Here is a 57671-nt window from a genome sequence, read left to right on the forward strand (position 1 = left end):
TGGATATAAAACACCTGCAGAGGTCTTCGCTGCAACATAAACATAAAATGTTGCACTTATATTGACAATCTATCATAAGAAATTATACTTATAAAAATAATAAATAATGCTTATAAAAAACTGTTAGAAATTTTAATCATCTCGATTTTCTTTACCATTAAAATTTATATAAATTTATGTGCTACAATAGTTTATAAACTTCAACGAAAGGGTGTATAAGATGGCTTTAGAACCAGATATAGAAAAATTAGCAGAGGAAATAAAAAGTTGTAAAAACATATTAACTGCACTTGGAGATGAGTCTAGACAACATCTTATTATAGCAATGATGCAGGCGTGTAATTGTAATGGGTTGAGAGTTGGGGAAATAACTGAAAGAACAAACCTTAAAAATAGCAAATATGATTGCTACCTCAACAAACGCAGATACTTTCAAGTTAGAGCCAAAAGATGTATATACTGATGAAAATCTCGATTGGTCAAATAGTGATAGTCGTGTAAATAAAGAGCATGATGATGAAAGTCAAAGAAATATAGAACTTGTTTCGACAACAGTGAAAGACTGGGATTCTTATGACACAGTATTTATAGGATATCCAATTTGGTGGGGGATTGCTGCATGGCCAGTAAATGGATTTGTAGAGAAGAATGATTTTTCTGGTAAGAAAGTCATTCCGTTTTGTACTTCATCTTCATCAGGCATAGGTGATAGTGGAAACTTATTATCAAAAATGGCTGGTACAGGTGACTGGAAAGAAGATCAACGATTTAGTTCTAGTGATACTAAATCAAATGTAGAAAGTTGGCTAAAAGAATTGGGATTTAATTAAGTCTACGTTTCATGGATTGTGTAACAACAATTATATGAAAAATATAAACATAACTAAGTTTTATTTCTATAGAAAATTTAGAAATATTATTTCAAATACAACAATAAGTTAAAAATAAAGACTTGTGTAAATTAGCACAAGTCTTTATTTTGTATGAAACGCATAATTTATAATACATTATGACATAAAAATAACTACATAATTAGTCAATATTTTAATAAATATTTTACTCAATATAGAAATCAATCTATTAATAAATATATTGATTTCTATAATCCAAAGGTGTAATCTTATTAAATTTTTTAAATAAACTACTATAATAATTATGGTTGTTATACCCAACCTCCATAGCCACATCTAAGATAGAGTATTCCTTATTTTTTAAAAGCTCCTTACTTCTTTCAATTCTATATGCATTTAAAAATTGTGAAAAAGTTAATCCCATCTCACTCTTAAATAGCCTACAAAAATAGCTTTTATTAATATTTAAATGAGAGCATATATCGTCAATTTTAATATCATTGCTGTAATGTTTACGAATATAAGAAACAGATTCATAAATATATTTACTAAAATTACGAGTATGGTGATCAATTTCTTTTATTATGTACTTTAGTATATTTTCTAAGTGATTAATGCAATGTATCGGCTTAAACGGAATATGGTCATGTTCTAAAGTGGATAGAGTTTTAAAAGGACCCACAACAAAAAATCCATTATCGCCTCTATATTGGAAAGGTTTAATTATAAAATGTATATTATCATAATTTAAAATTTGATTTGTACATATTTCATTTTTATTAATATCCTTGTAAATTTCCAATTCATCGATAAACACATCAATAGAAGAAGAGCTTATATTATGTTTCACATTGAAGTTACTATCAATATACCTTATAGGAATATTGACACAATCATAAAAATCTTTTGATATTTTTTCTAAATTATTCATAATCCCCTACCTGTATAAATTTAATATATAATCCGATACAATTTCCTAAAAAAGGAAAAACATAATCAATATTATAACATAAAATTCTTTGTAAATGATAATGAATATCAATAAAATTGCAAAAAAAGTAAATATATTTAAAGCATTTGAAATTAAAATAATATAGAATTAATAACAGAGAATGATAATTATTATCATAAAAATAAAATGAAAGGTAGAATAAATGAAAAAAATAGCTATATATGGAAAAGGTGGAATAGGAAAATCTACAACTACATCAAATTTGTCAGCAGCATTATCCCATTTAGGATATAAAGTCATGCAAATAGGTTGTGATCCAAAAGCAGACTCAACAAAAAATCTTATGAAAGGTGAATTCATAGATACAGTTCTTGATGTCATGAATGAAAAAGGTGACAATTTAGAGCTTTCAGATATAGTATTTGAAGGATATAACGGGGTACTTTGTGTAGAAGCTGGAGGACCTACACCAGGAGTAGGATGTGCCGGTAGAGGAATAATAGCCGCTTTTGAAAAACTAGAAGAGTTAGAGGCATTTGAAGTTTATAAGCCAGACATTGTAATATACGACGTTCTAGGTGATGTTGTATGTGGTGGATTTTCTATGCCAATTAGAAATGGTTATGCAGAAGAAGTATACATAGTTACATCTGGAGAAATGATGTCAATGTATGCTGCTAGCAATATATCTACAGCAGTAAATCAATTTAAAAAGAGAGGGTATGCGTCATTAAAAGGTCTTATCTTAAATGCTAAAAATGTTGAAAATGAAGAAGATTTAGTAAATAACTTAGCACAAGAAATAAATTCACATGTTTTTCATAATGTCCCTAGAAATGGAATAGTACAGGTGGCAGAAAATGAAGGGAAAACAGTAATAGAAAAAGACAGTAATAGTGAAATGGCACAAATATATTTAAATTTAGCTAAAAAAATCATAGCTTAAAAATGGAGGAGAAAAAATCATGAAATTAAAAAAAGTATTATCAGTATTAATGGTTTCAGCAATGTTTTTAACGGGATGCACAAGCGGTAACTCGGGCAAACAAGAAGAGAAAAAAGCAGAAGAGGAAAAAAGCGTAAAAGTAGTTGCTTGTTCAGTAGCAGCAACTAATGTTTTACATGAATTAGGAGCTGATATAATCGGAATCCCAACAACTCAATTAGATATACCAGAAGATCTAAAAGATTTACCACAAGTAGGACAAGCAATGGCACCAGATTTGGAAAAAGTTGCCTCACTTGAACCAGATGTATTTGTAATGGATAAATCATTTAAAGAGTCAGTAGAAGAAAGTATGAAAGAATATGATATAAATACATTTTATATAGACACAACTACTTATACAAATTTCTTAACTAGTATAGAAGAATTAGGAAAAGAAATAAATAAACAAGAAGAAGCAGAAAAATTAATAAGTTCTTTAAAAGAAAGTGAAAAAGAAGTTGCTAAAATAAAAGGCGATACAGATGCAACAGTTGCTATATTATTTGGTAGTGGAGAAAACTTCATGTTAGCTACAGAAACTTCTTACTTAGGAGATTTACTTAAAACTGTAGGTGGAACAAATATAGCTACAGAATTAGATGGTTCAGCAAAATCACCATATCTTCAATTTAGTTTAGAGCAAATAGTACAAACAAATCCTGACTATATATTAAGATTTGCTCATGGTAACTTAGAAGAAACTAAAAAAGCTTTTGATGATGCATTCGATAAAAATCCAGCATATGCAGAATTAGATGCAGTAAAAAATAATAAAGTAATAGACCTTGATTCAAACGTATTCAACGTATCAGCAAATTTAAATGTAAGTGAAGCTATAAAAACTTTAGGTGGAATATTATACGGTGAATAATATGAAACTTAATAAAAAAATAATAACATTAACTATGGGCGGTATCGCCCTAGTTTTACTTTTAGTAATACTATCAACAATTGGAAGTGTTAATTTAAGTTTAGGGGAAATATTTAGCGCACTTATCAATAATGATAATAAAATGGTAACGACTATAGTTTATAAAATGAGGTTACCGAGGAATATACTTGCAGCATTAGTTGGAGCTAATTTAGCAGTTTCAGGTCTTTTACTACAGTCGGTTATGAAAAACTCACTGGCAGACCCAGGAATAACAGGTGTTTCAACAGGGGCAAGTGTTATGGCGGTAATAATACTTTTATTATCACCAGCTTACACTAGTATGCTACCTTTTTTTGCATTTATAGGGGGAGCATTAGCGTGTACTCTTGTCTATATCATGGCATGGAAAAACGGACTTCATCCAGGAAGAATAGTCTTATCTGGTGTGGCAATAAACACAATATTAGGTGGAGTAATAAGTTACTTATCAACAATGCACAGTGACAAAATACAAAGTGCAATGCTTTGGCTAAATGGAAGTTTAGCAACTAAAACTTGGGCAGATGTTAATATGCTTATTACATATTCAATAGTAGGCCTAATAATAGCATTATTCTTAATAAGAAGTGCAAATGTACTTCAACTTGGAGATGATGCAGCTAGAAACTTAGGATTTAATGTTAATTTAACTAGATTGGCTATATCAGCCGTTGCAGTATTTTTGGCAGCAACAGCGACAGCAGTAGTAGGTATTATAAGTTTTGTTGGACTTATAGTTCCTCATATAGCTAGGATGCTTATGGGAAGTGATCATAAATATACAATACCATTTAGTATTATATTTGGTGCTATTGTCCTTTTAGTAGCAGATACTTTAGCAAGAACTATTGGAGGGCCTATAGAAATACCAGTTGGTGTAATTATGTCTATAATAGGAGGACCATTTTTCTTATACTTATTAAGACGTAAAGGGAGCTATTAGATATGATAAAAGCAAAAAATTTAAAAGTTGGATACGAACAAAAAATTATAATTGAAGATTTGAGTATAGATATAGAAAAAGGACAAGTAGTTTCTATATTAGGACCAAATGGAAGTGGAAAAAGTACACTTTTAAAGGCTTTATCAAGAATGATAAAACCTAAAAGTGGTGAAATATATATAGAAAATCAAAAATTAACAGATATAAAAAATAAAAAAATCTCACAAAAGTTATGCTTATTATCACAACATAATACTGTACCAGGTGATATAAGTGTGGAAGATTTAGTTTATTTCGGAAGAATGCCTCATAAAAAATGGTATGAAACAAAATTGAAAGAAGATGAAGAAATAGTAAATTGGGCAATAGAAAATGTAGGGCTTACTAAATATAAAAATACACCAGTAAGTACACTATCTGGAGGAGAAAGACAAAGAGCTCACCTAGCTCAAGCATTATGTCAAAAACCAGAGATACTATTACTAGATGAACCAACTACTTATTTAGATATATCTCATCAATTAGAGTTAATGGAATTAGTCAGAGAAATAAATAAAAATTTAAATATAACAATAATAATGGTACTTCATGATTTAAACCAAGCAAGCAAATATAGTGATAGACTTGTAATCATGAAAAATGGGAATATAGTTGCAGATGGACATCCAAATGAAACTATAAGTCACGATATTATAAGGGATGTATATGGGGTTAAATGTGATATTGACCACGACCCAATAAGTAAAAAGCCTAGAATTCATCCGATAGAAACTATAAAGGCAATTGTATAATATAGAAAGGGAAAATAATGTATACTTTAGATATTTTAAATAGACTTAATGATATTAATGCAGATAAAGATATAAAATCATTATCTCATGCAGTTTTTCCAGGGACTCACTGTCCCTTATTTGGAGTAATTCTTACAGCATCATATATAAAAAATATGGCATTGGTAGTTGTAGGAACAAGCGAATGTACATACTATGCTAAAAACTTTGCTTACCATAGACAAGAAGGTTTAGATAGCGTGTATTCTGTGGCAATAAAAGAAAGTGATGTTGTTTTTTCAGCTGAAAAGAAAGTTAAACAAGCAATAAAACAAATAATAGAATTTGAAAATCCAGATGCAATCATGGTAGTTTCAACATGTGTTCCAGAAGTTATAGGGGAGGATTACTCATCACTTTCATATTCTTTAGAAGATGAAGTAGATATACCTGTATTTGTTGTAAATACAGATCACTTTACATGTAACGCACATATACCAGGGATGAGTCGTTCTTTAGCAGTTCTTAGTACAGCTATGAAAAAATTTAAAGACAAAAAAGGTATAAATATACTTGGACATAGACAAAAAAATGTGGAAGAGACAGAACTTATTAAGTTAATGAAAAAACACAATATAACTATAAATGCTGTAATTCCTTCAAAATGTAGCATAGAAGATATACAAAATGCGTCTAAAGCACAATTAAATATAGTAACGGATATGATAGCATTGGATTTAGCAAAATCTATGAAGAAAAAGTTTGATATAGATTATATTTACTTTGATAAGCATATGGATAAAGAAACTATAACTAAAAACTATGCAAAATTAAGTGAAATTTTAGAAGTAGACTTCTTAAGTGACTTAGAAGACGAAATAAAAAGATATGAAGAATTATATAATACTAGCTGTGAAATTTTAAATGGCAAAAAATTAGTTTACGGAAATACTCCTATGATGGCATTTGAAACAGTAGACTTCTTAAGTGACTTAGGATTAGAACCAGTATTTGTTCAAGTTAGAGAATTATATGAACAAGATGTAAAACATAAAGAAAATATATCTAAAAAAGGATTTAATCCATATATAAGTAGGATTGCAAATATTGCCCCTCTTAGAAAATTATATGGTTCAATGGATGGCGATATATACATAGGACATGAAAATCCAATGATATTAAAACAACATGGACTTACACAAATAACACTTGATGACCATGCACAAAAAATAGGTTATGAACTTCCAATTGGTATTATGGAAACCTTAATAAAAATATTATCATTAGAAAAAAATACTAAGAGGGAGGTAATGATGAATGCAAGTATGTAAGTATTTTCCGGTAGCAAGTGACAGAATGGGTATGATTTGGACTATTTCATCTATAGAAGGAGCCTGTATTATAGAATTTGGACCAGCAGGGACTACTCACTTTGCTATAGAAGGAATTGGTTCTTTAAATGGAGAAGAAAAATCAAAAATATATTCAACACATATGGATCAAGGTGATGTTACTTTTGGTAAATATGATAGATTAGAAAATTCTATATTAGAAATAGATGAAAATATAAATCCTAAATATATATTTGTAATGGCATCTTCAGTATCTTCAGTAATAGGAGCTGATGTTGAGAGTGTCTGTTCTACAATGCAAGACAAAGTAAAAGCGAAGTTAATACCTATAACTACAGCAGGTCTTAAATATGATTATACTGTAGGAGTAGAAAACACACTATTACTTCTTATAAATAATGTTGTTAAAAGTAGAGAAGAATTAGGAATCGAAAATGGTCAACAAACTTACAACATAATAGGTTCAAATATAGATAGATATAATTTCTTATCAGATACTAATGAATTAGAAAGAATAATGGATGTTATATTTGATAAAAAGGTAAATACAACTTTCACAGCCTATACAAATATTGATGAAATAGAAAGAGCATCTATGGCATCATTAAATATAGTTACAAGAAAAGAAGGTTTAAAAGCAGCTATGATTATGGATGAAAGATACGGAATTCCATACATATATGCTAATTTATACGGTTTAAAAAATACTATCAAATTTATAGAACAAGTAAAAAATATAACATCATGGGAAGTTAATGAAGAAAATTTAGAAAAAGAAATAGAAAGTGTAAAGAATCATCTATTCTCAGTAAAGAGAAGATTCTATTTCTATGAAAAAAATAAGGATGCCGCTGTATTTGGTGATTATGATACTGTAATAGGTATGAGCGATTTACTAAATGAGTTGGGAATAAATATTGATAGAAAGCAAATCATATACAAAACAGATTGTGAAGATGAAACAATAATAGCAAGTGATGATGAGTTAGAGAGAATGAAATATCTAAGAGATACAGAACTACTAATGTTATTAGGTGATGGTGTTACTTTAGATATGAAACATAACTCAAAATTTGATTTACAAATAAGTAATCCGAATTTACATAGAGTAAATATATATCCATCAACTCCTTACATAGGATTTAAAGGATGCTTACTTATGATAGAAAAAATACTTAATATAAAATTATAAAATAAAATTTGATTTTAATAAAAATAGGAGGGATAACCTCCTATTTTTTTATTTCTTATAGATAAATATAGGGTCTATAGGCCATGAAGCTGCAGATACTGATCCAGCTATAATTTCTGCACAAAAATGCATGGTTGCAGAGTATTACATATTATCAACAGGAAGATTTCAAATTGAATTGTTGAGAAATCTTGACCAATGTCCAGCAACAGGAGCTGTTATATTCTGTACTTTTCCAAAGGTAAAAGATGCAACAGGTTTTACAGCTAGATGTTTTGCTATTTGCCCAAGATAATATTAAAATAGATTTAGAAAATAAATATTTTTATATAAATTAAAAGAGGCTGACGTACTAACAAATAGTGCGAAAGCCTCTTTTAATTTATACTAATATTATTTAATAAAATTCATAAAAATTATGATGCTTTAGATTCTGTTTTTTCAACTGTTGGTGGGAACATTTTGAAGAATATAGCCCTTATTAATGGAGAAACTATTAATAAGTTTAGTGGCATTGCAACTATAACATTTCTCACAATACCTAATCCATAAGCTGCAAAGAAGTGTGGTCCAAATCCAAGGTTTGTAACAACTCCGAATGCAGACATCCAAAGAACCATTCCACAACATGTGAAGAATGACATAACTATTCCTACTTTAGCCATACTGTCGCCTTCTTTTATAAATTTAGGGGCGATACGTCCAACTATTTTACCAACTACGAAGATATCTCCTATTAATGCGAATACGAATGCAGCAGGGAATCCTAATATAGCATGTAAAAATATATTTGCTGAAAATCCTTCTATAAGTGCTACGTTATAACAACTCATGATATAAACCATAGTTGTACATATCATTAAAATAAATATAAAATGTTCTTTTTTATTTTTAAACATAAAACTACCTCACTTTAATTATAATTAATTGTCAACTAAGTTGACATAAAATATAATAACAGTTAAAAAACAAATTGTCAACCAAGTTGACAAAAATGCTTTAAAAATAAAAAAAAATCGTTATAATAATAAATAATGAGATAAATAATCAACGTATAAAAGGAGTAATATTATGCAGACTTATTTAAATGAGAATAATTTAGTTGATTTAATAAGTGATAAACATGCTAAATTAAGAAAAAAAGTAATAGAGGCATGGGTACAAAATGGAGAAGAAAAAATAACAGATACAGAATCGTATATGATTGCTATTATTCATAAAGAAAGTACAACAGTTGCCCAAATAGCTAAGAAGATAGGAATGTCACGCCAAGGTGCTCATAAATGTGCCAAGGTTTTAATGGAGAGAGGTTATATTAAAATAGAAAATCATCAGGATAATTCAAGAGATAAATTACTTTGTCTTACGGATAAAGGTAGATATTTTATGGATGAAACTTTACATATAAAAAGAAATATAGAAGAAGAAATAATCAAATCTATAGGTAGAGAAAAATTTGATATGATGAAAGAAATTTTTAGCTCTTCTTGGTTTAAATAAGTTTAATAAAACTTATGTGGACATGCTACTTTAGCTTGTGCATATGTAGTAATGAATAAAATTGAACCAAATTTAAAAACAGTTACATTCAGCACAATGAGTGGCGATTTAATTGTAAACAGAAAAGATGATTTATATGAAATGGATTTTCCAGCTTACGATTTAAAACCTGTTGAAATAACTGATGCAATGGTTGATGCTATCGGAGCAAAACCAGTAGAGGCTTATATGGGAAGGGATTTACTTTGTGTATTTGATGATGAAAAAACAGTTAGAGAATTAAAACCTAATCTAGATAAATTAAATAAAAATTCAATCGTGGCATATCAAGCATCACCAAGAGGCGGAACACTTTACTGTACAAAATATGGAGATAGAGTTAGATTAAGCGGAAAAGCGGCCCTATATTCAGAAGCTGATATTAATATAGGGTAATACACTTGAAAAGATATTATAGACTTATAATAAATTAAAAAGGGATGTATGTGGATAAATAAAAATTTACTCTACAGCATCCTTTTTATAGTGTTTAAATTTTTGAACTTTATAAATGCATATATAAAAATATGTAATATTTTACAAATGAACAATTTTATTACATGAAATATATATTTTGTAATGAAATTATGTATAATAAATGAGGAAAAAATATATGGGAGGTTTATTATGAAAAAATTATTAAGAAAAATTTCTATGATTAGTTGTAGTCTTATATTATCTATAACAATGGTTGCAACAACATCATCTGCATCTTTTGCAATTCCAAGTAGTGCAGCATGGAGTCCATGGGTTGTAAAATCTAAAGCTGCTGCTGGAACATCTTATGGAGACTGGAAAACAGGTGTAAGCGGAAGAGGAGGAAAAGGAGTTACACTATCATTATCACAAGCGCGTAGTGTAAGTAATACTTTAACAGGAACTATAAAAGCAAATAAGTCAAACGTTGATGCATCACTAGGGTATACAACATCAAAATCTTTTACAAGGACTGCTTCATACTCAATAAGTGCACCAAATAAGAAAAAAACATACACTATAAAGTATAGAAATGTTTATAAAAGAACTAAGTTAAATCAAGAAAGATGTTTTATGATTAATGGAAAGATTGTAGACACTGAAAAGGTTGTAGGATATGGTAATAAATTTAGCCACTTTGATTATACATGGACTGCAAAATAATTTAGGATTTATATATGAAAAAGAGCTATAAAGTATTGTTAATAATAATTTCAGTTTTATTATTATTCGGATTAGTAACTGGATATAAATATTTATATTATAATACAGATACGAACAATAATAATGTTTATATTTATGGAGATTGGGATAATGATATTTCTATTTTAAAAAATGAAGATATTATTATTCAAGTTCCTATATATGATTTTAATCAAGAAATTGATGATAACACATCTATAAGTATACAGAATTTTGATGATGGAGAAATATATAATATAGAGTTAAATAACAAACAAGAATTTGATGAATTTACAAGTTATACATTGCAATTTAATATGTTATTTAATCGTACGGGATACTTTGAATTAGATAATATAGAGGCAGTTATAAATACTTCATCTAATACTTATTCCACTAATTTAGGGAATTACTCTGTGATGGTATATGATGAAAATTCAATAAGTAATGATATAGAAATTGTAGGTGGAAGTGCTTTAGTCGAAACTATAAGTGATGAAAATACTTATTTACTAAGCTATACATTAAAAAATAACTCTAATAATAATATATTGATAGAAAAAATTAATTTAAATTCTTCGGATAAACTGTCTATAGATTTTGATAGTGTAAATTTATGCCCAAATGAGGAAAGAGATATAGATTTTACTTTGACACTTGATAAGTCAGTATCAAATTCAATAATAAAACCATCAATAATAGGAAAATCTAATGGCAAAACAATAGAGACTTTAGGAACTAGTATTCTTGTAGTAGATCCCGTTTCAATAGAGAAATTATATGAATTAATAAATACTAATTAATTATAAAAAATAATCGATTATATAACTTAAAAAAGAAATGTCATATTTAATGGCATTTCTTTTTTTATGCAGATTTAAGGTTTTTTATATTAATAGATATCAAAAATAATAACTAATCATTATTTTTAATAAATACCTCATCATTTTTACAAGTTCTAATAAACATCCACAAACAAACAAGTGCAGCTGCAATTTCAGATACAGGGAAGGTAATCCAAATTCCAGTAAGCTCAATTGCTTTATAAAAGAACATAGAAACTGGGATAATTATTATACATTGTCTTACAAGAGAAATTGCCAAGCTGTAAGTTCCTTTTCCGATTGATTCATACATCGCAGAAAATAAGAAACCAAGGCTCATTATACGAAGTGTTACAACTCCAAGACTCATCATATTTTCTGATGCACTAAACATTGAAAGTAATTGTCTTGGTATAAACATAAACAATAATAAACCAATTAACATAAGCACAACAGAAACAATAAGACTTATCTTCAATGTTTCAATAATTCTACCCCTATCTTTGGCTCCATAATTAAATCCAATAATAGGTCTAATACCTTGAACTAACCCATTTACAGGCATGGTGATAAATGTTTGAAGTCTGTAATAAATACCGTAAATCGAAACGGCAGTATTCGAGAATTTTACTAAAACAGAATTAAGTGCAATTGTAAGAATAGAAGAAATTGAAATCATAAGCGCCGATGGAATTCCAACTGCATATATCTGCTTGATAATGTTCCAATCGAATTTAAATAGTTTTAAATCGATTTTTAATACGCTATCGTTTCTGATGAAAAATATAAGTAGTATAAGGAATGATACTATTTGACCAATTACAGTGGCTATTGCGGCTCCAGTAACACCAAGTTTCGGCATTCCAAACCAGCCAAATATAAATATTGGATCTAGAATTATATTTAAGATAGCCCCAATTATTTGTGAAATAGTTGGTAGCAACATTTTTCCTGTTGCTTGAAAAACTTTTTCAAAAGTAAGTTGAAAAAATAAAGAGAATGAAAGCAACACTACTATATAAGTGTAACTACATCCATCGGAAAAAATTGCATCATTGTTAGCATAAATTCTGAAAAATGGCTTGATAAATAATAGCCCCAAGATGATAAATAAAACAGAATGTGCAAGAGCTAAAATCATAGAGTGGGTAACAGTATTATTTGCCTCATCAATATTATCAGCCCCTAAATTTCTAGAGATATAAGAATTAATCCCAACACCTACACCGACAGAAACAGCTAATAATATATATTGGATTGGAGTGGCAAGCGATACTGCAGTTAGTGCATTTTCACCGAGTTTTGCGACAAAAATGCTATCGACTATGTTATACATAGATTGCACAAACATAGAGACTATAGGTGGACATCCCATAGTAAAAATTAAAGAAGCAATCGGTTTAGTCCCCATTTGGTTTTGATTTGTTTTTTCCATTTAACGACCCCCTTATTAAATAAATATTTCTTTGAAACATATAAAAGAAATCATAATCAAAAATGAGTATAATTTTATATATGTTATAAAAAAAAGGCTATATATCAGCTCATTTTTGTTCAGAAACGAGAAAATATATAGCCTTTTAGTATTTCTACTAGTTAGCAATTAAATTATATCATATAATATAAGTAGTAATCAATCAAACTAAAATAAAAAGAAATAACTACGTTAAAGTTATTTATAGTTTGTTAAATAGGTATTATTAAAAAGGTACGAAATAATAAAATTTTATATCAACTTTTGGAAATAATGACTTATTTAATTGATAATTTATGGCAATCTATTGACATAAAAATGTAAAAATGATAACCTACTAACAGAATACAAATAACTTTTAATTTTAGTCCGGTGAGGCTAAAAAAGGAGGATAAAAATGTTAAAATCAAGAAATTTGGTCCAACCAGAAGACTTTTCAATTAAAGAAATAGATGAAATTTTAGATTTGGCTCAACAAATCATGGCTAATCCTGACAAATATTCTGAAGTTTGTAAGGGAAAATTATTAGCTACATTATTTTACGAACCATCAACTAGAACTAGACTTAGTTTTGAATCAGCGATGAAGAGATTAGGTGGAAATGTTGTAGGATTTTCAGAACCTGGCTCATCATCAGTATCTAAAGGAGAATCACTAGCTGATACAATAAGAACAGTATCTGGATATGTTGATATAATCGCGATGAGACATCCAATCGCAGGCTCAGCATCAGAAGCAATAAAATATGCTGAAGTACCTTTTATCAACGCAGGAGATGGTGGAAATCAACATCCAACTCAAACACTAACAGATTTACTAACAATAAAAACATTAACAGGAAGATTAGATAACCACGTAATAGGACTATGTGGGGATTTAAAATACGGAAGAACAGTACATTCACTTGTAAGAGCAATGAATAGATACAACGACAGCAAATTTGTATTTATAGCTCCAGAACAATTAAGAATGCCTGGATATGTAAAACAACATTTAAAAAATCATGTTTATTATGAAACTGCAAGCTTAGATGATGCAATACCAAGCTTAGATCTTTTATATATGACAAGAATTCAAAAAGAAAGATTTGCAGATTTAGAAGAATATGAATTATTAAAAGACTGTTATAGATTAGATGCAGAAAAAATGAACAAAGCATCAGAAAATATGTTAGTAATGCATCCATTACCAAGAGTAAACGAAATCGCAACAGAAGTAGACGACGACAAAAGAGCAGTATATTTCCAACAAGCTAAGTTTGGAATGTATGTAAGAATGGCTTTAATAATGAAACTTTTAGGGGTAGATGTAGAGGAGTAAAATAATGTACAAAATAATAGAGAACGCATACGTAGGAGAAGATATGTACCAAATGAAGGTACAAGGAGAATTCAAAGGAGAAATGGGTCAGTTTTATATGCTTAGAGCATGGGATATGTATCCAACCCTATCAAGACCCATCAGTATTCACGATATAGACGAAAACAGTATAACTTTTTTATATAAAGTAGTTGGCGAAGGGACAAAAATATTTAGCAGATTGACACCTGGAGACAGCATAAAATTAGAAGGACCTTATGGTAGTGGGTACCAAAAGGTAGAAGGTAAAGTTGCATTAGTAGGAGGCGGAATCGGAGTAGCACCTCTATACTTAGTAGCAAAAAATATACCAAATAGTGACGCATATTTAGGTTTTAGAAATGAACCTATATTAATAGATAAATACGAAGAAGTTTGTGATAATGTCAAAACTGCAATAGGAAGCACTTTTGTTACAGACATAATAAACACAGAAGAATACGACTATATATTAACTTGTGGTCCAACACCAATGATGAAGGTATTAATGGACAAAGTTGAAAAAACAAATGCCGAAAAGGGAACAAACACAAGAGTAATGGTATCTCTTGAAAATAGAATGGCATGTGGTATGGGGGCATGTCTTGTATGTACTTGTAAAACTCAAGGTGGAAACAAAAAGACTTGTAAAGATGGTCCAGTATTCTGGGGAGAGGATGTGATTTTTTAATGGCTGATTTAAGTGTAAAATTTAAAGATTTAACTTTTAAAAATCCAATAATAATGGCATCTGGTACTTTTGGATTTGGAAAAGAGTATAACGAGGTTTACGACATATCACAATTAGGTGGAGTAAGTGGTAAGGGGCTTACATTAAATGCAAAACCAGGAAACAACGGAATAAGAGTTTGGGAAACGCCATCAGGAATGATAAACAGTGTAGGACTTGAAAATCCAGGGGTAGAAGGATTTATAGAAAAAGAACTTCCTTTCTTTGAAAAATTAGACCTAATAAGAATTGCAAACGTAGGGGGAGGATGTTTAGAGGACTACATAAAAGGTGTTGAACTTTTAAACGATAAAGACATAGACATAATCGAATTAAATATTTCTTGCCCAAATGTTAAAGCAGGTGGGATGGCATTCGGAATAAAAAGCGAAGTTGCGAGAGAAGTTGTAAGAGAAGTTAGAGCAGTTTGCAAAAAGCCTCTAGTGATTAAACTTTCACCAAATGCAGAAGACATAGTAGAAATGGCAAAAGTTTGTGAAGAAGAAGGGGCAGACGGTGTATCTTTAGTAAATACATTTAAAGCTCTTGCAATAGATATAAAAAATAGAAAACCTGTATTTGAAAATGTATATGCAGGATTATCAGGTCCAGCTATAAAACCAATAGCACTTAGAATGGTGCATGAAGTTTGTAAAAATGTAAGCATACCAGTATTCGGTATGGGAGGAATAACGACTGCTGAAGATGCTATAGAATTTATAATGGCAGGGGCAACTTGTGTTCAAGTTGGAACAGCGAACTTTATGAATCCAAAAGTAGGACTTGAAATAATAGAGGGAATAAATAATTTCATGGAAAAAGAGGGGATAAAATCTCTAGATGAAATAAGGGGAATAATATAGTTATCGGTTGATACAAAGCGGAATTTAATTAACCTAGAAAATTAGAAATATAAAATTTTAAAAATAATAAATTAAAAAATAAACCTTAAAACCTTAAAATAAATTAAAAATATAAATTAAAAAATAACTTAAAACAAAGAGTAAACTAAAATTATCGGAGGAATATAAAAATGAGTAAAGTAGATGTAGTAGAAATATTAAAGAAAAGTGATGCATTATTAGAAGGACATTTCTTATTATCTTCAGGAAAACACAGTAACAGATATGTGCAATGTGCAAAAGTTTTAAGATACCCAGAATATGCAGCAGAAGTACTAAGCACAGTAGTTGATCAAATAAAAGATTTAGATATAGATTTAGTAGTTGGGCCAGCTATGGGTGGAGTAATAGTTTCTTATGAATTAGGAAGACAATTAAACAAAGAAGCAGTATTCACTGAAAGAAAAGACGGAGTAATGCAATTAAGAAGAGGATTTGAAGTTAAACCAGGGGCTAAAATAATAATATCAGAAGATGTTGTAACTACTGGAAAATCAACTTTAGAAACTAAAAAAGCACTAGAAGAATTAGGCGGAGAAGTTATCGGTGTTGCTTGTATAGCAGATAGAACAAGTGCTCCAATAGGAATGCCAATATACAGTGCTATAAAATTAGACATACAAGTTCATGAAGCTGATGATTGCCCTTTATGCAAAGAAGGAAAAATAGAATTAGTTAAACCAGGAAGTAGAGAATTCAAAGAAATAGGAATGTAATCACAGTTAATTTAAGTCATAAGTATATAAAAGAGGTTGCCAAATTAGGCAGCCTCTTTTAATTCTAAGGAAAATTTTATTTATAATAGAAAAAGAGGCTTATAGCCTCATAATAAACCACACATTTTACACGTGGTTATAATTAAAATTTAATTGTCACATTTAATAAATTATTTGCATCGCCAGCTGTTTTTATAGCAGTTTCGATTTCATCTAAAGGAAACTCATGGGTAATTATTTTTTCTATATCCCATTTTCCACTTTTCATAATATCTATAACATCTTGTACATCTTCGGGTATATATCCACCAGAGCCTATAATACTTTTTTGTGAATAAATTAAATGTAAAAGATTAAGGTTACGGATAGATTTATTAACAGCTACACATACAAAGCGACTTTCTATTTTGCCTTGCTCCATAAATATATCCAAGATTTCATCAGCTCCACTAGCATCAATAAAACCATCTATATTGGCAACTTCTCCATTTAATGAAGATGCACTTGCAAGCCCAATTGTACCACAACCAAACACAACAAAATTTTCACCTTGTTTTGGTTGTGCACGTCTTGCAGCTCTGCACCCAACTGTAAATGCTTCAATAAGACAAGCGACTTTATCAGAGATAGAATCATCAATATTATATAAAGAATAATTTTTCTTTGCATTTGGAATCTTTATATATTCAGAAAATCCACCAATTGTTCCTGCTCGTTTTGTATCTCCAGTTGCAAAACGAGGGTATGGATAAACACGTTCACTGACTTTAAATTCTGTGACTTTATCTCCATAATTAATATTATGGTTGTATATAATAATTGAATCAATCATCAATACTGCGATTTGTGTTGGAATAATAAAAAGGGGTGCTTTATGAATAAGAAAAATAATCATAGATTTCGTGAAACAGAAATTCGTATGCAAACATCAATGCTAGAAATTATGAAAAACACAGAATTAAAAAAAATAGCAGTAAAGAAAATATGTGAAAAAGCAGGGGTAAATCGCTCTACATTCTATGCACATTTTATTGATATTTACGATATGCTCGATAAAATGCAAATAGAATTGAGGAAGGAACTATTAGAGAGTTATAAGGATGCAGGAAAATATACTATATTTTCACAAGAATCGTTTATATTCTTTCTAAAACATATAAAAAAACATAAATACTTTTATAAAATCAATTTAAGTACAAGAAATACTTTTCCGATTTAAGACGGATATGAAGAGGTATTAAATATAATAAAACCTAGATGCGAAAAACATGGTATTAATGATGAAGAAGAGATACTATATTATTTTATATATTTTCAAGCTGGATTTACTATGATTTTAAAGCATTGGGTAGATACTGATTGTATAGCTAGTGAAGAAGAAATCGCAGCTATAATAAAAAAATGTATACCAAATATATTTACTGAAATATAACGAAAAAACAATAAAAACATACAATACTTTATTTGAATTTATCAATATTTTTACGGAAACTACAATAATTGACATTAAAAGAGTGTGATGTTAGAATCTTAAATGCAACCTAGTGTAAAAATTTAAACTATATTTTAATTTAAAATATAGAAATTCATAAATTTACGAATTTCTATTTACATATAATACGGATAAATGCTTAATATATGTAAAAACTAATTATTGTTAAATAAATATAAAGAAGTAAACTTAAGAAAGGTAAAGGCCAAATGAAAATATTAATAAATTTATTAGGTATTGCAGTAGTTATGGGCATTATGTATTTGTTATCATCTAGCAAAAAGGATATACCATACAAAACAGTAATAAAAGCCTTTTTAATTCAAGTTCTAATAGCTTTCATATTAGTAAAATTCTCTTTAGGAAGACTTGTAATTGAAAAAGTATCTGCTGTAGTAACACAAGTATTAAGTTATGGTGCTGAAGGTATTACATTCGTATTTGGAAGTCTTGCTGATGCATCATCGCCAACCGGATCTATTTTCGGTATACAAACATTAGGAAATATAATCTTTATTTCAGCATTAGTAGGTGGTTTATATTACCTAGGAATATTAGGATTTATAGTTAAAATAATAGGAACAATCGTTGGGAAACTATTAGGAACAAGTAAAGTTGAAAGTTTCGTAGCAGTTGCCAATATGTTCTTAGGACAAACAGAAAGTCCAATATTAGTAAGTAAATATCTAGGATCTATGACAGAAAGTGAAATAATGGTTGTTTTAATATCTGGAATGGGTAGTATGTCTGCTACAATAATAGGTGGATATGTTGCATTAGGAATACCTATGGAATATATCTTAATAGCAAGTGCATTAGTTCCATTTGGAAGTATAGCGATATCAAAAATGTTATTACCAGAATTAGAAGAAGCACAAAATATTGAAGATGTAAGCATAGATAATAAAGGTGATAATGAAAATCTTATAGGAGCTATAGCAGAAGGTGCAATGAATGGTCTTCAAAGTGCTTTAGCAATAGGAGCATCTTTAATAGCTATAATCGGTTTAGTAGCATTAGTAAATGGTATCCTAGGTGTATTTGGTATAACTCTACAACAAATATTCTCATATATATTCTCACCAATAGGATTCTTAATGGGACTTGATGGAGGAGAGATACTTAGAGCAGGACAATTATTAGGTGAAAAATTAGTATTAAATGAATTTGTTGCATTCCAATCATTAGGAGAAGTAATAAAATCATTAGACTATAGAACTGGTTTAGTTATGGCTATTTCACTTTGTGGTTTTGCAAATATATCAAGTATGGGAATTTGTATATCAGGTATATCTGCATTATGTCCAGATAAAAGAAAAGTTCTATCAAAATTAGCATTTAAAGCTATGATAGGTGGATTTGCAGTAAGTGTGTTAAGTTCAATGGTAGTTGGATTAATAACACTATTCTAAAATTAATTTATTTAGGAAGTGATAGATATGAAAAAATACAATAGAGTCTTTGTCTTAGTAATTGATTCATTAGGAATAGGACAAGATGATACTTCTAAAAACTATGGAGATATAAATGTAGATACATTACTACATATATCAGAATCAGTAGATTCATTCAAAATACCGAATCTACAAAAACTTGGATTAGCAAACCTACATCCAATAAAACATGTTGATAAAATAGAACATCCACTAGGTTATCAAATGAAACTTAAAGAAGCTAGTATAGGGAAAGATACAATGACTGGTCACTGGGAGATGATGGGACTTCATATAACAAAACCATTTAAGACTTTCACAGATACAGGATTCCCACAAGAATTACTAGATGAATTAACAGAAAAAACAGGTCACAAAATAGTAGGAAACAAAAGTGCAAGTGGAACAGAGATACTAGACGAACTTGGTGAACACCAAATGAAAACTGGTGATATGATAGTTTACACTTCAGCAGATTCTGTTTTACAAATATGTGGGCATGAAGAAACTTTTGGTCTAGATGAACTTTACAGATGTTGTGAAATAGCTAGAGAATTAACTCTTAGAGATGAATACAAAGTAGGTAGAGTAATCGCAAGACCATACGTTGGAACAGGAAAAGGACACTTCACTCGTACAAGCAACAGACATGACTATGCATTAAAACCATATGGAAGAACTGTTTTAAACGAGCTAAAAGACAACGGATATGACGTTATATCTGTAGGAAAAATAAGCGATATATACGATGGTGAAGGAATAACTGAATCTAACAAATCTAAATCTTCTGTTCATGGAATGGAACAAACATTAGAAATAATGGATAAAGATTTTAAAGGATTATGTTTTGTAAACTTAGTTGATTTCGATGCTTTATGGGGACACAGAAGAAATCCTGTTGGATATGCTCAAGAACTTGAAAAATTCGACGTTAACTTAGGAAAAGTTATAGATAAATTAGGGGAAGATGATTTATTAATAATAACTGCAGACCATGGTAATGATCCAACATATGAAGGAACTGACCACACTCGTGAATACGTTCCATTCTTAGCTTATTCACCAGCTATGAAAAAAGGTGGAATATTAGAAGAAAAAGATACTTTTGCAACGATAGGTGCAACAATAGCTGACAACTTCAATATAAATATGCCAGAAAACACAATAGGGACATCAGTATTAGAAGAACTTGTATAATAAGTAATTTCAATACTAAAATTAAGAAAAAACTAATCAATATAGTTAGTTTATAAATAAATTAAAATATAGGTAAAAGGCAATATAAGCTAAAGAAAGTAGGTAGTATAATGAATACAGCAGAAATATTAAAACACGTGGATCATACATTATTAAAGCCAGTAGCAACATGGGAAGATATACAAAAAATATGTGATGAATCAATAGAATACAACACAGCATCAATATGTATACCAGCTTGTTACATATCTCGTATAAATGAAAAATACGGAGATAAAGTTAACATATGTACAGTAGTAGGGTTCCCTGTTGGATACTCAACAACAGAAGCAAAAGTTTTAGAGGCTAAACAAGCTATAGAAAACGGAGCAAACGAAGTAGATATGGTAATAAACATATCAGATGTTAAAAATGGAGATTATGACAAAGTTACAGCTGAGATTAAAGCAATAAAAGAAGCTGTAGGAGATAAAATATTAAAAGTTATAATCGAAACTTGTTTCTTAACAGAAGAAGAAAAAATAGCTATGTGTAAATGTGTTACAGATGCAAAAGCAGACTACATAAAAACATCAACTGGATTTGGAACTGCTGGTGCAACTATAGAAGATATAAAATTATTCAAACAACACATAGGAGAAAATGTAAAAATAAAAGCTGCAGGTGGAGTTAAAACTGTAGAAGACCTTGAAATGTTTATAAATGAAGGTTGTGAAAGAATAGGAACAAGTTCTGCAATAAACTTAATAAAAGGTAAAGAAGCACAAGGATACTAAAATAAAGAGGAAATAGATATGCGTTTTGTAGATGTTATAAATAAAAAAAGATATAACGAAGAATTAACAGACCAAGAAATTCAATTTTTTGTAGATGGTGTAACAGATGGATCTATACCTGATTATCAAATAAGTTCATTACTTATGGCTATAGTTTTAAATGGAATGAACGAAAGAGAAACTTCATACTTAGCTAAAGCTATGATGAACAGTGGTGATGTAATAGACTTATCTTCAATAGAAGGTATAAAAGCTGACAAACACTCAACTGGTGGAGTTGGCGATAAAACATCAATGGCATTAGGTCCACTAGTTGCAGCTTGTGGATTAAAAGTAGCAAAAATGTCTGGTCGTGGACTTGGACATACAGGTGGAACACTTGACAAATTAGAATCTATAGAAGGATTCAATTGTTTCTTAACAGAAGAACAATTCAAAAAACAAGTTTCAGAAGTTGGAATAGCTATAATAGGTCAAACTGGAGATTTAGTACCAGCTGACAAAAAATTATATGCTTTAAGAGACGTTACTGGAACTGTTGAATCTATTCCGCTAATTGCATCATCAATAATGTCTAAAAAATTAGCATCTGGTTCAGATACTATATTATTAGACGTTAAATATGGTGAAGGTGCATTTATGCATACTATAGAAGATGCAACAAAATTAGCAGAAGCTATGATATCTATAGGAAATAGCTTAGGTAGAAATACAATGGCTATGATAACAGATATGAACCAACCTTTAGGAAACACTATAGGTAATGCAATTGAAATAAGAGAAGCAATAGAGACATTAAAAGGTCATGGACCAGCAGATTTCACAGAACTTTGTATGCAAGCTGCTGAAATAATGCTAATTCAAGGAAAAGTTGCGAAAGATAAAGACGAAGCTAGGGTGATGTTAGATGAAGCAGTATCTTCAGGAAGAGCATTCGAAGTATTTAAAGAAATGGTTAAAGCTCAAGGTGGTAACGTAGATATGATAGAAAATCCAGCGTTATTACCACAATCTAAGTTTAAAACAGAGATAAAAAGCAAAGAATCAGGAAATGTTAAATTACTTCACTCAGAAAAACTTGGTATACTAGCTATGCAACTTGGTGCAGGTAGAGCAACTAAAGAAGAAGATGTAAATCATGCTGTTGGAATCGAGCTTGCTTGCAAACGTGGAGATAAAGTTAATGAAGGTGAAACAATATGCGTTGTTTATCACGATGAAGAACTAAAACCACAATGGATTGATGAACTTTATCATGCATTTGAATTAACTGATGAGGAAGTTGCACCTCAACCAATAATAGAAAAAGTATTATCATAATTTAAATATAAAAATTATACAAATTTATGATTATATTTTAGATATAAATAGGATATTAGAATAGATTATCTATTTTAATATCCTATTTTTTTTAATTCTAAGGAAAATCTACATTATCTGGTTTGTGGATAATGTAGATTTTCCAACTTATTACCTGAAGCAACGGACGAAGTCGTTGGCGCCATGAGCGAAGCGAATTTTGATAAAAATCTTATAATTTATCTTAAAAATTTAATATAAAGGTAATTTTTTCATAATAGAATTATATATAAATTAATTGATAGTACATATACAATAAATTTTATATGTAAAAATAAATAAATGTAAATCGATAAGTGTAAAATAGAAAGCAAATGTTTGCAAAAATGATAAAAATTGGTTAATATATATAAGGCAGAAAAAATTACAAAGGGAGATTTTTATGGGGAATAAAATGAAAAAGAGTAAGCTGCTAAAATTTATAGGGATGATTTTAGTTTTAGCGGTAGTAGTTTTTTCGAGTATTATGGCATATAAAGAGGTTATAATACCTAAAAAATACAATAAATATATAGAATTAGGGAATGAACATATAGCTGAAGAACATTATAGACAAGCAATATATGATTTTGAGAGTGCACTTAGGATAGATAAAAATAGTATAGAAGCACTCTTGGGACTCTCCAAAAGTTATGTAGGGATAAGTGATGATGAAAAAGTTAAAGAATGTGTTATGAAAGCACAATCTTTAGATTTAAAGGATGAAAACTTAGTTTTAGAAATTTTAGACATAGTGAGTAAAAATGACAGAGAAACGATAAGAACAGTTGTTGAAAATTATATAGAAGAAGTCGGATATGATAATGTATCAGAAAGATTTCAATTAACTGTATTTCAAATGACAAATAAGAATGAATTAAGTGAATGTATTGATAGAGCTGAAACCATCTACAAAAAATTAGATAGAGGCAAGGTTAATAATGAGTTATTAGACTATAAAGTAACATTAGATGCGTATATAAAAACAGGAAAAGAAGTTAATGATGGGTATTTTTATACACAAGATGAAGTTAATCAAATGACAGAAGCATTGAAAAAACTGATATCTAGATTTAGTGAGGTTTAGCAGGGATTAACTGCTTTGATCTAATATATATAACGAGGGAGAAATTTATGAACAACAATCAATCAAAAAACGCAACCCATTAATTATTGTGGTAGCAATTGTAGCTTTAATGGCAGTAGCATTTTCAGGAATTACTGTCTATGCTAAGGTTATACAACCTAAAAAATACGGGGAATATATTGAGCAAGGGAATCAATATTTCTTCTTATTTCCCAGATAAGGCACAAGAAATAAGAAATTATAGAAATGCTTTTGAACAAGAAAAATATAATAGAGAACAAAGTGCAATTGAAGATGCTAAATTAGCTGGTGGCGGAAATGGATGGGTCTTAGATGTAATAAGTCAGAATAGAGATAGTGCCAGAGAGAAATGCTATGAAGTAATAAATAAATATATGTAAAAACAAAAACTTCAGCCAAAACAGGCTGAAGTTTTTTTATTTAATATTATAATTAAGTTATTTATAAGCTAATATTGATATAAATAATATATAAGTTGATAAATTTAGGGGTGAATAATATGAAAATAAAAATTTTTAAAGATTTTATTGGAGACGGATTTGAAACTACAGAGATAGAAAATACGGTAAATAATTTTATAAAAGACAAGCAAGTTATTGATATAAAGCCAACTATGATTTATGATCATGAAATTGGAGAAGGATTTATAACTATAACTATATTGTATGATGATATTAAAAATAAAAATAACGATTATAAGTTATTGTAATTAATCTACCTAACCAGGGTATAATTAAAATAATAGTAAAAAATAGATAAAGTAAGAGGAGAAATCATAATGAAAGTAACACAACAAGGTAACACTGTAATATTAGAAGACGTAAAAAATTTTAACCCTAAACATATATTTGAATGTGGACAATGTTTCAGATGGATAAAACAAGAAGATGACTCATACACAGGTGTGGCAATGGGCAAAGTGATAAACGTTAAACAAGAAGGAAACAAAATATATTTAGATAATACAACAAAAGAAGATTTTGATAACATATGGTATGACTACTTCGACTTAGGAAGAGATTATGAATCAATGGTAAATACATTAAAAGTAATGGATGAGCATTTAGAAAAGGCTACAGAATTTGGCGAAGGAATAAGAATATTAAAACAAGATGGATGGGAAATGCTTATTTCTTTCATAATATCTGCAAATAATAGAATTCCAATGATACAAAGAGCTATAAATAACTTATCAAAAAACTTTGGAACATATATAGGAGAGTATAAAAATCAAGAATATTATGCATTCCCGACACCACAACAATTAAACAAAGCAACTATAGAAGAAATTAGAGCATGTTCAACAGGATTTAGAGATAAATATATAAAATCAACTGCTCAAATAGTAAATGATGAAAATATAGATGTACTAGAATATAGAAAATTACCAACGGCTGAATGTTTAAAAGAATTACTTAAATTTAATGGAGTTGGTCCAAAAGTAGCTGATTGTATAGCTTTATTTGGTATGCAAAAATACGATACATTCCCTGTTGATGTTTGGGTAAAGAGAGTAATGCAAGAATTCTACGTTGAAGAGGATTTAAGTTTAACTAAAATTAGAAAATTTGGTATAGAGAAATTCGGAGATTTAGCAGGATTTGCACAACAATATTTATTCTATTATGCAAGAGAATTTGGTATAGGAAGATAATTTTTATAAAAGTAATAGAGGATATATTAAAACAAAAAAGAATATATAAAAGCATGCGAAATTTTATTTGAAAAAATTTACTGTAAACTCATAATAATTTGAAAAAAAATCCAATTATAGGTTGAAAAAATGAGTAAAATAGTATAATATAATAATTGTTAGCACTCTTGGTTAAAGAGTGATAAAATTGGAAAATAATAAATAAATTCTATACAAAAAGAATTTTTAAGATGTACTTAACACAAAGATTTTTATATAAATAGGAGGAATGGGACATGAAAATAAGACCATTAGCAGACAGAGTTGTCATTAAAAAATTTGAAGCTGAAGAAAAAACTGCAAGCGGTATAGTATTACCAACAGCAGCTAAAGAACAACCACAAATGGCTGAAGTTATAGAAGTAGGACCAGGTGGTATAGTAGATGGAAACGAAGTAAAAATGGAAGTTAAAGTAGGAGATAAAGTTATCTTCTCTAAATACGCTGGAAACGAAATAAAAGCAGATGGGGAAAATTACATAATATTAAGACAAAGCGATATATTAGCTATAGTAGAATTATAATATTATAAGTAGGAGGATGAATTAACATGCCAAAAGAAATTAAATTTGCAGAAGATACTAGAAGAGCTCTTGAAAGAGGGGTAAATAAATTAGCAGATACAGTTAAAGTTACATTAGGACCAAAAGGTAGAAATGTTATACTTGATAAAATGTATGGTGTTCCACTAATAACAAATGATGGTGTAACAATAGCTAAAGAAATAGAATTAGAAGACAGATTTGAAAATATGGGTGCTCAACTTGTTAAACAAGTTGCAACTAAAACTAATGATGTAGCTGGTGATGGGACTACTACAGCAACAGTTTTAGCTCAAGCAATCATAAGAGAAGGTCTTAAAAACGTAACAGCTGGAGCAAACCCAATCTTAATAAGAAAAGGTATAGCTAAAGCTGTAGAAGTAGCAGTTGAAGAATTAAAAAATCAATCAAGAATAGTTGAAACTGACGAAGCAATAGCTCAAGTTGGTGCTGTATCTTCAGGTGATGATGAAATAGGTCAATTAATAGCTGAAGCAATGAAAGTTGTTGGTAGAGATGGTGTTATAACTGTTGAAGAATCAAAAACTATGAAAACTGAATTAGACACTGTTGAAGGTATGCAATTTGACAGAGGATTTGTTTCTGCATACATGGTAACAGATGTTGATAAAATGGAAGCTGTTTTAAACGATCCTTTCATATTAATAACTGACAAGAAAATATCTAATATTCAAGAAATATTACCATTACTTGAACAATTAGTTAAAACAGGTAAAAAATTATTAATAATAGCTGAAGACGTTGAAGGTGAAGCATTATCTACATTAGTAGTTAATAAATTAAGAGGAACATTTGATGTTGTTGCTGTTAAAGCTCCTGGATTCGGTGACAGAAGAAAACAAATGTTAGAAGATATAGCAATACTTACTGGAGGTACAGTAATATCTTCAGAAGTTGGTTACGAATTAAAAGAAGCTGACTTAAGCATGTTAGGTAGAGCATCTTCAATAAAAGTAACAAAAGATAGCACTACAATAGTTGATGGAGCTGGAGAAAAAGCTAACATAGAAAACAGAATAAACCAAATAAAACATTTAGCTGAAGAAACTACTTCTGATTTTGATAGAGAAAAATTAATGGAAAGACTAGCTAAATTATCTGGTGGAGTTGCAGTAGTTAAAGTTGGTGCAGCTACAGAAGTTGAAATGAAAGAAAAGAAATTAAGAATAGAAGATGCTTTAAATGCAACTAAAGCTGCTGTTGAAGAAGGTATAGTTGCTGGTGGTGGTACTGCACTTGTAAGTGTTATACCAGCAGTAGAAAAATTAATATCTGAATTAGATGGCGAAGAAGCTATAGGTGCTAAAATAATAAGAAAAGCATTAGAAGAACCATTAAGACAAATAGCAATAAATGCAGGTCTTGAAGGTGCTGTAATAGTACAAAATGTAATAAATGCAGATCCAGAAGTAGGATTTGATGCATATAAAGAAGAATATGTAAACATGATAGAAGCTGGTATAGTTGACCCAACTAAAGTTACTAGAAGTGCTTTACAAAATTCTTCATCAATAGCAAGTGTATTCTTAACTACTGAAGCAGCAGTTGCAGAAATTCCTCAAAAAGAAGATCCAGCGGCAGCAGTTGGTGGCGGAATGCCAGGAATGATGTAATCTAACTCATTATATTAAAATTTAAAATATCGACTCGAAATTAATGCGCTATATCATAATAGTTTTGTGATATGGTGCTTTTTTTATTTTAGAAAATCTATTGAGATTAAATGGAGATTAGGTATTTAAAATTTATATAACGTATAGGAAATTATACTTATAAATTGTATAAACTAGGTAAAAGGATATTTCTAAATAAAGATGTAAGTGTTACAATATATGTAAATTATAAGGGAAATATATGGTGATATTATCATAGAGAAAGGGGCACAAAGTTAATATGGATGTAAAAAAATTATTAGAAGCAGTTAAAAATGATGAAATAGATATAGATACAGCGATAACTAAATTAAAAGATTTACCTTATGAAGATTTAGGTTATGCAAATATAGACCATCACAGAGAGATTAGAAATGGGTTCCCAGAAGTCATTTACTGTGAAGGAAAAACAGATGAACATATAATAGGGATAGTAGATGTTTTACTTAAAAAACAAAGCAATGTACTTGGAACAAGATGCAGAAAAGAGACTGCTGAAAAATTAAAACAGATATACGACAATGTGGAATATGATGAATTATCGAGAGTATTAATGATAAAAAATCATGAGATTGAAGTGGTAGGAAAGGGTACTATAGCAATACTTGCAGCAGGTACATCAGATATAGCAGTGGCGGATGAGGCTTATTATACTGCTAAATTTTTAGGAAATAAAGTAGAGCGAATATATGATGTAGGTGTAGCTGGGATACATAGATTATTAAATAAAAGATACCTTATTGAACAAGCAAGGGTAATAGTTGCTGTGGCAGGGATGGAAGGCGCATTACCAAGTGTTGTTGGAGGAATGGTAGATGTACCAGTAATCGCTGTTCCAACATCAGTTGGATATGGTACAAGTTTTAATGGACTTACTGCGCTTTTAGCAATGTTAAACAGTTGTGCATCTGGAATATCTGTAGTCAATATAGATAATGGATTTGGAGCAGGATATTTAGCTGCTACTATAAATAAATTAAAATAATTATAAATATTGTGGGAATTGAGAAAATTGAATTGATATTATAAATTAAAAACAAATTAAAGTAATTTGTGAAAATATAAAAAATATTATTCGAGTAAAATAATATAGAAATAATCGATATAAATAAATAATTTATTAAATATATAAAAATACATAATAAAACAATACGGGGAGAAAATACATGCAAGAAGAAAAGATTTTATATTTTGATATTATAAGTGGAATATCAGGGGATATGACTTTAGCAACATTACTAAATCTAGGAGTTCCAAAGGAAATATTTTTAAAAGAGTTGGACAAATTAAACCTAAACAAAGAATACAAAATAGAAATAAATGATAAATTTGAAAATGGAATAAGAGGAACAAACGTAAATGTTATAGTAAATGAAGGTCATGTACATAGAAACTTGATAGATATATATGACATAATCGACAATAGTACATTAAACGACAAAATAAAACAAAATGCGAAAGATATCTTTATGGAAGTTGCAAAAGCAGAAGCAAAGGTACATGGGACATCTATCGACAAAATACATTTCCATGAAGTTGGAGCAATGGATTCAATAATCGATATAGTAGGTTCATGTATACTAATAGATTTACTATGCATAGACAAAATATATGCGACAAAAGTACCATTAGGATCAGGTTTTGTTAAGTGTGCACATGGAATAATTCCAGTACCAGCACCAGCAGTCGTAGAAATATTAAAAGACGTACCAGTTAAATTTAACAATGTATCAGGTGAATGTACAACTCCAACAGGAGCAGCAATTATAAAAACTATGTGTGATAAATTTATAGACGAAATTGAATTTGAAACTAAACAAATAGGATATGGAATCGGACATAAAAAATTTGAAGTTCCAAACATGCTAAGAACATTTATAGGTGTAAAAAAAAAAAGAATATAGTCTGGGAGATTAATGTAAATATAGACGACATGTCTTCAGAAATATATTCTCACATATACGAACAAATTTTAAAGCAAGGTGCATTAGATATATATACAGAAAGTATTTTTATGAAGAAAAATAGACCTGCATATAAGATTTGTATACTGTGCAAAGAAGAAGATTTACAAAAACTTATAAACCTCTTAATCCTTGAAACATCAACGTTTGGAGTGAGATATCATAAGCTAGAAAGAACGGTTATAGATAGAAAATTTGAAAGAATAAATACAAAATACGGTGACATACAAATAAAGTTAGGTTACTTAAATAATAAACTAATTAAAGCGACACCAGAGTATGAAGATTGTAAAATAATGGCTAAAAGGGAAAACATACCTCTAGTTAAAGTTTTTCAAGAAATAAATTATTTAATAGCCGAAAAATTTTTTTAAAATTGTTGACAACGTTCATTAATTTTGATAAATTAATATTCAATTAATTGAACAAATTAATTTAAATGAAAAAATAAAGCTAATTAATAAATCACTCGTATATGCTCAGTAATATGGTCTGAGAGTTTCTACCTAGATGCCGTAAATATCTAGACTATGAGTGGAATTATTATATCTGCGACATCTTTAAGTAAATCCGCCGGCCGATATTTATCCCAGCGGATTGGCTATATCAGTGATGTTAAAAGCCTTTATAGTAATTTCACTTTTGTTAAAATTGATGGAAGTTACTATAGAGGCTTTTTTGATATAATTTTTTAAATTTTATAAGATAAATGAATATATATTATTTTAAATAATAATTAAAATTACAATATTTAAAATATTTTAAAATTAACATAATCAATTAACTATGAAAGGGGTAATGTAAAATGGCAACTATCGTAAAAGAAGGTTTAACTTTCGATGACGTATTATTAATTCCACAGAAATCAGAAATAATACCATCACAAATCGATATTAAGACTAAATTAACAAAAGATATTGAACTAAATATTCCGTTAATGAGTGCTAGTATGGATACAGTTACAGAATCTAAAATGGCTATCTCTATGGCAAGACAAGGCGGTATCGGTATAATTCATAAAAACATGTCAATAGAAGAACAAGCTTCAGAAGTAGATAGAGTAAAAAGAAGTGAAAGTGGAGTAATAGTAGACCCATTCTCTTTATCTAAAGGTCACACAATTCAAGATGCAGATAACATAATGGCAAGATATAAAATATCAGGCGTTCCAATAGTAGATGAAAACAACATATTAATCGGTATAATTACGAATAGAGATATCAAATTCGAAACAGATATGACTAGACGTATAGAAGAAGCAATGACAACTAAAGAACATTTAGTAACTGCAAGAGAAGGTATAACTCTAGAAGAAGCTAAAGATATATTAGGTAAACATAGAATTGAAAAATTACCAATAGTTGATGAAGAAGGTCATTTAAAAGGATTAATAACTATAAAAGATATAGAAAAGAAAATTCAATACCCTAATTCAGCAAAAGATAAAAAAGGCAGACTGCTTTGTGGAGCAGGTGTAGGAATAACTAACGATTTATTAGAGAGAGTAGATGCTCTTTATAAAGCAAAGGTTGATATAATAGTTTTAGATAGTGCACATGGACATTCACAAAATGTAATAAATGCCCTTAAAAAAGTAAAGGCTGCATATCCTGATCTTCCGGTTATAGCGGGTAATGTTGCAACAGCAGCAGGTTGCGAAGATTTAATAAAAGCTGGTGCAGATTGTGTTAAAATAGGTATGGGACCTGGTTCTATATGTACAACAAGAGTAGTTGCTGGTATAGGTGTACCACAAATAACAGCTATAATGGATTGTTATGAAGTAGCTAAAAAATACGATATACCAATAATAGCAGACGGTGGTATCCAATATTCTGGAGATATCGTAAAAGCTTTAGCAGCAGGTGCTAATGTTTGTATGATGGGATCAATGTTCGCAGGAACTGAAGAAAGTCCAGGAGAAATAGTATTATATGCAGGTAGATCATACAAAACATACAGAGGTATGGGTTCTATAGCAGCTATGGAAGATGGTTCAAAAGATAGATACTTCCAATCAGGACAAAAGAAATTAGTTCCAGAAGGTGTAGAAGGTATGGTTGCTTACAAAGGGAAAGCAGAAGATATAGTATTCCAAATGATAGGCGGAATAAAATCAGGAATGGGATACTGTGGAGCACCTACAATTGAACAATTACAAGCTAATGCAGAGTTTGTAAAAATAACAGCAGCTTCTTTAAAAGAAAGTCATCCACACGACATAAAAATAACTAAAGAAGCACCAAATTATAGTACGCAAGGAGATATGATGTAATGAAACATGAATTAGTGCTTGTTATAGACTTCGGAGGTCAATACAATCAGTTAATAGCTAGGAGAGTTAGAGAAAATAACGTATATTGTGAAATAATCTCTTACAAAACAGACATTGAAGAAATAAAAGCTAAAAATCCAAAAGGGATAATATTCACAGGGGGACCAAATAGTGCATACTTAGAAGATTCTCCAAGAATGGCAAAAGAAATATATGAAGCAGGTATACCAATATTAGGTATATGCTATGGTATCCAAACTATGTGCCATACTTTAGGTGGTGTAGTTAGAAGAGGTACTGCAGCAGAAAAAGAATACGGTAAAACTGCTATAACATACAAAGAATCAAAATTATTCGAAGGAATAACAACTAATTCTGTATGGATGAGTCACACTGATAGAATAGACTCAGTTCCAGAAGGTTTTGAAATAATAGCATACACTGCTGACTGTCCAGTTGCAGGTATACAAAACGTAGAAAAGAACTTATACGGAGTTCAGTTCCACCCAGAAGTTGAACATTCACAAGAAGGATATATGATAATCAAAAACTTCTTATACAACATATGTGGTGTTAAAGGAGACTGGACTACAGATTCATTCATAAAAGATAAAATCGCTGAATTAAGAGAAACTATAGGAGATAGAAAAGTACTTTGTGCATTAAGTGGTGGGGTTGACTCATCAGTAGCTGCAGTACTTGTTCATAAAGCTATAGGTGATAACTTAACTTGTGTATTCGTTGACCACGGTCTTTTAAGAAAAAATGAAGGTGACGATGTAGAAAGAATATTCAGAGATACTTTCGACATGAACTTAATAAGAGTTAACTGTGAAGACAGATTCTTATCAAAATTAAAAGGTGTTACTGAACCAGAAGCAAAAAGAAAAATAATAGGTGAAGAGTTCATAAGAGTATTTGAAGAAGAATCAAATAAACTTGGAAAAATGGACTTCTTAGTTCAAGGAACTATATACCCTGATATAGTAGAAAGTGGATTAGGTGGAGAATCTGTAACAATAAAATCTCACCACAACGTTGGAGGACTTCCTGAAGATGTTGCCTTCGAAATAGTTGAACCACTTAAAGAATTATTCAAAGATGAAGTTAGAAAAATAGGTTTAGAACTAGGAATAGAAGATAAACTAATATTTAGACATCCATTCCCAGGACCAGGTCTTGGAATAAGAGTTATCGGTGAAGTTACAAAAGAAAAATGTGACATATTAAGAGAAGCTGATGCTATATACATGGATGAATTAAGAAAAGCTGGTCTATATAGAGAAATATGGCAAGCATTCGCAACATTACCAGATGTTAAAACAGTTGGAGTTATGGGAGATGAAAGAACTTATGCTTACTTAGTAGGTTTAAGAGCAGTTGCATCTTCTGACGGAATGACTTCTGACTGGTACAAAATACCTTATGATGTATTAGAAAAAATAGCTAACAGAATAGTTAACGAAGTTGATGGAGCTAACAGAGTTGTGTATGACATAACTTCTAAACCTCCTGGAACTATTGAATGGGAATAAGAACTTCTAATAGTTTATACACTGTTAATAGTTAAAAATAAAAAGTAATCTTAAACATTAAAAGCCCTTATGATATTATTTTGGTCCAAATATATCATAAGGGCTTTTTCCTTTAAGAATGTTAATTTATAGAACTAATAAAGATTTTGAATGATTTCAAATCAGGTATATTTGGATAATTTTAAACAAGGTATATAGTAACGATAATACTTACAGAGAGAGAGGGGTAAGACCTAATCAACAACATAAGTATTAACAGTAATAGTTGTAGAATAGTAAGTGTAAAAAATTCTTGATTTTATTATTGTGATTCTGTAGAATTGAAAAGGATAATGGTAAGTTAAGGTGGGGTTTATAGACACTTGGCGAACCTAATGTTTTTGAAATATGTAGGAAATATATTTTCCTCAAAGCAAGTATACAATACACCACAGGAGGATATAGTAGATGAAATCAATTTATTTACTACTTACGAGATCTGACACATACGTGTCTAAGACAATTGGATTAGCTACATCAGATAAGTATACACATATGTCTATATCATTTGATGAAAAGTTAGAGCCTTTATATAGTTTTGCGAGAAAATATAAAAGGACACCATTGCCTGCTGGAATAAGACATGAAGCTTTATATAGTGGATTTTATGAAAAATGTAACCATATTCCATGTGCCTTATATGAATTGAAAGTAGATGATGAAACATATGAAAAAGCCAAAAATCATGTTGATGATATGATGGAAAATGCAGATTGTTATAGATATAATGTTTTAGGATTGCTTTTATGCAGAATGAATATTGCATATGATAGAAAAAGTCATTATTTCTGTTCAGAATTTGTTAGTGAAGTTTTAGAGATGAGTAATGCATTAGAACTTCCGAAGCATCCTAGTTTAATGCGACCAGCTGATTATACAAAAATCGAAGAATTAAATTGCTTATTTGATGGAAAACTACATGAATTAAAACGTAGTATACAACCAGATTATGAGTATTGTTAAAAAATACCCTTGTGCAGAATTTAAAAAACTGTACAAGGGTATTTTAATTGGATAAGAAAATTATTTGAATAAGAAAATTATATTTTTATTAAAAATATAAGAAATTATTTTAAGTTTTTAAATTTAAGTTTATTCACTTCTAAGTGAAGTGACAGGGTCTTGTTTGGCAGCTGCTCTAGAAGGGAACACACCACCGATTAAAGTAAGTACTACACTTAATACAATCAGTATTAAAGCACTTGATACTGGTAAATATGCATTAACATCAGTCGTACCTAATAAAGCGTGTATGATTGCATTACCTGGAATTAATAATAAGCATGCAGTTCCAACACCGATTAATCCTGAGCAAAGACCAATTATAAATGTTTCAGCAGTGAATACTTGTGATACATTACGTTTGCTAGCACCTATTGCACGAAGTATACCAATTTCTTTTGTTCTCTCAAGGACAGAAATATATGTTATAATTCCTATCATTATTGAAGAAACAACTAATGAAACCACTTTTTCTAAGTTGTTTAGTTAATTCATAGCCATCCATTTTTGGCATCATAACATCACAAATCATCAAATCAATATAAGATTCATGTATAATTTTAAGCGCGATTTCACCATTTTGGGCAGTATAAACTTTATATCCATTGTCGCTCAAAACCGTACAATATAATTCACTTAATTCTTTATCATCTTCTACTATAAGTACAGAAAACAAAGTAATCACCCTTTCTTTTTATATATTTGTGTCATATTATTTCTTAAATATTTTATCAAGTTTTTATCAATTTAACCTCAACTAATTAAAACTTTTATTAATAGTTAAAATATGAATATTAAATAAATCCTTTCATAAATTAAAAGTAGTAAATAATATAAATTTTTCATAAGGTTTATCCATAATAAGGGGGAGGGATATAATGAAAAAAATATTACTTATTTTAGCATCAGCCTTATTAGCAGTAATGTTGGTAGCTTGTGCAACGAATATAAAAAATTATGAGGGAACATATAAATTAAAAGAAATACATGTGGATGGTAAAGTTGTTAAGAAGGGTGATAAACTTTGGAATTTGACATATGGTGAAGACGGAGGAATGATAATTGAGCTTAAGGGAAATGGAAAAGGAATTATTAGAATGATTGGTTCAGAAGATGACGAATTTGAATATACAATAGAAAATCAAAAAATTATTATGACAAATGAAGGGGATTCAGTAGAAGGAAATATTAAAAGTAACAGTATAGAATTAAAAAACTGGAAGACTGAGTTGTTAATTTTTGAAAAGGTTGGATAGGGATAATTTGACTTATAACCTTAGCTAGTTAATATACTATTTAATTTAAATAAGTGTTATAATTATTTCAGAAAACAACACGCAAAGGGGAATAAAATTATGGAAATGCGCAGAAAAGACCGTATGTTAAATGAAGATCAAACTCTTGATATTTTAAATAGATCAGAATATGGCATACTTTCAACGATAGGGGTTGATAATGTACCTTATGGTGTACCAATGAATTTTGTATATGAAGATGGAGTAATATATTTTCATTGTGCAAAAGCTGTAGGATATAAAGTTAGCAATATAATACACAATAGCAATGCTTGTTTTACAGTTATAAATGATGTATGTCTTCAACCAAAAACATTCTCTACTAAATATAGTTCAGCTATTGTTTTTGGAAAAGTTTCAATAGTTGAAGATGAAGATGAAAAGAAAAAAGGTCTTGAGGCACTTATAAAAAAATTATCTCCAGAGTACATAGAATCTGGAATGAAATATATAGATAAGAGTGCATCTCAAACATATGTATTAAAAATGGAAATAACAGAAATGACAGGTAAAGGCAAAAAATAATAAAAATACAAGACCCATTGTGCAAGTTGATACATTGTACAATGGGTTTCTAATAAATATATATTAAATCAATCTAAACGTTAGGTGTGTGAAGTATAGATCTATTTTTATTCATCAGTTTTTCAAATGACTTATGATCTGATTGATATCCAATACCTTCTCTTTGCATATTTTCATCAATTAATTTATACGCCATACATGCATTTTTAATTTTATTTTTTTCAGTAGGCGATTGAGATTTATAAACTATTTTTTCTTGAGCTGGTATATCTTTTTCATATTGAGGTTTTATAAAATAAAGTGCGTGTTTAATTTTCCCACTATTATATAAAGACTGTATCACAGAGCCATTTTTAAGGTGTTGAAGATGCCAATCGTATTTATATGTGTGAGCAACATGCGTCACATTTTTAAATCTATGCTCAAAATCAAGAGCAGTTTGTTCCATAAGTTCAAAACTAGTACTTTCTGAATTATTTATTCTTGGAAGTAGTATAATATTTTCTTGTTTTACACCTAGTTGTTTTACAGCATCTAAAAATTCTCGTTCTCGATATTCATACTTTTGCATATTGCTTAATTGACTATATTTTTCATCTTTTAAAACTTTTATTCCAGTACCATAAGAAACTAAAACAACATATACGTTATCAGCCCCTCTTTCTTGTATAGCTTCTAATATTGCACTTGCGGCCCAAAGTGTTTCATCATCTTGATGTTGTGGATAAAAAACAACAGTATCCCCAAAATTAGAAGTATCATAACTAGTACTTTTATCTATAAAACCAACTAACAGTATTATTAAAAAAGATACAATTAGTGTTATTAGATTTTTATTCATGTAATTCCCTCCCTAAAATTGTTTAAATATATAATGTTTTTATAGAATAACTTCTTAAATTCTATTATACTTTTTAAATCTTACAAAAGAATTACAGTGAGATAAAAATATTATTACAAATTTGTTATATTATAATTTGAATATTATTAATACTATTGTTATATTTATAAATTTTAGTTCGTGACTCTTATAAAACTTAAGTGCGAAATTTTATAAGTTACATATTAATAGTATATCCATTAGCAATCAAAAAAAATTGGTTTTAATTTTATATGAATATTTATGAAAATCAGCCTAAAAGATAAATTTAAAAGCTCTATGTAGGTGATTTATATTGAACACAGAGCTTTTTAATGTTTATGACAAGTTCTATATTGAGATGGAGTTTTTCCAGTGAATTTTTTAAAAGTTGTACTATAGTAATTTTGATTATTAAATCCAACTGCTATAGCAATATCGAGTATATTTAAGTCTGTTTCTAATAATAACTGCTTGCTTTTCTCAACTCTAAAATGATTTAGAAAGTGACAGAAAGTATGTCCTGTAGCAGTTTTAAAAGAACTACAAAAATAACTTTTATTTAAATTTAAATGTTTACATAAATTCGTAATATTAATATTTTCATCAAAATGTTTATGCACATATTCAATAGACTTTTTTATATAAGGATTAAATGATTTAGTATCTAAAGCTTTATTAAATTTATCAGTAGAAATTCCTATGATAAAATTAGCACAATAATTTAAGCATTCCAATGGAAGATAAGGAATACTAGAAGTACTATTTTCTGTTTTGGTTGTAGTTATTGGACCTAATATAAAAAAACCAACATATTTATTTAATTTTGAGATATTTACTATCCTATAGTAGATATCTTCAGATATCTGTATATTTTGATTTAAACAATCGTGCCCATTATTGACTAAATTATAAATATCGTCTGTAGGAAATAATTTATTAAAAGTTTTATCATATCCTATTTTATAGATTTCATTTAGTTCAAAAGAAATAGCTTTAACTGGTATTTTACAGCAATAATAAAAATCATTTAATGTTGAAGTTATAAGATTCATGTCTAGCGCTCCTTAAAATGATATATAAACATTTATTAATATATTGCAAAATATAAATGTATTATAAAATATTAAAAATTATAAAATGATGAAAATAATTATCATTTCATAATATATTATTTAGAAACAAAAGTCAATAATAGTAATTTCAATGGAATATATGAAATTAATAAAAAAATTTAGGGATATAAAATCATAAAATTAAATTGATAATTTCTAACAAAAAAGTAGTTGACTTGGAGTTAACTTAAAGGATTAATATTATATTAGAATTTTAATTAAATCTAATAAATAGGGGGAATAGAAAATGGAAAATAAGTCATTAGTAGCATATTTTTCTGCAAGTGGAGTAACAAAAAAAGTAGCAGAAAAACTTTCTGATGCAGTAGGGGCTGATTTATTTGAAATTAAGCCAAAAGTAAAATATACAAAAGCTGATTTGGATTGGATGGATACAAAAAGTCGTAGCAGTATAGAAATGAATGATAAAAGTTTTAGACCTGCTATATCAGAAAAATGCGACAATATGGATAAATACGATGTTGTATATGTTGGATTCCCAATATGGTGGTATGTTGCACCAACAATAATAAATACTTTTTTAGAAAGCTATGATTTTTCAGGAAAAACTATAGTCTTATTTGCGACATCTGGCGGAAGTGGATTTGGAGATACTGTCAAAGGTCTTAGAGGAAGTGTATCTGACACAACAGTTATCAAAGAAGGTAAACTATTTAATAGTGAAGTAAGCAAAGATAAATTAGTATCTTGGGTTAATGACTTAGGATTATAAAATATTTAATATAAAAACACCTTTTAAGTTATATGTTGACTTAAAGGGTGTTTTTTAATTCTAGTTAATTTTTTAAAATTCAACAGATGTCTATTTTTACACTATATTTATTTAAATTAACTAAATATAGTATAAAAAAAACAAATATATTTAAATTTAAAAGAAGAATTACATTATATAATAAATGTGTTAATGAAAATCAATATCAAAAATAATTGAATTAATTATAAAAAATTTTAAAAGGAGAGTATAGCAATAATGAATAAAAAGAATATTTTCAAAATCGTACTAGACATAGTTATGATTGCTCTGTTTATAACATTTTTCAACAAAAACTTAATCAGTTTCCAATTCCATATTAAAAGTGGGATGATATTTGGTGCACTTATACTAGTACATATAATTGTAAACAGAAAATGGGTAGTAAATATAACAAAGAGAATCTTTGATAAAAATTTAAAAGCGAGAACAAGAATATCTTATATTATAAGTGCTTGTTTATTTATATTAGTTTTCACAATATTAGCAAGTGGTATATTAATGATGAAAGCTGATAATTATGATAGAGTAATGTTCTGGAAGATGCTTCACATAGGTGCTTCTTATTTATCAATAGCATTTATAGGTCTTCATGTTGGACTTTACTGGAACTTTATAAGAAACTTCTTCAAAAAGATGTTCAATATAAAAAATTCTACAACAGTATCAAAAATATTAGCAAGAGTTATAGTTGTAGCAATATTAGTTTTAGGAGTATATAACATACATACTCAATCTTACTTCGCAAAAGTAAATAACACACTTTCATATGCTATTGAGCATATACAACCTCAAGATTTAGAGGCACCAGAAGGTGGAGGTCACTACGAAAAAGAAAGTCTATCTTTCTTAAAATTAACTAATATATATGGAAGTATAGTAGCAGTATTTGCAATAGGAACTTACTACATAGATTCTGCAGCTAAAAATAATAAAAAATCTGCTAAAAATAACAAAATACAACAAGCAAGTTAATAAATGAATTAGCTTGATTCATATATGTAATTATGCTAAAATAAGTTTAACATTTCAAACTTAAAATTCATAGTTTTCTAGGGTTCCGTAGTATTTATATACTAGCTGGTCCGAGAGAAAACGCACAAGTTATTTGTGAACACGGAAGGAGAAAAGCCTGGGAGATATTTAATTATATTTCCCAGGCTTTTTTTTTATTTAAGCAACGGAATCTTTGATTCATTGGCGCCATGAACGAAGTGAATTTTTAAGCAACGGACGAAGTCGTTGGCGCCATGAACGAAGTGAATTTTTAAGCAACGGACGAAGTCGTTGGCGATATGAACGAAGTGAATTTTTTATTTAGATTAAAGGAGGGTTATTAAAATGAAAAATAATTTTAGTTATAAGGATGTTTATGTTGAAGAAGGGAAAAGAGTATTAGAAATTAATATACTACCAGAAAAATACTGTAATTTTGATTGTGTATTTTGTCCAATTGGTAGATCAAAAAATAAAATTGATGTACCAACAGAATTTGAAGATTATGATGTGGCACTTGCTGAATTAGAAAATATGATAGATACTACAAATCCAGACTTAGTGTTTATCAACTCAAAAGGAGAGACCTTAGTTAATAACAAAGTAGAAGCAATTATAGATTTTATAAAATCAAAAGGATTAAAGGTGAGATTACTTTCTAATGGATATATACTTTCTAAAAAAGAGTATATAAACATAGCAAACAAGTGTGATGAAGTTATTGGAGAAATTAAAACAATAACAGAAAAAGATTTTAAAAAGATACAAAGACCAATAGAAGATTATACATTAGAAGAGTATATTGATAATATGGTTGAATTTAATCAACAGTATAATGGTAAATTTATATTTGAAATTACTATAATTAAAAAATATAATGATGATGCTGAATCAGTTGAAAAGCTAAAAGATGTAATCAAAAGAATAAACCCAGATAAAATTGAGATTGTCAGAATTGATGACGAGAGAATGAGAAAGACAATGTGGGTAGATGATGAAAGATTTGAAGAAATAAAAAAAGAATTACTAAATGTAAAATAAGTTTGATTTTAAGGAAGTACAATTTTGTACTTCCTTATTTATTACATTAATATAGGTATAAATAAAATTTGTATTTATAAATTTTATTTATTATAATATATAGTATAGAACAAAAATAAAATATAAAGAGTCTTATAAAAGGAGAGGTGAGCGTATGATTGCTAAATATAAATTAATAGTAGATGAAATAGAAAAAGATATACTAGATGGGAAGTATAATAAAATAGGGAAATTGCCAACAGAGGAAGAGTTGGTAGCACATTATGGTGTTAGTAGAACGACAGTACGTAAAGCAATCAGTATATTATCCAGCAAAGGGTACATATATCAAGTACAGGGGAGTGGAATATTTGTAAGAGAATCAATATTAAAGGGGTACATAAGTTTAGAAACATTGAAAGGACTTACAAGAGATTTTCCAAATAGAGAGATAGTAAATAAAGTCATAAGCATAGAAGTTATGCATGCTGATGAAAAATTAGCACACGATATGAAATGTGAAGTAGGGACAAAAATTTATTATGTTAAGAGACTTAGAATAATGGATGGAAAGACTTTCTCAATGGAATACTCTTATTACAATAAAGATATTATTCCATATCTAAATGAAGATATAGCAAAATCATCTATTTATTCATATATACTTGAAGATTTAAAATTAAACATAGGATTTGCAGATAAAGTAATATATGCAGATAAAATGGATGAAGAAACTGCTGAACAATTAGAACTTGATATGAGTGATCCAGCTTTAGTAATAGAAAATAAAGTATTTTTAAATAATGGGGATATATTTGAAGTATCTAAAGTAATACATAATTATAAATATGCTAAATTACTTAAATTAGCTACTTTTTAATAAAATATAAAATGCAAGTTACTAATTGTATAGTTGTTTAACTATACAATTAGTGAGAAATGGGGGATAAAATGTATAGTATAGGTGTAGATATTGGTGGAACAGGAATAAAAGCAGGGGTTGTAGATGAGCAGGGGAAAATAATCTACAGAGCAAATTGTAAGACTGATGTAGATGGTGGATTTGATAGAATTATTTCTGATATTAATACAATGGTGAGAAATATGTTATCTGAAAACGATATTACAAATGAACAAATTCAATCAATAGGATTTGGCGTGCCAAGTTTTATAAACTCTGAAGGTAAAGTTACATGTGTAAATTTGGGTTGGTTTGAAGTGGATTTTGTGCCAAAGTTAAAAGAAATTTTCCCAGAGTTTGATATATTTGTGGAAAATGATGCAACTGTAGCAGCATTAGCAGAAAGTAAATTTGGAAGTATGAGTGGAAATGATATTTCAGTTTTATTAACTCTTGGAACAGGGATTGGTGGAGGAATTATTATAAATAACAAGCCATTTGTTGGAGCACATGGTATGGCATCTGAAATAGGACATGTTGTAATAGGAGAAAATACATACAATTGTAACTGTGGAAATAATGGTTGTTTTGAAACATTTTGTTCAGCAACAGCACTAATAAAACATACTCAAGAGAAATTAAAACAACTAGAAGAAAATATACAGCAAGATAAAAGTGCAATTTTAGATATGTGTGAAGGGTGCTTAGATAAAATAAATGCTAAGATGATTTTTGATGCATATAGACAAGGAGACAAACTTGCAAAAGAAATTATAGAAAGATTTAAAGATTATCTGTCAATAGGAATTGCAGGAGTTGTGAATACTTTAGATCCAGATATAATTGCAATTGGAGGGGGGCTATCTAAGTCTTCAGATATTATATTAAAAGATTTAAAAGAGATGATAAGACATCATATTCTATATAAAAAAGAGAAGTTTGCAGATATAGTAGTAGCGACTTTAGGCAATGATGCAGGTATAATTGGGGCAGCCTTTTTAAGTTAAAAAAATAAATTGTAAAATAATAATAAAAAAAGGGGAAAAGGGTTGCATTATTGGAAAAATTTTGCTACTATTATGTTGTGAATAAAAATTTGTAGATACAAATTAAATTTAAAGAGATTAATATAATTCGAAGGGGGATTTTTGAAATGAAAATATTATTAGCATGTTCATCAGGAATGTCAACAAGTTTATTAGTAAATAAAATGAAAGAAGCTGCTCAAGCTGAAGGTATAGAAGCAGAAATATGGGCAGTAGCACAATCAGAAGTAGACGAAGAAATCAAAAAAGCTGACGTATTATTATTTGGACCACAAATGAGATTTTTAAAGAAAAAATATGAACCAAAAGGAAAAGAATTAAATATACCAGTTGATGTAGTACCACCAATGCTTTATGGACGTTGTGATGGAAAAGGCGTTTTAAAATTAGCAATGGATTTAGTAAACAATAAATAATAATAAAAATTTATCTCTAATATTATATACATGAAAACTAAGTCAATATCGGTAACAAATAGTTAATAAATATAAGATCTTATCTGCTCATATATAAATAAGAATTTTTTATAAATTCGATTAATTATTTGTTACTGATAAATATAAAGAATTACTTTATTTATGAAAATTTAAATTAAATAGAATTTAGGGGGAGGAGTAACTTTATGTTTGAAAAATTAGAATCAGCGATAATGGTGCTGGGGGAAAAACTAAACAACAATAAAATATTAATGGTCCTACGTGACTCATTCATGCTTGCATTTCCACTTACAATATTCGGATCAATAATGTTAGTAATCGCGAACTTTCCTTATTTAGGAAACCTTATAGGTGAAGCTAATTTAGCAGCTTTACAAAATGTATTAGGACCTGCATCAACAGCAACAATGTCAGTTACAACAATATTTGTAACTTTAGGTATAGGTTATTATTTGTGTAAAGAATTAGGCGGAGAACCTATTTATGGTGCAACAGTAGCATTCGTAGCATTTTTATTATTAACACCATTCGAAGCTCCAATCGAAGATACAGGAACAATGTTATCAAGTGTATTAGCAATTGACCGTTTGGGAGCAAAAGGTATGTTCATTGGTATGTTTGCAGCATTTGGTGCAGCTTACTTATATTCAACAATAGTAAATAAAAACTGGACAATCAAAATGCCGCCAACAGTACCACCAGCAGTATCAAAATCATTCTCAGCATTAATACCAGCATGTTTAACATTAACAATTTTCTTATTATTAAGAGCTGTATTTGCACTTACACCATGGGAAAATGCTCATGATTTCGTATATCAAATAATCCAAGCACCACTAACTAATTTAGGTAAAGGTATAATACCGACATTAGTAGCAATATTCGCAATTCAAATATTATGGTTCTTCGGTTTACATGGACAAATCATAGTAAACTCAGTTATGGACCCAATCTGGAATACATTAACTCTAGAAAACTTCAATGCATTTAGTGCAGGGGAACAATTAACAAATGTAGTAACAAAACAATTCATGGAAACTTTCACAGTAAGTTTAGGTGGAACTGGTATGACTTTAGTAGTAGTTTTCGCAATGCTTGCATTTATGAAGAGTAAACAGTTAAAAGAAGTTGGTAAATTAGCAGCTCCAGCAGCAATATTCAACGTAAATGAACCAGTTATATTCGGTTTACCAATAGTTTTAAATCCAATGATAGTAATACCTTGGGTATTAGCACCAATGATATCAACTGGTGTAGCTTATGCTTCAATGGCAACAGGATTAGTTCCAATGACAACTGGGGTATCAGTTCCTTGGACAGTACCAGTATTATTAAGTGGATTCTTAGCAACTAACTCTATCAGAGGATCTATATTACAATTAGTTCAAATGGCTATAGTATTTGCGGTTTGGTTCCCATTCTTAAAAGCATTAGACAAGAGAAATTATCAAGAGGAACAAGATTTAGATAAATTAAACGGAGATAATTTATCACAAGAAGCTAACTAGCCAAGAGATTTATTAGATTTAGACAAAGTGTATTAGAAATAAAAGTTAAATAACTGGCAGCCTGTAAATAAAAAAAGGGCTGCCAACTATTGATATAAAATATAAAGGGAATAAAAGGGAGAAAAAAATGACAGTAGAATATAAATTTCCAGAAGGATTTTGGTGGGGGACTGCAACGTCAGGACCACAATCGGAAGGAGCAGCAGATGTAGATGGTAGAAAAATGAGTATATGGGATTACTGGTATAAAGAAGAACCAGAAAGATTCTTCGATAATGTAGGACCACAAAACACATCTACATTCTATGCAAATTATAAAGAAGATATAAAATTATTAAAAGAAACTGGACATAATTCATTCAGGACTTCTATACAATGGTCAAGATTAATACCAGACGGTGTTGGAGAAGTTAATCAAAAAGCAGTAGATTTTTATAACAATGTAATAGACGAACTTATAGCAAATGATGTATTACCAATAATGAACTTATTCCACTTCGACATGCCAATGTGTATGCAAGAAAAAGGAGGATGGGAAAGTAGAGAAGTTGTAGATGCTTATGCAGCATTTGCAAAAAAATGTTTTGAATTATTCGGGGACAGAGTTAAACACTGGATGACTTTTAATGAACCTATTGTTCCAGTTGAAGGTGGATATCTTTATAACTTCCATTATCCAAATGTAAAAGATGGGAAAAGAGCAGCACAAGTTGCATTCCACACAATGCTTGCAAATGCAAAAGCAATAAAAGAATACAAAGAATTAGGACAAGACGGACAAATAGGTATAGTTCTCAACTTAACACCATCTTATCCAAGAAGTACAGAAAACGAAGCTGATGTTAAAGCTGCACATATAGCAGATTTATTCTTCAACAGAAGTTTCTTAGACTCTTCAGTATTAGGAGAAGTTCCAGCTGAATTAGTAGAATTATTAAAAGAACAGAATGTATTACCAGTTTATGAAGAAGGAGATTTAGAACTTATTAGAGATAATACAGTTCAATATCTAGGAGTAAACTACTATCAGCCAAGAAGAATAAAAGCAAAAGAAAGCGAATACACAGAAGATGTATTTATGCCAGATATGTTCTTCGATAATTATGAAATGCCAGGACGTAAAATGAATCCATATAGAGGATGGGAAATTTACGAAAAAGGTATATATGATATATGCACAAATATAAGGGAAAATTACAACAATATACCTTTCTATATATCTGAAAATGGTATGGGGGTAGAAGGTGAAGAAAAATATATAAATGCTGAGGGAGTTGTTGAAGACGACTACAGAATAGAATTTATAAAAGATCACTTAAGATGGTTACACAAAGGAATACAAGAAGGGGCTAACTGTAAAGGATACCACTTATGGACATTCATCGACTGTTGGTCTTGGACAAATGCATATAAAAATAGATATGGATTAATAGCACTAGATTTAGAAACACAAAAGAGAACTATAAAGAAAAGTGGTAGATGGTTTAAAGAGGTAGCTGATAATAATGGATTCTAATAAGGTTATATGTTTTGACATTGGTGGAACTTTTGTCAAATATGGAGTATTAGATTATGAGGGAAATATATTATCTAAAGACTCGTTTAAAAGCAATACTGATAATGGACAAGAAATCTTAGATAATATGTGTGAAGTAATTAAAAAGTATATTAATTTATACAAAATAGAGGGAATATCTATAAGTTCGCCTGGATTTGTAGATGTTGAAAATGGAGTAATAACAGCAGGTACTATAATAAATGGGTTTATAGGATTAAATATGAAAGAGTATTTTGGAAATAAATTTGGGTTACCTGTTGAAATAGAAAATGATGCTAACTGCGCAACAATAGCAGAACACAAACTAGGTAATGGTAAAGGATGCAAAAACTTAGTTTGTGTAACTATAGGAACTGGTATAGGTGGTGGAATTATTATAAATAATGATATCTATCATGGAAGTAAATTTATGGCTGGGGAATTCGGTTTTATGTTTATAAATGGAACTAAGAGAGAAAATCCAGATCATTATATTTATAGTAATTATGCCTCTACTAGAGCCTTAGTAGAAAAAGCTACAGAAAGACTACATGAAGAGATAGACGGAAAAGAATTATTTGAAAGAGCTAAATCTGGAAATTTAGCTTGTAAGGAAATATTAGATGAATTCTTTGATAATCTATCTTTAGGAATATACAATTTAGCATATATTTTAAATCCAGATAAAATTCTTTTGGGTGGAGCGATTTCTCAACAAGAATGTCTAATAGATGAGATAAAAGAAAGAATGGATAGATTTGAATATAGCTTTTCAAAAAGTGTAAATGAATATGTTGATATAGACAGATGTAAGTTTTTAAATGATGCTGGACTTGTAGGTTGTCTATGTAATTTTACAAATAAGTAATAAATTATTAGGGGGAAAATAAAATGGATGGTCAAGCAATATTTGATATATCATTTCAAATAATATGCAGTAGTGGTGAAGCTCGTAGTATGGCTATGGAAGCAATATCACTAGCTAAAGAAGGGAAAATAGAAGAAGCAAGACAGATGTTAACAGATGCTAGAACAGAAATAAATAAAGCACATAAACATCAAACAAACTTAATAACTTCAGAAGCAAATGGTGAAAAAAATGAAGTTTCTGTACTGTTAATACATTCTCAAGACCACTTAATGAACGGAATGACAGTTCTTGATATGGCAGGGGAATTTATAGATTTATATGAAAGAATAAAATAATAATTTATATCTGAACCTTTCATACAGAAAAACTGTCTGAAAGGTTCGTACTATTTAAGGGGGAAATCAAATGTCAATTTTAAAAATGAAACCGTATTATAGCGAAAAAATCTGGGGATACGAAAAATGGAATTTATCAACTCACAGAGCAGGTTCTTCAATAATTGAAGAAAGTGGCCAATCACTAGCAGACTATAGAAAATCACAACTTCCAATACTGATAAAAATTATAAAATCAGAACAATCTCTATCAGTACAAGTGCATCCGGGAGACGAATTTGCAAGAAAATATGAAAATGATAATGGGAAAACAGAGTGTTGGTACATACTTGAGGCAGATGAAGATGCAAAGTTAGTTTGCGGTATTAAAAAAGGTCTTAATAAAGAAAAATTAGATAAAATTATAAAAGAAAATAAACTAGAAGAAAATCTTGAATTTATAAGTGTAAAACCTGGCGACATGATATACATTCCATCGGGAACAGTACATGCAATCGGTGCAGGAATAAAATTAATTGAAGTTCAACAAAGTAGCGATGTAACATATAGATTATATGATTGGGGAAGAAAGAGAGAGCTACATATACAAAAATCATTAGAAGTTATAAATTATGAAGGTGATAATGGCTATGGCAAGATGGAAAACTTTGAAATTTTAGAAACTCCATATTTTAAAGTTGAAAAAATAATCGTAAATACATCGATGCGAGGTAAAACCAATAATAAATTTTGCTCATTTACCATTATACGCGGAAATGGATATGTGATAACTTGTGATAAAAGAATAGAATTAAATCCAGAAGATACTATTTATATAGAAGAAAATACATCTTATGAAATCATAGGAGATTTAGAATTAATAAAAGCATAAAGAATTAATAGAACAAAAAATTTGATAAACTAAAAAAATAATCCTACAATTTAATTAAATTAGATAAATAAAATTTTAAAAGAGAAGTATAAAATTTTAATATAAATTTAATTGGGGGGATTATATTGAAAATTACAGTTATACATGGGCAATCTCATAAAGGTGTTACTTATACAATGACTAAAAATGTATTAGATTTTTTAGTAGGTAAAGAGGATGAGGTATATGAATTTTTTTTACCTAAAGATGGACCAGAATTTTGTATTGGGTGCAATATGTGTTTTCTTAAAGGGGAAGAGTTTTGCCCAGGGGCAGAAAAAGTACAACCGATAATAAAATCTGTGGAAGAATCAGATATAATAATCTTAGATAGTCCAAATTATGTTATGGAGATGAGCGGAAATATAAAAAATTTAATGGATCATTTTGCATACAGATGGATTACTCATAGACCATATGGCAAGATGTTTACAAAGGTAGGTCTTACTATAAGTTCATCAGCAGGTGCACCAGCAAATAATACTGTAAAATCTATGGCAAAACAACTTAAATGGATGGGAATTCCCAAAGTATATAAATTTCCTTTCATAAGCAATGCATTAAATATTTCGACGATATCATCTAAAAAAGAGGCTGAGCTAAAACAAAAGTCAGAAAAAATCGCATTAAAAGTAAAGAAAAGAGCGAATAAACCAAAAGCTAGTTTAAAGGGGAAAATTATGTTTTATATATTTAGAAAAATGCAAGCATCACCAAGTGCAAGTTGGAATCCTAAAGATAGGGATTGGTGGATTGAGCAAGGTTGGATAAAAAATGTACGTCCATGGAAATAATATAATAAGGATGGGGAACATGTCAAAATCAAAAGTTTATTTCACTAAAGAAATAACACCAAAATCATTAATCAAGATCTATGAAGCATTAAATACTGAATTAAAAGGAAAAGTAGCTGTAAAAATATCAACTGGGGAAGCTGGAGGACACAATTTCTTAGATTCAAATTTAATCAAAGATTTAGTATCAAAATTAAATGGAACAATAGTAGAGTGCAACACTGCATATATCTGTTGATTGTGATTGTAATGCAAATCCAGCAGAACCAGAAATGGACGATATAGGAATATTTGCGTCACTTGATCCAGTTGCAGTTGACCAAGCTTGTGTAGATGCTGTAGTTAATTCATCTGATAAAGGAAAAGCATCTTTAATAGAAAGAATGGAATCTAGAAATGGATATCTTACACTAGAAGCAGCATCTAAATTAGGACTTGGAAGCAGAGAATATGAATTAATAGAAATAAATTAAAAATGGAAAAAAATAAACATTAAAAATTTTGTATATAAAAAATATCACAGGACATAATATTAGTGTAAAGCAAATACAGATGCAGGAGGTGAAATGTGATGAAAACACGTAGTAACCACAGCATCCATACTAAGGATGCTCCGCCAGAAGCCATAAGCGAGGATGGACCAAAAGACAGGTAAGGTCGGGTGCAGTCTATCAATTGTAACCGACGGTAATTGTTTTACATTTTGAGAATCTACTTATATTTGTACTTAATTGTATGAACTTAAGTAGATTCTTTTGTTTTGCAAAAAATAATTTAAGATTAATTTAAAAGAAAAGTTTTAAATATTAAGCTATAATAGGAATAAAAATGCTTTTTATTTAATTAATAAATAATAGAAGCAAAAGATAAAAGACTAATCTAATGGGGGGAGATTATGGATAATTTAATACTAGTAAAACCAACAATCGACTTAAAAGAAAAGGCATTAGAGTATAAAAAAGAGCATTTTGATAATGGGGAAGAAATAATAAATGGAAGTGCATTATTAGATAAACTTGATTATGAAGATTGGATAAAACATATCGAAAAAAGTTCTAATCCAGAGACTGTAGATGAAAATTGGGTAGAGGCAAGTACATTTTTCGTTATAAGAGAAACTGACCAAAGAATTATAGGTATGGTAGATATACGACACCGCATCAACAAATTTTTAGCTCTTTTCGGAGGTCATATAGGATATAGCGTTAGACCATCAGAAAGAAAAAAAGGATATGGAACAAAAATATTAGAAATGGCACTTAAATATGCAAAAACGATAAACATTCAAAGAGTTATGTTAGCTTGTTATAAGGAGAATGAAGGCTCGAGAAAGATTATTGTAAAATGTGGAGGAAAGCTAGCAGGAGAATATACTTATATAGATAATAAGATAATACAAATTTACTGGATCGACAATTAAAAAAATTAAAGAAAAGAATTGTACTGAATAAAATCCGTGATAAAATAGAGTATTGATAATAGTAAAAATAATTTTTGGGAGAAATATATGACAAAAAAGAAATCTTATTTAAAGAAGATTGTAATTTGTTTATTGACATTGATATTAGTATGTTCGGCTGGATTTTATATCTATGCATCAGATTATTATCATGCAAAAGACTACGAGGTTTCAAATGTTGATATTAAACAACAAGACAATTATACAGTATATGGAGATACCAATAGCAAAACAGGATTTATATTTTATCCTGGAGGGAAGGTAGAGGCAAAATCATACGAGCCAATACTTACAAGTCTTTCAGAAAAAGGTATTTGTGTAGTACTTGTGGAGATGCCATTTAACTTAGCAGTTCTTAATTCTAATGCGGCGGATAAAGTGATGTCTAAATTTAATAACATCGAAAACTGGTACATTGGAGGACATTCACTAGGAGGTGCAATGGCGGCATCATATGCAGCTAAACATCAAGATAACTTAAAAGGCGTTGTTTTATTAGCAGCTTATCCAACAAAGGAACTAGATATTCCTGTTTTATCAATTTACGGAAGTGAAGATGGAGTTTTAAATAGAGAAAAATATAAAGATTCTATAGGAATGGCAAAAAATCTTTCAGAAATTATAATAGACGGTGGAAATCACGCTCAATTCGGAAACTATGGAGAGCAATCAGGCGATAATAAATCAAAGATTTCTAGTGAAAAACAATGGAATCAAACTACAAATGAAATACTAAACTTTATAAAATAACATTAACCCCTTATTTTAAATAAAAATAAGGGGCTTTTTAGTTTAGAATATAAAACAATACTTTTGGAAAATACTAAAAGAAAAAACAAAGGGAGGGTTTTATGGAACTATTATATGCAATTATAGCGATGCTTTTGGCAATAACCATATCGGATATATTATATGAAATACTCGAAAAAGTACCGTTGATTTTTATTCAGATATTTATGGGATGTATTATTTCTTTTCTACCATTTTTTAAAGAATTTGAGCTAGAACCTGAACTGTTTATGATAATCGTAATAAAACCGCTTATATTCAGTGAGGCGCAACATGTATCTAAGGATGAGCTAAAAAAACATAAAAATGAAATATTTTCTTTATCATTTACACTAGTAATTATAACAATTTTAGTTACTGGAGTATTTATGAAGATTATAATTCACTCAATTCCACTGACAATTATATTTATACTAGCAGCTATGACTATCCCAACAAACGTAAACTTTGTAAAATCAATAAGTTCTAGATTTAAATTTCCAAAAGGTATACTAGCAATATTGGAAGGAGAGTCGTTGTTTAATGATTCTATCGCAATAGTAATGTTTGATTTTGTACTTGCAGCTAGCCTAACAGGAAAGTTTTCGCTTAGTGAGTATGTATCAGAATTTTTATTTATAATAATTGGAGGAATAGTAGTCGGTTTTGTGTTAGGAGTTATTATAGTTCAACTTAGAATTTATATAACTAGAAAAGATTTTGAAAATCCACCAATGATGGTTATCATACAGTTGATAACACCTTTTATTGTATATATTATTGCAGAAGATTATGCTCATGTTTCTGGGATATTAGCAGTAATTGTAGCTGGAATGGTACATATAGTAGAACAACATTTATTAAATCTCAAATCTACCAAGTTACAAGTTATATCAAATATTACATGGGATGTGGTTGAATATGTTTTAGAGGGATTAGTAAGTGTAATCCTAGGAATATCAATCCCATCAATCATCAAAGGGATAATGAAAGAAAATAAATCTATGTTTTGGGAGTTAATCTTAATAGCAATATTACTTTATTTTATCGTAATAGGTCTTAGATATGTATGGATTATGATTAATCCTAAAACATTTAAGTTGGAAAAAGAAAACTTAAGTAAACACTTATACAGAAGTATTTTTGCTCTTAGTGGAGTTCATGGGACAATAACTTTGGCGACAGCATTATCAATACCTGACAAAATTCCAGGAGATGTTTTATCAAAAAACGATTTAATATTTATAGCAACAATAGTAATTCTAATAAGTTTAATTGTGCCAGCAATATTTTTCCCTTTAGTTTTAAATAAAAAAGAAGAAGATAAAAGCAAATATGATTTTGAAAGTGCGCGACTTAATATAATAACTTATACAATTTCACAATTAGAATTGCTTATGAATGACACCAATTACAAAAGCCTTGGAGTTGTACTTAGAACATTGAGAGGGCAAATGAGCATACTAAAAGAAGAAAGCTCACCTAGACCAGAAAAAAATAAAATACAAGAAATATTTAATTTCACTACAGAAATGGAGATTAATATTGTCGATGAGATAGTGCGAGAAGGAAAAGTATCAAAAGAAGTCGGCGAATTTTATAAATTATATAGTAAATACAACAGGAAAAGATTGAGCTCATTTATTGCAGAGATTAAGATATGGCTTATTAAAAAGAAATTAAAAAGATTATACAAAAAAAGTAACTATAACTCTACAGAGTACTTTAATGAGTTTATGAAACAATTTGATTTTATTAAAGAAACTGTCTGTGAGAGAATATTACAATATTTAAATAAAAATATAAACAACGAAGAATATTATGATATGTCATTTATGATAGAGTATTATGAAAGAAAAATGGGAAAAGACAACCATAACTACGATTTTAAAGGCGATTATAAAGAAATAAGAACTTACTACTCAAAAGCATTTTCGATAGAACTTACGCTTATTCAAGATTATCTAGAAGGAAATATGATTTCTGCAAAGGTTGCAAGTGAATTGAGAGAACAAGTTTCTTATGATGAAATGATTTATATAAATAAATAGATTATAAATAATTGGAAATATGTTAGAATGTATAAAAATTAAATTTTTTAATTAAAACACAATAATATACAGACATAATATAGGGGGAATATTTACAATGCAGATTAAAAAGACAATATGTCCATATGACTGTCCAACGTCGTGTGGCTTAATTGTAGAAACAGATGGCAAAAAAATAATAAATGTTAAGGGAGATAAAAATCATCCAGCGACACAAGGTGTAATTTGTAGGAAGATGAGAAATTATGAAGAATCTATTCATTCAAATGATAGAATCCTAACGCCGTTAAAAAGAACCGGAAAAAAGGGACAAGGCGAGTTTAAAGAAATAACATGGGAAGAAGCATTAACAGAAATAACTAACAAGTGGAAAGAAATCATAGATAAAGATGGACCAAGTGCAATTTTACCAGTTTATTATTCTGGAGTTATGAGTGTAATTCATAGAAATTGTGGAGATGCATTATTTAATAAAATGGGTGCATGTTCTCTGATAAAAACATTATGTTCATCAGCAAAAGTGGCGGGATACAACTCTGTTATGGGTAATACTGGTGCATTAGATCCAAGAGAATTAAAAGATAGTGACTACTATATAGTTTGGGGAAGCAACATGAAGGCAACGCGTATTCAAGCATTGCCAGACATTATTAATGCGAGAAAATTAGGCAAAAAGGTCGTTCTTATAGAAACTTATTCAAAACCAATGCAAGGCTACTGCGACCAAGTCATATTAATAAAACCGGGGACAGATGGGGCATTGGCACTTTCTATGATGAACGTCATGGTTAAGGAAAATCTACAAGATGAACAATTTTTATTGGAAAAAGCAGAAGGATACGAAGAATTTAAAGAAACATTAAAACAATATACACCAGAGTGGGCAGAGGGTATAACTGGTATTCCAAAGGATATAATTATAAATTTAGCAAGAGAATATGCAAGTGCAAAATCACCAGCCATTATTCTTGGAAGTGGAAACTCTAGATATACAAATGGGGGAATGACAGTTAGACTTATAACAATATTATCAATCTTTACAGGAGCTATAAAATATCCTGGTGGAGGTATATGTGGGACATCACCGACATCTTCATCATATATAGATACAGATATAGTTGCTCGCCCAGATTTTAGAGAAAATAATGCGAGGATGGTAAATCTAAATCAAGTTTCATCAGCCTTAGTAGACGAAAAAAATCCAATAAAAAGTGTATTTGTATATGCATCAAATCCAGTAGGCTCTATCAGTAATCAAAATAAAATGATTAGAGGACTTATGAGAGATGATTTATTTACAGTAGTACATGAAAGGTTTATAACTGATACAGCAAAATATGCAGATATAATATTACCAGCTACTTTTTCTGTTGAACAAGATGATGTATATACTTCTTATGGATATTGTACTGTAGCAACTGCAAAGAAGATTATACAACCGCCGTCTCAGTGCAAAAGTAACTGGGAAACTTTCAGTTTACTTGCAAAATACATGGGTTATAAAGACGATTATTTTTATAAAACAGAAAGAGAAATTTTTGATGAATTAATTCAAAAATCATTAGAAAAAGTAGACGACTTAGATAAGACTCAAAAAGATATTTTAAGAAGCGGAGGAGCAGTTTCAACTCCATTTGAAAACCGTTTAGATATAAAAAATAAATCAGGCAAAATAAAAATTATAAATGACGAAATGGAAGAAAGAATTCCACGATATATAGAAAATATAGGACAAGAATATCCACTAAATTTAGTCGCTGTTCCAAGCTGTGAAACATTAAACTCTATATTTTTAGAAAAAGATAAAGTGATAAAACAAAGGGGAAAAATAAAAGTTAAGATAAATTCTAAAAATGCACTAGAGAGAAATATACAAGATGGGGATGAAATAATTTGTTTCAATAATCTAGGTGAAGTTGGATTCATTGCAGAAGTAACTGATACAGTAGCGATAAATACTGTCATAGCAGAAGGTGTGTATAATATGGATTTTGCGATAAATGGCAAATTAGTAAATGCACTTCATGATGATAGATTATCAGATATTGGAGAAGCTACAACATTAAATTCAAACACTGTAGAAATAAAAAAGTCAGAAAAACTAGTATATCAATAAAAAATGCATTAAAATAATTAGAGAGAATAACAAAATAAAAAATTAACTAGAAGGGGAAATATTATGTATAGTATAGGCGTAGATGTTGGAGGAACAGGAATAAAAATAGGAGTAGTAAACGAACTAGGCGATATTCTTTATAGAAGTACATGTGAGACAGATGTAAAAGGTGGATTTAATAAAATTATTGCAGACATTAAATTTGAAATTGAAAATATAATAAACGAAAATCATATAGAACATGGGCAAATTAAATCTATAGGATTTGGAATACCTGGTTATATAGACAGACATGGTAAGGCGAATTGTGTAAATTTAAATTGGAAAAAAGTCGACTTTATACAACAATTAAAAGAAAGTTTTCCACAATTTGATGTTTTTGCTGACAATGATGCTACTGTTGCAGGTCTAGCAGAAAGTAAGTTTGGAAGTACAAAAGATACAGACACATCAGTTGTTCTTACGTTGGGAACTGGAGTAGGTGGAGCAATTATTATAAATGGAAGACCGTTTAGTGGTGTTCATGGTGTTGGTTCTGAAATAGGGCATATGATTATTGGAGATGGATGGTATAAATGCAACTGTGGAAATGAAGGTTGCTTTGAAAGTTACTGCTCAGCTACAGCAATTATAAAATATGCTCAAAAACTTCTGGAAGAAGGATATAAAAGTTCAATACTAGCTATGTGTGAAAATAATTTATCTAATATAAATGCAAAGATGATTTTTGATGCATATGCACAAAATGACGAAGTAGCAATATTAGTTATAAATAGATTCAAAAGCTATCTAGCTAAAGGAATAGCAAATATAGTAAATACTCTAGATCCAGGAATAATCGCAATAGGTGGAGGCGTATCTAAATCAGAAGATATTATCTTAGATGGATTAAAAGAGATGGTAAGGGGGCATCTTGTTTATAAAGAAGAGGAGTTTGCAGATATTGTAATAGCTACTTTAGGCAATGATGCTGGAATAATTGGAGCTGCAATATTAGGGCAATAAAATAAAAATAAGTCCGAGTTATTTTATAATTTCTCGGACTTACTTTATATTAAAATAAAATTTTCTATCTAAATCCAAAGAATATATAGTTAAATCTATTAAAATTTCTTCAATTGCAGTTAGAGTAGCAACTATGAAAATCATAAATAAATTTAAACCCATAGTAGGTACGAATCTAAATAAAATAACAAAAATCATAATCATATCAGGTATACTATCCAATTTTGCCCCAAGTTTACTTGTTGCATTAAATTTTCGAGCGATAAACCCATCTAATACATCTAAAATTCCGCAAATTATATAAATAAATATAAATAATAATTTTTTAGGATTTAAATAAATTAAAAATAGGGAAAAAAATATTCTAAATGATGAGAGAATATTAGGGATAAATTTCATGAAATCACATCTTTCTAAAATTAAATTATATCTATAAGTATAGCAATACCAACCGTTTTATTTATTTATTATAAAAAATAAAAATAAATTAGGAAAAAGTGATTGACAGATTAAGACAGACTTACTATAATTTAAATCAAGATAATGATAATTAATATCAAATATAAATAATTCACAACAAAGATTAATAATCAAAGAAAGGTGGAAATTTAAAATGAGTAAAATAGCAGTAGTATATTGGA

General features: G+C 29.2%; 64 protein-coding genes, 2 pseudogenes and 2 riboswitches (1 of these 68 running past the window's edge). Of the genes and pseudogenes, 57 read left to right on the forward strand and 9 right to left on the reverse strand.

The window, feature by feature from the left end; translation table 11 throughout:
- The first annotated feature begins 220 nt into the window (after window positions 1–220).
- Window positions 221–463: a hypothetical protein gene (locus ABCM86_RS06855; RefSeq protein WP_295573221.1), complete on the forward strand. Its 243-nt coding sequence runs from the start codon at window positions 221–223 to the stop codon at window positions 461–463.
- Window positions 402–830 (forward strand): flavodoxin, encoded by a 429-nt coding sequence (locus ABCM86_RS06860; protein ID WP_295573218.1) that lies wholly within the window; start codon window positions 402–404, stop codon window positions 828–830. Before ABCM86_RS06855 ends, ABCM86_RS06860 begins: the two co-directional genes overlap by 62 nt.
- 250 nt (window positions 831–1080) lie before the next feature.
- Here the strand turns inward: ABCM86_RS06860 and ABCM86_RS06865 are convergent, their stop codons facing one another.
- On the reverse strand, window positions 1081–1782 hold the full coding sequence (locus ABCM86_RS06865; protein ID WP_295573214.1) for an AraC family transcriptional regulator: 702 nt from the start codon (window positions 1780–1782) through the stop codon (window positions 1081–1083).
- Window positions 1783–2005: 223 nt separating this feature from the next.
- Here ABCM86_RS06865 and ABCM86_RS06870 point away from each other — a divergent pair, with 223 nt between their 5' ends.
- The 7 genes from ABCM86_RS06870 (at window position 2006) to ABCM86_RS06900 (ending at window position 8256) form a co-directional block, all read left to right on the forward strand.
- The gene (locus ABCM86_RS06870) at window positions 2006–2749 is read left to right on the forward strand and encodes a nitrogenase iron protein NifH (RefSeq protein ID WP_022070872.1); all 744 of its coding nucleotides are present in this window, start codon (window positions 2006–2008) and stop codon (window positions 2747–2749) included.
- A 19-nt stretch (window positions 2750–2768) separates the two neighbouring features.
- Window positions 2769–3662: a helical backbone metal receptor gene (locus tag ABCM86_RS06875; protein ID WP_295573209.1), complete on the forward strand. Its 894-nt coding sequence runs from the start codon at window positions 2769–2771 to the stop codon at window positions 3660–3662.
- 1 nt (window position 3663) lies between these two features.
- The gene (locus ABCM86_RS06880) at window positions 3664–4647 is read left to right on the forward strand and encodes an iron ABC transporter permease (RefSeq protein ID WP_295573206.1); all 984 of its coding nucleotides are present in this window, start codon (window positions 3664–3666) and stop codon (window positions 4645–4647) included.
- 2 nt (window positions 4648–4649) lie between these two features.
- Entirely contained in the window at window positions 4650–5438 is a 789-nt protein-coding gene (locus tag ABCM86_RS06885; RefSeq protein ID WP_295677188.1) for an ABC transporter ATP-binding protein, read from the forward strand.
- A 17-nt stretch (window positions 5439–5455) separates the two neighbouring features.
- Window positions 5456–6748, forward strand: a complete 1293-nt coding sequence (locus tag ABCM86_RS06890) for a nitrogenase component 1 (protein WP_295734968.1) — start codon at window positions 5456–5458, stop codon at window positions 6746–6748.
- Window positions 6735–7961 (forward strand): nitrogenase component 1, encoded by a 1227-nt coding sequence (locus ABCM86_RS06895; protein WP_343003732.1) that lies wholly within the window; start codon window positions 6735–6737, stop codon window positions 7959–7961. Before ABCM86_RS06890 ends, ABCM86_RS06895 begins: the two co-directional genes overlap by 14 nt.
- A 130-nt stretch (window positions 7962–8091) precedes the next feature.
- Window positions 8092–8256, forward strand: a complete 165-nt coding sequence (locus ABCM86_RS06900) for a hypothetical protein (RefSeq protein ID WP_343003733.1) — start codon at window positions 8092–8094, stop codon at window positions 8254–8256.
- A gap of 121 nt (window positions 8257–8377) precedes the next feature.
- Here the strand turns inward: ABCM86_RS06900 and ABCM86_RS06905 are convergent, their stop codons facing one another.
- A complete protein-coding gene (locus tag ABCM86_RS06905; protein ID WP_295573194.1) occupies window positions 8378–8860 on the reverse strand; it encodes a DUF2798 domain-containing protein in 483 nt (160 codons plus the stop codon).
- A 172-nt stretch (window positions 8861–9032) separates the two neighbouring features.
- Between ABCM86_RS06905 and ABCM86_RS06910 the strand changes: the two genes are divergently transcribed.
- From ABCM86_RS06910 to ABCM86_RS06925, 4 genes and pseudogenes are all read left to right on the forward strand, one after another.
- Complete coding sequence (locus ABCM86_RS06910; protein WP_055089019.1) at window positions 9033–9461, forward strand: MarR family winged helix-turn-helix transcriptional regulator; 429 nt, start codon at window positions 9033–9035, stop codon at window positions 9459–9461.
- A gap of 21 nt (window positions 9462–9482) precedes the next feature.
- Window positions 9483–9896: pseudogene (locus ABCM86_RS06915) on the forward strand (phenazine biosynthesis protein); the annotation flags it as partial.
- A gap of 231 nt (window positions 9897–10127) precedes the next feature.
- Complete coding sequence (locus ABCM86_RS06920; RefSeq protein WP_343003734.1) at window positions 10128–10640, forward strand: hypothetical protein; 513 nt, start codon at window positions 10128–10130, stop codon at window positions 10638–10640.
- 14 nt (window positions 10641–10654) lie between these two features.
- On the forward strand, window positions 10655–11461 hold the full coding sequence (locus tag ABCM86_RS06925; protein WP_147617457.1) for a hypothetical protein: 807 nt from the start codon (window positions 10655–10657) through the stop codon (window positions 11459–11461).
- 112 nt (window positions 11462–11573) lie between these two features.
- On the opposite strand, the gene ABCM86_RS06930 is transcribed toward ABCM86_RS06925, so the two are convergent.
- On the reverse strand, window positions 11574–12917 hold the full coding sequence (locus ABCM86_RS06930) for an MATE family efflux transporter (RefSeq protein WP_343003735.1): 1344 nt from the start codon (window positions 12915–12917) through the stop codon (window positions 11574–11576).
- 436 nt (window positions 12918–13353) lie between these two features.
- On the opposite strand from ABCM86_RS06930, the gene pyrB reads away from it, so the two are divergent.
- From pyrB to pyrE, 4 genes are all read left to right on the forward strand, one after another.
- Window positions 13354–14277 carry an aspartate carbamoyltransferase gene (pyrB, locus tag ABCM86_RS06935; protein WP_195931058.1) on the forward strand — a complete coding sequence of 308 codons (924 nt, stop codon included), beginning with the start codon at window positions 13354–13356 and terminating at the stop codon, window positions 14275–14277.
- 4 nt (window positions 14278–14281) lie between these two features.
- Window positions 14282–14986, forward strand: coding sequence for a dihydroorotate dehydrogenase electron transfer subunit (locus tag ABCM86_RS06940; protein ID WP_343003736.1), 705 nt, complete (start codon window positions 14282–14284; stop codon window positions 14984–14986).
- Window positions 14986–15888 carry a dihydroorotate dehydrogenase gene (locus tag ABCM86_RS06945; protein WP_295677179.1) on the forward strand — a complete coding sequence of 301 codons (903 nt, stop codon included), beginning with the start codon at window positions 14986–14988 and terminating at the stop codon, window positions 15886–15888. Before ABCM86_RS06940 ends, ABCM86_RS06945 begins: the two co-directional genes overlap by 1 nt.
- A gap of 170 nt (window positions 15889–16058) precedes the next feature.
- The gene (gene pyrE, locus ABCM86_RS06950; protein ID WP_295677775.1) at window positions 16059–16643 is read left to right on the forward strand and encodes an orotate phosphoribosyltransferase; all 585 of its coding nucleotides are present in this window, start codon (window positions 16059–16061) and stop codon (window positions 16641–16643) included.
- A 142-nt stretch (window positions 16644–16785) separates the two neighbouring features.
- Here pyrE and ABCM86_RS06955 read toward each other — a convergent pair whose 3' ends face one another.
- Complete coding sequence (locus tag ABCM86_RS06955; protein WP_343003737.1) at window positions 16786–17475, reverse strand: hypothetical protein; 690 nt, start codon at window positions 17473–17475, stop codon at window positions 16786–16788.
- A 42-nt stretch (window positions 17476–17517) separates the two neighbouring features.
- Here ABCM86_RS06955 and ABCM86_RS06960 point away from each other — a divergent pair, with 42 nt between their 5' ends.
- The 18 genes from ABCM86_RS06960 to ABCM86_RS07045 all read left to right on the forward strand — a co-directional run bounded on the left by ABCM86_RS06960 (window position 17518) and on the right by ABCM86_RS07045 (window position 34671).
- A complete protein-coding gene (locus ABCM86_RS06960) occupies window positions 17518–17862 on the forward strand; it encodes a TetR/AcrR family transcriptional regulator (RefSeq protein WP_343003738.1) in 345 nt (114 codons plus the stop codon).
- A gap of 54 nt (window positions 17863–17916) precedes the next feature.
- Entirely contained in the window at window positions 17917–18075 is a 159-nt protein-coding gene (locus ABCM86_RS06965) for a TetR-like C-terminal domain-containing protein (protein ID WP_343003777.1), read from the forward strand.
- 269 nt (window positions 18076–18344) lie between these two features.
- Entirely contained in the window at window positions 18345–19547 is a 1203-nt protein-coding gene (locus tag ABCM86_RS06970) for a nucleoside transporter C-terminal domain-containing protein (protein WP_343003740.1), read from the forward strand.
- 27 nt (window positions 19548–19574) lie between these two features.
- Window positions 19575–20765 carry a phosphopentomutase gene (deoB, locus tag ABCM86_RS06975; RefSeq protein WP_295571804.1) on the forward strand — a complete coding sequence of 397 codons (1191 nt, stop codon included), beginning with the start codon at window positions 19575–19577 and terminating at the stop codon, window positions 20763–20765.
- Between the two features lie 110 nt (window positions 20766–20875).
- Window positions 20876–21541 carry a deoxyribose-phosphate aldolase gene (gene deoC, locus ABCM86_RS06980; RefSeq protein ID WP_195931871.1) on the forward strand — a complete coding sequence of 222 codons (666 nt, stop codon included), beginning with the start codon at window positions 20876–20878 and terminating at the stop codon, window positions 21539–21541.
- An 18-nt stretch (window positions 21542–21559) separates the two neighbouring features.
- Window positions 21560–22861, forward strand: coding sequence for a pyrimidine-nucleoside phosphorylase (locus ABCM86_RS06985; RefSeq protein WP_295571806.1), 1302 nt, complete (start codon window positions 21560–21562; stop codon window positions 22859–22861).
- Between the two features lie 433 nt (window positions 22862–23294).
- A complete protein-coding gene (locus ABCM86_RS06990; protein ID WP_343003741.1) occupies window positions 23295–23966 on the forward strand; it encodes a hypothetical protein in 672 nt (223 codons plus the stop codon).
- Window positions 23967–24145: 179 nt separating this feature from the next.
- On the forward strand, window positions 24146–24367 hold the full coding sequence (locus tag ABCM86_RS06995) for a hypothetical protein (RefSeq protein ID WP_195930463.1): 222 nt from the start codon (window positions 24146–24148) through the stop codon (window positions 24365–24367).
- Between the two features lie 119 nt (window positions 24368–24486).
- Window positions 24487–24696: a hypothetical protein gene (locus tag ABCM86_RS07000; protein WP_195930461.1), complete on the forward strand. Its 210-nt coding sequence runs from the start codon at window positions 24487–24489 to the stop codon at window positions 24694–24696.
- A gap of 69 nt (window positions 24697–24765) precedes the next feature.
- Complete coding sequence (locus ABCM86_RS07005) at window positions 24766–25641, forward strand: DNA-3-methyladenine glycosylase 2 family protein (RefSeq protein ID WP_195930459.1); 876 nt, start codon at window positions 24766–24768, stop codon at window positions 25639–25641.
- 275 nt (window positions 25642–25916) lie between these two features.
- Window positions 25917–26204 carry a co-chaperone GroES gene (groES, locus tag ABCM86_RS07010; protein WP_022070910.1) on the forward strand — a complete coding sequence of 96 codons (288 nt, stop codon included), beginning with the start codon at window positions 25917–25919 and terminating at the stop codon, window positions 26202–26204.
- A gap of 26 nt (window positions 26205–26230) precedes the next feature.
- Window positions 26231–27856, forward strand: coding sequence for a chaperonin GroEL (gene groL, locus ABCM86_RS07015; protein WP_195930457.1), 1626 nt, complete (start codon window positions 26231–26233; stop codon window positions 27854–27856).
- Between the two features lie 280 nt (window positions 27857–28136).
- On the forward strand, window positions 28137–28880 hold the full coding sequence (gene larB / locus ABCM86_RS07020; protein WP_295571815.1) for a nickel pincer cofactor biosynthesis protein LarB: 744 nt from the start codon (window positions 28137–28139) through the stop codon (window positions 28878–28880).
- 181 nt (window positions 28881–29061) lie between these two features.
- A complete protein-coding gene (larC, locus tag ABCM86_RS07025; RefSeq protein ID WP_295571817.1) occupies window positions 29062–29799 on the forward strand; it encodes a nickel pincer cofactor biosynthesis protein LarC in 738 nt (245 codons plus the stop codon).
- A gap of 29 nt (window positions 29800–29828) precedes the next feature.
- Entirely contained in the window at window positions 29829–30233 is a 405-nt protein-coding gene (gene larC / locus ABCM86_RS07030) for a nickel insertion protein (RefSeq protein ID WP_295571819.1), read from the forward strand.
- Window positions 30234–30308: 75 nt separating this feature from the next.
- Window positions 30309–30410, forward strand: a riboswitch (purine riboswitch).
- A gap of 254 nt (window positions 30411–30664) precedes the next feature.
- Window positions 30665–32134, forward strand: a complete 1470-nt coding sequence (gene guaB / locus ABCM86_RS07035) for an IMP dehydrogenase (RefSeq protein WP_295571821.1) — start codon at window positions 30665–30667, stop codon at window positions 32132–32134.
- The gene (gene guaA, locus ABCM86_RS07040; RefSeq protein WP_195930441.1) at window positions 32134–33669 is read left to right on the forward strand and encodes a glutamine-hydrolyzing GMP synthase; all 1536 of its coding nucleotides are present in this window, start codon (window positions 32134–32136) and stop codon (window positions 33667–33669) included. The genes guaB and guaA overlap by 1 nt, the downstream gene beginning before the upstream one ends.
- A 447-nt stretch (window positions 33670–34116) precedes the next feature.
- A complete protein-coding gene (locus ABCM86_RS07045) occupies window positions 34117–34671 on the forward strand; it encodes a hypothetical protein (protein WP_295571824.1) in 555 nt (184 codons plus the stop codon).
- Between the two features lie 129 nt (window positions 34672–34800).
- Here the strand turns inward: ABCM86_RS07045 and ABCM86_RS07050 are convergent.
- Together ABCM86_RS07050 and ABCM86_RS07055 are read right to left on the reverse strand one after the other, a co-directional pair.
- Window positions 34801–35175: pseudogene (locus tag ABCM86_RS07050) on the reverse strand (FtsX-like permease family protein); the annotation flags it as partial.
- Entirely contained in the window at window positions 35117–35395 is a 279-nt protein-coding gene (locus ABCM86_RS07055) for a response regulator (protein ID WP_295571826.1), read from the reverse strand. The gene ABCM86_RS07055 and the pseudogene ABCM86_RS07050, both read right to left, overlap by 59 nt.
- Window positions 35396–35588: 193 nt before the next feature.
- Here ABCM86_RS07055 and ABCM86_RS07060 point away from each other — a divergent pair, with 193 nt between their 5' ends.
- Window positions 35589–35966, forward strand: a complete 378-nt coding sequence (locus ABCM86_RS07060) for a hypothetical protein (protein WP_295571828.1) — start codon at window positions 35589–35591, stop codon at window positions 35964–35966.
- Window positions 35967–36065: 99 nt separating this feature from the next.
- Complete coding sequence (locus ABCM86_RS07065; RefSeq protein ID WP_295571830.1) at window positions 36066–36530, forward strand: pyridoxamine 5'-phosphate oxidase family protein; 465 nt, start codon at window positions 36066–36068, stop codon at window positions 36528–36530.
- A gap of 73 nt (window positions 36531–36603) precedes the next feature.
- Here ABCM86_RS07065 and ABCM86_RS07070 read toward each other — a convergent pair whose 3' ends face one another.
- Together ABCM86_RS07070 and ABCM86_RS07075 are read right to left on the reverse strand one after the other, a co-directional pair.
- Window positions 36604–37371 carry a PIG-L family deacetylase gene (locus ABCM86_RS07070; protein ID WP_295571832.1) on the reverse strand — a complete coding sequence of 256 codons (768 nt, stop codon included), beginning with the start codon at window positions 37369–37371 and terminating at the stop codon, window positions 36604–36606.
- A gap of 350 nt (window positions 37372–37721) precedes the next feature.
- On the reverse strand, window positions 37722–38444 hold the full coding sequence (locus ABCM86_RS07075; RefSeq protein ID WP_295571834.1) for an AraC family transcriptional regulator: 723 nt from the start codon (window positions 38442–38444) through the stop codon (window positions 37722–37724).
- Between the two features lie 307 nt (window positions 38445–38751).
- On the opposite strand from ABCM86_RS07075, the gene ABCM86_RS07080 reads away from it, so the two are divergent.
- The 19 genes from ABCM86_RS07080 (at window position 38752) to ABCM86_RS07170 (ending at window position 57030) form a co-directional block, all read left to right on the forward strand.
- On the forward strand, window positions 38752–39237 hold the full coding sequence (locus ABCM86_RS07080) for a flavodoxin (protein WP_343003742.1): 486 nt from the start codon (window positions 38752–38754) through the stop codon (window positions 39235–39237).
- Window positions 39238–39495: 258 nt separating this feature from the next.
- Window positions 39496–40251 (forward strand): DUF4405 domain-containing protein, encoded by a 756-nt coding sequence (locus tag ABCM86_RS07085; RefSeq protein ID WP_295571838.1) that lies wholly within the window; start codon window positions 39496–39498, stop codon window positions 40249–40251.
- 66 nt (window positions 40252–40317) lie between these two features.
- Window positions 40318–40417: riboswitch (guanidine-I (ykkC/yxkD leader) on the forward strand.
- A 200-nt stretch (window positions 40418–40617) separates the two neighbouring features.
- Entirely contained in the window at window positions 40618–41313 is a 696-nt protein-coding gene (locus ABCM86_RS07090; RefSeq protein ID WP_343003743.1) for a radical SAM protein, read from the forward strand.
- A 154-nt stretch (window positions 41314–41467) separates the two neighbouring features.
- Window positions 41468–42172 (forward strand): GntR family transcriptional regulator, encoded by a 705-nt coding sequence (locus ABCM86_RS07095; protein ID WP_295573514.1) that lies wholly within the window; start codon window positions 41468–41470, stop codon window positions 42170–42172.
- A gap of 71 nt (window positions 42173–42243) precedes the next feature.
- Window positions 42244–43200: an ROK family protein gene (locus tag ABCM86_RS07100; protein ID WP_295573512.1), complete on the forward strand. Its 957-nt coding sequence runs from the start codon at window positions 42244–42246 to the stop codon at window positions 43198–43200.
- 146 nt (window positions 43201–43346) lie between these two features.
- Entirely contained in the window at window positions 43347–43655 is a 309-nt protein-coding gene (locus ABCM86_RS07105) for a PTS sugar transporter subunit IIB (protein ID WP_295573508.1), read from the forward strand.
- A gap of 206 nt (window positions 43656–43861) precedes the next feature.
- On the forward strand, window positions 43862–45184 hold the full coding sequence (celB, locus tag ABCM86_RS07110) for a PTS cellobiose transporter subunit IIC (RefSeq protein ID WP_295573505.1): 1323 nt from the start codon (window positions 43862–43864) through the stop codon (window positions 45182–45184).
- Between the two features lie 127 nt (window positions 45185–45311).
- Entirely contained in the window at window positions 45312–46700 is a 1389-nt protein-coding gene (locus tag ABCM86_RS07115) for a glycoside hydrolase family 1 protein (protein ID WP_295573501.1), read from the forward strand.
- Window positions 46690–47589 carry an ROK family protein gene (locus ABCM86_RS07120; RefSeq protein WP_343003744.1) on the forward strand — a complete coding sequence of 300 codons (900 nt, stop codon included), beginning with the start codon at window positions 46690–46692 and terminating at the stop codon, window positions 47587–47589. Before ABCM86_RS07115 ends, ABCM86_RS07120 begins: the two co-directional genes overlap by 11 nt.
- 23 nt (window positions 47590–47612) lie before the next feature.
- A complete protein-coding gene (locus tag ABCM86_RS07125; RefSeq protein WP_295573496.1) occupies window positions 47613–47927 on the forward strand; it encodes a PTS lactose/cellobiose transporter subunit IIA in 315 nt (104 codons plus the stop codon).
- Between the two features lie 70 nt (window positions 47928–47997).
- Complete coding sequence (locus ABCM86_RS07130) at window positions 47998–48798, forward strand: type I phosphomannose isomerase catalytic subunit (protein WP_295573493.1); 801 nt, start codon at window positions 47998–48000, stop codon at window positions 48796–48798.
- Window positions 48799–48923: 125 nt separating this feature from the next.
- On the forward strand, window positions 48924–49631 hold the full coding sequence (locus ABCM86_RS07135) for a flavodoxin family protein (protein WP_295676561.1): 708 nt from the start codon (window positions 48924–48926) through the stop codon (window positions 49629–49631).
- Between the two features lie 19 nt (window positions 49632–49650).
- Window positions 49651–49869 carry a hypothetical protein gene (locus ABCM86_RS07140; RefSeq protein ID WP_330605519.1) on the forward strand — a complete coding sequence of 73 codons (219 nt, stop codon included), beginning with the start codon at window positions 49651–49653 and terminating at the stop codon, window positions 49867–49869.
- Window positions 49870–49903: 34 nt separating this feature from the next.
- Window positions 49904–50104 (forward strand): hypothetical protein, encoded by a 201-nt coding sequence (locus tag ABCM86_RS07145; protein WP_330605518.1) that lies wholly within the window; start codon window positions 49904–49906, stop codon window positions 50102–50104.
- A gap of 422 nt (window positions 50105–50526) precedes the next feature.
- A complete protein-coding gene (locus tag ABCM86_RS07150) occupies window positions 50527–51051 on the forward strand; it encodes a GNAT family N-acetyltransferase (protein WP_295676559.1) in 525 nt (174 codons plus the stop codon).
- A gap of 87 nt (window positions 51052–51138) precedes the next feature.
- On the forward strand, window positions 51139–51840 hold the full coding sequence (locus ABCM86_RS07155; RefSeq protein ID WP_295676557.1) for an alpha/beta fold hydrolase: 702 nt from the start codon (window positions 51139–51141) through the stop codon (window positions 51838–51840).
- A gap of 101 nt (window positions 51841–51941) precedes the next feature.
- A complete protein-coding gene (locus ABCM86_RS07160; RefSeq protein ID WP_295777961.1) occupies window positions 51942–53909 on the forward strand; it encodes a sodium:proton antiporter in 1968 nt (655 codons plus the stop codon).
- Between the two features lie 97 nt (window positions 53910–54006).
- Complete coding sequence (locus tag ABCM86_RS07165) at window positions 54007–56025, forward strand: molybdopterin-dependent oxidoreductase (RefSeq protein ID WP_295763614.1); 2019 nt, start codon at window positions 54007–54009, stop codon at window positions 56023–56025.
- A gap of 63 nt (window positions 56026–56088) precedes the next feature.
- Window positions 56089–57030 (forward strand): ROK family protein, encoded by a 942-nt coding sequence (locus ABCM86_RS07170; RefSeq protein WP_343003745.1) that lies wholly within the window; start codon window positions 56089–56091, stop codon window positions 57028–57030.
- Window positions 57031–57069: 39 nt separating this feature from the next.
- Here ABCM86_RS07170 and ABCM86_RS07175 read toward each other — a convergent pair whose 3' ends face one another.
- Window positions 57070–57429: a CDP-alcohol phosphatidyltransferase family protein gene (locus ABCM86_RS07175; RefSeq protein WP_343003746.1), complete on the reverse strand. Its 360-nt coding sequence runs from the start codon at window positions 57427–57429 to the stop codon at window positions 57070–57072.
- A gap of 214 nt (window positions 57430–57643) precedes the next feature.
- Here ABCM86_RS07175 and ABCM86_RS07180 point away from each other — a divergent pair, with 214 nt between their 5' ends.
- On the forward strand, window positions 57644–57671 hold the beginning of the coding sequence (locus ABCM86_RS07180; protein ID WP_343003747.1) for a flavodoxin. Its footprint extends 404 nt past the window's final position; only the first 28 of its 432 coding nucleotides appear in the window; its start codon is at window positions 57644–57646; its stop codon lies beyond the right edge, outside the window.

Origin of the sequence: Clostridium sp. 2218st1_F5_2218SCRN_220325 (genome assembly GCF_039062665.1) — a bacterium.
GTDB lineage: Bacteria > Bacillota > Clostridia > Peptostreptococcales > Peptostreptococcaceae > Intestinibacter.

Bases quoted from the DNA above. Each gene is read 5' to 3' on its own strand.
- ABCM86_RS06855 (WP_295573221.1), top strand. From the start codon at position 221: ATGGCTTTAGAACCAGATATAGAAAAATTAGCAGAGGAAATAAAAAGT.
- ABCM86_RS06860 (WP_295573218.1), top strand. From the start codon at position 402: ATGATTGCTACCTCAACAAACGCAGATACTTTCAAGTTAGAGCCAAAA.
- ABCM86_RS06865 (WP_295573214.1), bottom strand. From the start codon at position 1,782: ATGAATAATTTAGAAAAAATATCAAAAGATTTTTATGATTGTGTCAAT.
- ABCM86_RS06870 (WP_022070872.1), top strand. From the start codon at position 2,006: ATGAAAAAAATAGCTATATATGGAAAAGGTGGAATAGGAAAATCTACA.
- ABCM86_RS06875 (WP_295573209.1), top strand. From the start codon at position 2,769: ATGAAATTAAAAAAAGTATTATCAGTATTAATGGTTTCAGCAATGTTT.
- ABCM86_RS06880 (WP_295573206.1), top strand. From the start codon at position 3,664: ATGAAACTTAATAAAAAAATAATAACATTAACTATGGGCGGTATCGCC.
- ABCM86_RS06885 (WP_295677188.1), top strand. From the start codon at position 4,650: ATGATAAAAGCAAAAAATTTAAAAGTTGGATACGAACAAAAAATTATA.
- ABCM86_RS06890 (WP_295734968.1), top strand. From the start codon at position 5,456: ATGTATACTTTAGATATTTTAAATAGACTTAATGATATTAATGCAGAT.
- ABCM86_RS06895 (WP_343003732.1), top strand. From the start codon at position 6,735: ATGCAAGTATGTAAGTATTTTCCGGTAGCAAGTGACAGAATGGGTATG.
- ABCM86_RS06900 (WP_343003733.1), top strand. From the start codon at position 8,092: ATGGTTGCAGAGTATTACATATTATCAACAGGAAGATTTCAAATTGAA.
- ABCM86_RS06905 (WP_295573194.1), bottom strand. From the start codon at position 8,860: ATGTTTAAAAATAAAAAAGAACATTTTATATTTATTTTAATGATATGT.
- ABCM86_RS06910 (WP_055089019.1), top strand. From the start codon at position 9,033: ATGCAGACTTATTTAAATGAGAATAATTTAGTTGATTTAATAAGTGAT.
- ABCM86_RS06920 (WP_343003734.1), top strand. From the start codon at position 10,128: ATGAAAAAATTATTAAGAAAAATTTCTATGATTAGTTGTAGTCTTATA.
- ABCM86_RS06925 (WP_147617457.1), top strand. From the start codon at position 10,655: ATGAAAAAGAGCTATAAAGTATTGTTAATAATAATTTCAGTTTTATTA.
- ABCM86_RS06930 (WP_343003735.1), bottom strand. From the start codon at position 12,917: ATGGAAAAAACAAATCAAAACCAAATGGGGACTAAACCGATTGCTTCT.
- pyrB (WP_195931058.1), top strand. From the start codon at position 13,354: ATGTTAAAATCAAGAAATTTGGTCCAACCAGAAGACTTTTCAATTAAA.
- ABCM86_RS06940 (WP_343003736.1), top strand. From the start codon at position 14,282: ATGTACAAAATAATAGAGAACGCATACGTAGGAGAAGATATGTACCAA.
- ABCM86_RS06945 (WP_295677179.1), top strand. From the start codon at position 14,986: ATGGCTGATTTAAGTGTAAAATTTAAAGATTTAACTTTTAAAAATCCA.
- pyrE (WP_295677775.1), top strand. From the start codon at position 16,059: ATGAGTAAAGTAGATGTAGTAGAAATATTAAAGAAAAGTGATGCATTA.
- ABCM86_RS06955 (WP_343003737.1), bottom strand. From the start codon at position 17,475: ATGATTGATTCAATTATTATATACAACCATAATATTAATTATGGAGAT.
- ABCM86_RS06960 (WP_343003738.1), top strand. From the start codon at position 17,518: ATGAATAAGAAAAATAATCATAGATTTCGTGAAACAGAAATTCGTATG.
- ABCM86_RS06970 (WP_343003740.1), top strand. From the start codon at position 18,345: ATGAAAATATTAATAAATTTATTAGGTATTGCAGTAGTTATGGGCATT.
- deoB (WP_295571804.1), top strand. From the start codon at position 19,575: ATGAAAAAATACAATAGAGTCTTTGTCTTAGTAATTGATTCATTAGGA.
- deoC (WP_195931871.1), top strand. From the start codon at position 20,876: ATGAATACAGCAGAAATATTAAAACACGTGGATCATACATTATTAAAG.
- ABCM86_RS06985 (WP_295571806.1), top strand. From the start codon at position 21,560: ATGCGTTTTGTAGATGTTATAAATAAAAAAAGATATAACGAAGAATTA.
- ABCM86_RS06990 (WP_343003741.1), top strand. From the start codon at position 23,295: ATGAAAAAGAGTAAGCTGCTAAAATTTATAGGGATGATTTTAGTTTTA.
- ABCM86_RS07000 (WP_195930461.1), top strand. From the start codon at position 24,487: ATGAAAATAAAAATTTTTAAAGATTTTATTGGAGACGGATTTGAAACT.
- ABCM86_RS07005 (WP_195930459.1), top strand. From the start codon at position 24,766: ATGAAAGTAACACAACAAGGTAACACTGTAATATTAGAAGACGTAAAA.
- groES (WP_022070910.1), top strand. From the start codon at position 25,917: ATGAAAATAAGACCATTAGCAGACAGAGTTGTCATTAAAAAATTTGAA.
- groL (WP_195930457.1), top strand. From the start codon at position 26,231: ATGCCAAAAGAAATTAAATTTGCAGAAGATACTAGAAGAGCTCTTGAA.
- larB (WP_295571815.1), top strand. From the start codon at position 28,137: ATGGATGTAAAAAAATTATTAGAAGCAGTTAAAAATGATGAAATAGAT.
- larC (WP_295571817.1), top strand. From the start codon at position 29,062: ATGCAAGAAGAAAAGATTTTATATTTTGATATTATAAGTGGAATATCA.
- larC (WP_295571819.1), top strand. From the start codon at position 29,829: ATGTCTTCAGAAATATATTCTCACATATACGAACAAATTTTAAAGCAA.
- guaB (WP_295571821.1), top strand. From the start codon at position 30,665: ATGGCAACTATCGTAAAAGAAGGTTTAACTTTCGATGACGTATTATTA.
- guaA (WP_195930441.1), top strand. From the start codon at position 32,134: ATGAAACATGAATTAGTGCTTGTTATAGACTTCGGAGGTCAATACAAT.
- ABCM86_RS07045 (WP_295571824.1), top strand. From the start codon at position 34,117: ATGAAATCAATTTATTTACTACTTACGAGATCTGACACATACGTGTCT.
- ABCM86_RS07060 (WP_295571828.1), top strand. From the start codon at position 35,589: ATGAAAAAAATATTACTTATTTTAGCATCAGCCTTATTAGCAGTAATG.
- ABCM86_RS07065 (WP_295571830.1), top strand. From the start codon at position 36,066: ATGGAAATGCGCAGAAAAGACCGTATGTTAAATGAAGATCAAACTCTT.
- ABCM86_RS07070 (WP_295571832.1), bottom strand. From the start codon at position 37,371: ATGAATAAAAATCTAATAACACTAATTGTATCTTTTTTAATAATACTG.
- ABCM86_RS07075 (WP_295571834.1), bottom strand. From the start codon at position 38,444: ATGAATCTTATAACTTCAACATTAAATGATTTTTATTATTGCTGTAAA.
- ABCM86_RS07080 (WP_343003742.1), top strand. From the start codon at position 38,752: ATGGAAAATAAGTCATTAGTAGCATATTTTTCTGCAAGTGGAGTAACA.
- ABCM86_RS07085 (WP_295571838.1), top strand. From the start codon at position 39,496: ATGAATAAAAAGAATATTTTCAAAATCGTACTAGACATAGTTATGATT.
- ABCM86_RS07090 (WP_343003743.1), top strand. From the start codon at position 40,618: ATGAAAAATAATTTTAGTTATAAGGATGTTTATGTTGAAGAAGGGAAA.
- ABCM86_RS07095 (WP_295573514.1), top strand. From the start codon at position 41,468: ATGATTGCTAAATATAAATTAATAGTAGATGAAATAGAAAAAGATATA.
- ABCM86_RS07100 (WP_295573512.1), top strand. From the start codon at position 42,244: ATGTATAGTATAGGTGTAGATATTGGTGGAACAGGAATAAAAGCAGGG.
- ABCM86_RS07105 (WP_295573508.1), top strand. From the start codon at position 43,347: ATGAAAATATTATTAGCATGTTCATCAGGAATGTCAACAAGTTTATTA.
- celB (WP_295573505.1), top strand. From the start codon at position 43,862: ATGTTTGAAAAATTAGAATCAGCGATAATGGTGCTGGGGGAAAAACTA.
- ABCM86_RS07115 (WP_295573501.1), top strand. From the start codon at position 45,312: ATGACAGTAGAATATAAATTTCCAGAAGGATTTTGGTGGGGGACTGCA.
- ABCM86_RS07120 (WP_343003744.1), top strand. From the start codon at position 46,690: ATGGATTCTAATAAGGTTATATGTTTTGACATTGGTGGAACTTTTGTC.
- ABCM86_RS07125 (WP_295573496.1), top strand. From the start codon at position 47,613: ATGGATGGTCAAGCAATATTTGATATATCATTTCAAATAATATGCAGT.
- ABCM86_RS07130 (WP_295573493.1), top strand. From the start codon at position 47,998: ATGTCAATTTTAAAAATGAAACCGTATTATAGCGAAAAAATCTGGGGA.
- ABCM86_RS07140 (WP_330605519.1), top strand. From the start codon at position 49,651: ATGTCAAAATCAAAAGTTTATTTCACTAAAGAAATAACACCAAAATCA.
- ABCM86_RS07145 (WP_330605518.1), top strand. From the start codon at position 49,904: ATGGACGATATAGGAATATTTGCGTCACTTGATCCAGTTGCAGTTGAC.
- ABCM86_RS07150 (WP_295676559.1), top strand. From the start codon at position 50,527: ATGGATAATTTAATACTAGTAAAACCAACAATCGACTTAAAAGAAAAG.
- ABCM86_RS07155 (WP_295676557.1), top strand. From the start codon at position 51,139: ATGACAAAAAAGAAATCTTATTTAAAGAAGATTGTAATTTGTTTATTG.
- ABCM86_RS07160 (WP_295777961.1), top strand. From the start codon at position 51,942: ATGGAACTATTATATGCAATTATAGCGATGCTTTTGGCAATAACCATA.
- ABCM86_RS07165 (WP_295763614.1), top strand. From the start codon at position 54,007: ATGCAGATTAAAAAGACAATATGTCCATATGACTGTCCAACGTCGTGT.
- ABCM86_RS07170 (WP_343003745.1), top strand. From the start codon at position 56,089: ATGTATAGTATAGGCGTAGATGTTGGAGGAACAGGAATAAAAATAGGA.
- ABCM86_RS07175 (WP_343003746.1), bottom strand. From the start codon at position 57,429: ATGAAATTTATCCCTAATATTCTCTCATCATTTAGAATATTTTTTTCC.